The following is a 57107-nucleotide window of genomic DNA, read 5'->3' on the forward strand; positions in this document are numbered from 1 at the left end:
CCGTCGCGCCGAGTTCCGGCGCCGCGATTTTCGCGAGCGAGCCGCCGAATTTGCCTACCGCCGTACGCGCGGCCGATACGATCACTACGTCAGTCATTTTCTATCCTCGTGAAACTGCGAAAGCGTCAACGGACTTCCGTTTGCGAAGCGATGCACGCCATACGGAAACGCATCCATTACGAATGGATTCGGTGAGTTCGATTCGAACCCGGGCGATTGATGCGCAGCGTCGATTGCGGAGCGATGTCCGACCGTCCGATGCTTGAGCGAGCGACTTTCAAAGGGCGTCGCGCCGACTGCGGGATGACCTCGCCTGAAGGACGCGGTCTCTTCCGCATAGAAAATCCCGAACGGGATGCGGCAAACGTGCAGCCAATTGCGTGGTCCATTTATATGGGCCTTTAATAAAATCTCTCAGGTTCAGCACCGCCCTTCTCTTTCGCCTTGCCGCGCAAATCGCGCAGACGCAATTCCACCGCGCGAATTTCGCGCAGTCGTGCAGCAAGGTTTATCGGAAGTTATTCGGTCGTGCGTGCTTGTGCGACGCACCAAATTAGTAACAATTCTAAACGCAAAACATGCGTAAAAAATTTCATATTAGTAGGTAAAAACCCTAGATCGCGGAAAAACCGCTTATCTTTCATGTAAGAAATTCGCGAATTACTCGAACGCACGTTCAATAATCATCCTATATTACGGTGAAAATTGCGCGGTTGTATGATCACTTTGCGCGAATTCAGGTAATTAGGTAATACCTAAGCCCGGCATTTGAAGCATGCGCTACATTGAAAAGGTTTGCGCCGTCTTTAACGTTATATTCGAATTAACTACTGGGTATAACCATTCGATCTTTAATCGACGTGGTTATTCGGACACATATGACGCCATGATGAAAGTGCGAGCCATTAATCGATTGCCAATTGCTGCGGCATTTTGACATCCGTCAACAAAAAGTAATTGTGCCGGACGGCAGCAAAAGCCGCCCGACGTTCGGCCAAACCTTCACAGCGCCAGAACGAGCCTTTTGCCCTTCGCGCGTGAACAGCACGTCATCATGCGATTGTTCGACTGGCGTTCGCCTCGGGTCAGCACCACGTCGCGGTGATCGATCTCGCCTTCCAGCACGCGCACCTCGCACGATCCGCACAGCCCTTCTTCGCAGTCGCTCTGAACATCGACGTTCGCGCGTCTGAGCGTCCTGAGCAGTGTCTGATCGGCCGGGACGGTCAGGACGAGGCCGGAATCCTTCAGTTCGACTTCGAACGCGCGTTCCTTTTCGGGATCGAGCGTGCCGATCTTCGATTCGAAATGCTCGATTCGAAGCGCGTCTTCGGGCCACGACGCGCTCGCGTCGGCGAGCGCGTCGAGCATCCGCGCCGGGCCGCACGCATAAACGCGCGTGCCCTCCTCCACGGCGAGCGCGGCGAAGTCGTTGCGCACACCCTCTTCCGAGACGTACGCGCGCAGACGCTCGCCGTGCAGCGCGCGCATTTCAACGAGAAGGGCCATGGACGCGCGCGAGCGTCCGCTGTAGTGCACTTCGTAGTCGATGCCGAGCGAACGCGCGCGACGCGCCATCGCGCTGATCGGCGTAATGCCGATCCCGCCCGCGATCAGCACGAGCTTCTTGGCGGTCTCGTCGAGACGAAAGTGATTGCGCGGGCCGCGTATGCGCCAGTGCGCGCCCGGCTTCACGTTCTCGTGCACCCACGCCGAACCGCCACGGCTCTCGCTCTCGCGCAGCACGGCGATTTCGAACGCGCGGGCGTCGGCGGGATCGCCGCACAGCGAATACTGGCGCGAGATGCCGGTCTCGCCGCACACGACATCGATATGCGAGCCCGCCGTCCAGCGCGGCAGATCGCGTCCGTTCGCCGACACGAGCCGCACGCGCACGATGCGATCCGCGCATGTCTCGACCGAATCGACGATCACCGCGCGGCTCACCGCATGCGACGACGGCTCGCCGATCCGCACGACCGCGCGCGGCTCGCGCACCGATGAATCGGCGCGCTCGGGATTCATCGCCGGATCCCATTCCACATATAGATGCTCCGGCCCGCGAAACGACGTGTTCGGCACATACGTGAAGCGTTGTTCGGCGAGGCGCATGTGCGGCAGACGGCGCGTGAGCTCGTCCAGAAAAACCTGCATCTCCATGCGCGCGAGATTCTTGCCCATGCACTGATGCGCGCCATAGCCGAACGTCAGCTGATCGCTGGCGTTTTCGCGGCGGATGTCGAAAAGATCGGCATCGGCGAACTGATGTTGATCGTGATTCGCCGACGACGTCACGATCAACAGCTTCGATCCCGCCGCGATCTCGATGCCGCCGATCGTCACGTCCTTCGTCGCGAGCCGTCGCCATGCAGCGACCGAGCCGTTATGCCGCAAGCACTCTTCGACTGCGTTGGGAATCAGGCTCGGGTCGTCGCAGATGTCGCGCCAGGCGTCGGGGTGTTGCAGCAGCAGTTTCATCGCGTTCGCGGTCGCGTTGGCCGTCGTCTCGTGCGCGGCGACGATGCCCGCCATCATCATCGAATGCAGATAAGAGTCGGTGACGACTTCGGGCAGCTCCTTCTGCTTGCGGATGCCGTATTGCATCCAGCCGGGACCGGACGGATCTTCGCGCATCTTGTCGAGCACCTTGCCCGCGTATTGCCAGAACTTGCCGACCGCGTGCGCGACTTCGACCTGTTCCTCGGGCTTCGGCCGTCCCCATGTGTTGACCGTGTGCGCAATCGAATAGCGGCGCAGCGTGTCCATGTCTTCTTCGGGCACGCCGAGAAAATGCAGCGCGACGGTGAGCGGCACTTCCCACAACATCTGATCGACGAGATCGGCGCGGCCATCGTCGATGAAGCGATCGACGTACTCGCGCGCGAGCGCACGCACCATCGGCTCGTGATGCGCGAGCGCTTCTGGCGTGAACGGATCCATCAGCGCGCGGCGGCGCGGCATGTGCGCGGGCTCGTCCTCGTTGACGAGCGTGCGGTTCAGCGCGAATCCGTAGGACGCGAGCACCGCGTTCGCTTCCGGGCCGGTCGGCGTGATTTTCTCGAGCGCGATCGACGGACTGAACGTGATGTTGTCGCGGAAAATCGCCTTGATGTCGTCGTAGCGCGTGACGACCCAATAGCCGAGCTTCGGGCTGTAGAACACCGGTTCCTGTTCGCGCGCCCATCGCACGTATTCGGGCGGGTCTTGCTGATAGCCGTCGCCGAACGGATCGAACTCGGCCGCGCCCGCGCTGATCGGGCAGCCGTTCGGTGCTTTGACGTGGAATGGGCAATGCGGCGCAGCGGTCATGCTCGTCTCCTGTTTTTTTCGCGTGACCACAGTATGCAACGCGTCACCACTTCCAGCGCACGCCCAATCCTCCGCCGATGGAATCGCGATGCGAACCGCCGATGTTCGTCGAATACACGAGGTTCGCGAAGAGACTGCCGCGCGCGCTCACTTTCGCGACGATGCCCGCGCCGAATTGCGCGGTCGTCGCGGAGACGTTCGTCGGAATGACGGTCGTGCCCGCGAACGTCGTGGTGTCCGTCGCGCCGAAGTAGCGCCACAGGTTCGCGGTCACATACGGCTCGAAGGTCGTGCGGGCCGCATCGAAATGACCGTAGAGGCGCACGCCGAGCCGGCCGACGAAGCCGCTCGCTTGGTCGAAGGACACGGACGAAATGCCGTCGTCGATGTCGTGGAGATTCGCGTGTTGCCAGATGAGTTGCGCTTGCGGTTCGATCGCGAGGCGGGCGGATAGCGGAATCGGCAGACCCGCTTCGACCGATGCGGCGAACGCGCTGCCGTGCGTCGTCGCGCCGACGCCGCGGTTCGATTGCGGATCGGCGGTGAGCGAACTGCCGAGCAGCACGGCGTCGGTGTACCAGCCGCCCGGGCCGATGTGCGTCCAGTACAGCCCCGCGCTGTACGCGTTGATCGACAGGTGGCCGACGCTCGAGTTCGGAAAGCCGAGTGCAAAGCCGTCGACGTCGCCGCTCGCGCGCGCGAAGCCGAGGAAGAAGCCGTAGTGATTTCGATGACCGGCCGGCGTCGCATCGGCATGGATATCGTGGCCGACCTGCAGGCCGCCGATGCCGCCGCTGAATTCGGGATCGGCCGCGCCGCTGTTGTGCTGGGTCGCGTGGCCGCCCCAAACGCGCGACCACGCGGCGGGCAGCGCGCCGGTTTCGGTCAGCAGCGACTGCTCGCCCTGACGTTCGTGGAATGTGCCGATCTGCTGGATCGCGAGTTCGCGGACGATCGGCGACAGCTCTGCGTAGACGGGCACTTCCATCCGATAGAGCGGGATCGGCGCCGCGCCGGGTGGCGGTGGCGGCGGCAGCGGTGGTGTGCCCGCGGCGGCGGTTGGTACGGGTTCGGGCGTTGGGGCTGGCGTTGGCGTCGGTGTTGGACTTGGCGTGGGCGTGGGCGTCGGAGCCGGCGTCAGTGTTGGTGGGGACGGCGGCGTCGGCGTTGGCGTTGGCGTTGGCGTTGGCGTTGGCGTCGGCGTCGGCGTCGGCGTTGGCGTTGGCGTTGGCGTCGGCATTGGCGTCGGCGTTGGCGTCGGCGTTGGCGTTGGCGTTGGCGTTGGCGTTGGCGTTGGCGTTGGCGTTGGCGTTGGCGTTGGCGTTGGCGTTGGCGTCGGCGTCGGCGTCGGCGTCGGCGTCGGCGTTGGCGTTGGCGTTGGCGTTGGCGTTGGCGTCGGCGATGGCGTTGGCGTAGGCACCGGCGTCGGCGTCGGCACAGGCACAGGCACAGCAGGCGCGGGCGGCACGCTCGAACGCAGATACCAGTTGTCCGCCGTTCCGTCACTCACACCGCCCTTGAACAGGAAATACCTGTAAGCGCCCACCTCCAGCGGATGTGCGAGCGAAAACGCCCCCGCCGACGTCGTCGCCCCGTTCGTCGCCTGCACGACCAGAATGCCGTCGTTCACCGTCAGCCCGCCGATGCCGCCGACATTCGTCACGCCGATCGACGTCGTTCCCGCACCCGCGCCTTGTGCGATCACGAGCCGGTCGCTCGGCGCGCCGTCCGCGCCGAGCACGCTCTGCACGAGAAGCCGTCCGTCGTTGCCCGTGTAGTTGCCGTTAACCACGAACGCATCGCTCGTGCTCGAACCGCCGTTCGTCAGATCGATCGTGCCCGCGTTGTTCAGCGCGACAAGTCGCCCCGCGATCGCCGGCTGTACCGACGTGCGTCCGATGCCGCCCGCGAAAATCGTGCTCGTCGCGTCGAGATTGAGCGCGCCGGTTCCGGTCGCGGCATCGCCGAGCGTCAGACCTTTCGCGTCGAATGTGAGTTGCGTATTGTTCGACGCGTTCACCGTCTCCCAATTCGAAAAGCGCGCGAGGCCGCTTGCCTGCACGTTGTCGAACGTGAGCGAATCGGTGCCCGCACCGCCATCGAAGCTCGTGGTCGCGGCGAGCGTCGCGTCGTTCAGATTGCGGATCACCGCCGAATCGTTGCCCGCGCCGAGCGACACCGGCCCGGCGATCGTGCCGCCGCTCCAGATCAGCGTATCGACGCCGAAAGTCGTCGTCACTCCTTGCCCGATCGAGCCGCCCGCGATCGCCAGCGAGTTCGTGCCGCTGCCGAGATCGACGCGTCCGCCGATCGTCCCGCCCGACAGCGTGAACGTGTCGTCGTTCTGCGCGGCGGTCACGTTGCCGTCGACCTGTCCGCCCGACATGTCGAACACGTTGTTTCCGACATTCAAATCCACCGTTGCGAGGCGCCCGCCAGTGATCTTCACGACGTCGCCGTTCGCGAGCGTGCCAAGCACGCGCCCGCCCGATATCGAGAACGTGTCGCGCCCGTCGCCCTGATCGATGGAATCGATCTGTCCGCCTGTCATCGTGGCGGTGTCGGCGCCGTCGCCCTGGCGAATCTGTCCGGTGATGACGCCGCCGTTCATGTCGAAAGTATCGTTACCGGTATCGGTGCGTACGGCGACGCCCGCGCCCCCCGCAATGGTCCCGCTATTGATGATCGACACGTTGATCTTGCCGGTCGCGGCAATCGCCTCCGCGCTCGTGCCGCGAATCGCGCCGCTGTTGCCGATCGTTTCTGCGCCATTGGCAATCGTCACGCCGGTCGCGCCCTGAACCGTGCCGGCGTTGTCGATCGCGCCACCCCGATTCGCGACGATGCCGCCCGCCTGCTGGCTGACGATGCTCGCGCCCGCCGCATTCGTGACGGACGCCGCATTCGCGAGCGACACGCCCGCCCCGCCCGCGCCACGCGCGACGATCGATCCTGTGTTGGTGATCGCGCCGGGCGTCGCATCCTGCGAAACGATGCCGGACGCGTTGTTGCCCGACACGTCGATGGTGCCGTTGTTGGTCACGACGTTCTGGCCCGGTGTACCGGCCACGAACATGCCGTTTGCGCTCGCGCCGGTCGTCGTGATGGCGCCATTGTTCACGAGCGTGTCGCCGCTGGTTCGCGCCGCCATGCCATGAGAACCCGCCCCGCTCGTCGCGATCGCGCCATCGTTGACCAACGTGCCGCCGCCCGGACTGGCGAAGTCGTTCATAGCCGAAGCGCTTGCACCGCTCGTCGTGAGCGTGCCGCCTGCCTCGTTGCGCATCGTGACGGCGGCGGCGTTGTTGAACATCGCTTCCGAATTCGTGCCGACCGTGAAGATCGCGCCGCGATTGACGAGCGTGTTGCGCCCGGTCGTCGCGCTTTGCGACGTCATGGCGTCGAAACCGTCACCTGTGATTTGCAACGTGCCCTCGTTGGTCGCCGTGCTGGTGTTGCGCACGAATAGCCCGTTGCCGGCAATGTCGAGTTCGACGCCCGTCAACACATTGATCGTCACGTTGACGCTGCCCGGCACCGCGATGACCGATACGTTCGAAGGATTGGGCGAGCGTGTATCGCAAGTCGCGGTCTGATTGGACTGCGGCGCAGTCCTGTCGCACCCGGCGACAGCGGGCGCCACGCGAACGAGACAGGACACGCCGAACGCAAGCGATAACGCATGAGCGAGCGGCGTCGATCGCATCGGAAGCGAAAAGCGGCGCATGGGTTCTCCGGCTCCGCTGACGATTTCATTTTTATCAGCAGTGCTTCGCATCGTTGCGACGATGATCGGCCCGCTGATTGCTGCTTCTCGTCAACGTTTTTGCTCAGAGTAGTCCACGCATTGCGCGTCAGCAATGTCCGCTTGATCGCTTGCCGCTTCAGATGGGCTTGCCCTCGCTCGATGCCCAATTGGGCATCAACGCGTTGCTCGGCAATGTTTCGTCGATCAGCTTTTCGGCCGTTCGCCGGCCCGCGACCGGCAGCCCTTCGGGGTTCAGCACACCGATCTGCACCAGCACCGAAGCCTGATCCCAGTAGATATGCTCGTTGTAGAGCTTGTCGCCGCGAAAGCGGATAACGGCTAGCATCGGAACCTCGAAGTATTTTCCCGTCGGCGCGAGGCCGGGCAGCAGCCAGTCGATTTCGCAACTATGCGTCGCACAGAACACGAATTCGTCGACGACGCGATCCGCGCCGATCGTGCGCGATACCGGAATCAGCTTCGTATCGGCGGGATTCGAGTGGACGAAGTGATATCGATAGAAGCGCTTCAACTGATCGTGCCCAACGCCGCCTGTCATCGTCGGGACGTGGTTCACGTATGGCTCGGCGACCATCGTCGGCATGACGGCGTCGACGTCGCGCGTGGCGAATTCGAAATAGCAGTGCTGCTCCCACAGGTGATTCAGATCGAAGTGCGGACCGAGCACCTTGCGCAACATCGAAAGCGTGCGTGAGTACGCCATCAGCGCGGCGGGTTTGTCGTAGTGCGCGGAATCCGAAACGATGAAGCCCGCCGACGCGCCCGGATAAACATAGCGTTCGATGTGCGGTCTGCCCGTGAGCGCCGGCTCGACTTCGCGCGCATCGTGCGCCGCGCGTTCGGCGAAGTGGAAGACCATCGGGCAGCGGATCGTCGGGATATCGGCGAGACAGGCGCTGAAATCGTCCGCGTAGTAGCAGGCGGCGCAATCGACGTCGGCCTGCGCGGCGATGCGCGTCGCGAAGCGGCCGCCGCGCCCGTACCCGATCACGCCCACTTTGCCGGCGTGCTGCGGCAACGCGCGCAGGGCATCGACGAGCGCCGCGAAATTGTCCGCGGCGATACCGCCGGGTCGCGGATCGTGCCCGGGAAGTTGCGGCGCGATCACGACGTACCCTTCTTCGGCGTACAGATCGGCGGAGCGCATGACGAATTCGTCGAGGCCGGCCGCGTCGTGCAGCAACACGATGCCCGGTCCCGAACCTTTCGCGGGCTGCGTGACGTAAGCCGGAATGATCGTGCCGTCGCGAAGCGTGATGTCGATGAAGCTGCCGCTCATATCTGCGTCTCCTTATATATAGAGGTTGTTCTTGCGCTTACGACGTCAGCGTGTCCGCGAGCAGCTTCACGTTCAGCGCGACGATCACGGCCGCGACGAGCCACGCCAGCGCGCTCGTCCAGCGCGAAATCGCGAAGACGCCCATTTTTCGCCGGTCCGATACGAAGCGCACCAGCGGAATGACGGCGAATGGCAGTTGCATCGACAAAATGACCTGGCTCAGCACGAGCAACTGGCCGGTGCCCTTTTCGCCGTAGATCGCCGTCACGACGATCACGGGAACGATGGCGATCGCGCGCGTGATGAGACGCCGCGCCCAGTTCGGTATGCGCAGGCGCAGAAAACCTTCCATCACGATCTGGCCGGCGAGCGTCGCGGTCACGGTCGAGTTCAGGCCCGACGCGAGCAATGCCACCGCGAAGAGCGTCGATGCGATGCTCAAGCCGAGGAGCGGCGAAAGCAGGCGGAACGCATCGCCGATTTCCGCGACCTCGTCATGACCGTTCGCGTGAAACACCGCGGCGGCGACGATCAGGATCGCCGCGTTGATGAAAAGCGCGAGCGTCAGCGCGATGGTGCTGTCAATCGTCGCCCAGCGAATCGCAGCGCGCCGGGCCGTGACGGACTTGCCATACGCGCGCGTCTGCACGATCGACGAATGCAGGTAAAGGTTGTGCGGCATGACCGTCGCGCCGAGGATGCCGATGGCGACATACAGCATTTCGCGATCGGCGACGATGCGCGGCGACGGGATGAAGCCGCGCAGGACTTCGGCGAACGGCGGCGCGGCAGCGGCGATCTGCAACGCGAAGCAGCTCGCGATCACGACCAGAAGCGCGATGACGAAGGCTTCCAGCAGACGGAAGCCTTTGTTGATGAGAAGCAGCAGAAGGAAGGCATCGAGCGCGGTGAGGAGCGCGCCCGCGATCAGCGGGATGCCGAAGAGCAGTTGCAGCGCGATCGCGGTGCCGATCACTTCGGCCAGATCGCACGCGACGATCGCCGCTTCGCAGGCGAGCCACAGGGCGAAGTTCACCGGCTTCGGATAATGATCGCGGCAGGCTTGCGCCAGATCGCGCCCGGTCGCGACGCCCAGTCGGACGGCGAGCGCCTGAAGCAGAATCGCCATCAGGTTCGAAAACAGGATGACGGCGAGCAAGGTGTAGCCGAAGCGCGAGCCGCCAGCGATGTCGGTTGCCCAGTTGCCCGGGTCCATATAGCCGACCGAAATCATGTAGCCGGGACCCGCGAACGCGAGGAAGCGCCGAATCCATCGGCCGGTTTCGGGCACATGAACCGACGCGTACACCTCGGGGAGGCTCGGGCGGAACGCGTCGTCCTGCTCGGGCGGTTTCGAAGCGGGGCGTACAGGATCAAGCATCGGCTCGTTTCTCCTGCGGAAACCTGCTGTGGATGTTGTGAAAATATGCGCCGCGGCGAGTGAACATTCAAGCGCATCGGACGGGCGTTGGTTACAGATGCCGTAGCCCTGCGCTTCGCATCTGATAATCGGACTTATCAGATGTAGCGATTTTTCTTGTCAAATTCGAACTCGGTTGCTAACCTCGGCCCAAATCACTGAAACGTAAGGATAAATGCCAGACAACACAGGGCGCTCCAGAGAGCGCTTGGCAGATAACTCGGGGCAGGCGAATGCGCCGAGCCGTCTCACGCGTCAACACTTCGCGCTTTATCGCGGTTATCTCGACGGCGTTTCCGAAGCACAGTTGCATGCATCGTATGGCGATTCCAGCGCCGATGTACGCTCGACTCGACGGCTGATCGAGGCGCTGCGCGACACGCTTTCCGTTCTCGCACGCCGCGCACGGGACACGGACGCGGCTCACCTGCTGCGGCTTCGTCCCGGCAGCATCCCGCTGTTCGAGCCGCCGCCCGCCGCCGTCGCCCCGCCGCTCGACGCGTTCCGCGAAAAAATCGATCCGGACGGCGTGTACGGCGAATCGGAACTGCTCGCGCTTTACGAGGAGGCTTATCCGCCCGAGAGCTCGCCTGCTCTCGATCGGCGCGCGGCGCGTAACGCCCGATTGCGTCGCCGGCAGGCGGACGCGCTCGCGCGCATGGAGGCGTCGCTCGCACAGGATCCACGTCCGGATCATCCGGTCGATGGCTGGTTCGAGCCGGCCGTCGCCGCGCGATTGACTGCCGCCGGACTTTCGACGCTCGCGGATGTCATCGAACTCATCGAGCGGCGACGGCATCGGTGGTATACGGCCGTGCCACGGCTCGGTCCAAAAGGCGCGCAACGCGTGGTCGACTGGCTGCAACTCCACGCCGAGGCACTCCGCCACACGCTTTCGCCGGCCGCGCTCGTGCCTCGGCGCCAGTGGCAGCCCGGAGACGTCGTGTCGACGCAAAGCGCGGACGTCGACGCAAGCGACTCGATCGCCATTTCTCCTCTTGATACGTTGCGGGTTCCGCTGGCGCTCGACGGCTCGAAAGGGTCGAATCGGGCGCACGCGCACCCGCGATTCGATACGGACATCCGCGCGATCATCGCTTGGCTAGAGGCCCGGTCAAACAGTACGCACACGCGGCGTGCCTATCGGCGGGAGGCGGAACGCCTGCTGCTGTGGGCGTTGATCGAGAAAGGCAAGCCGATTTCGTCTCTCGATGCAGCCGATTGCGCCCAGTACGTCGGTGTTTTTCTCGCGGATCCGCAGCCGGCGGCGCGCTGGATCGCGAAGGGTCGCCCTGAGCGTTGTTTTGCCGACTGGCGCCCTTTTGCCGGCCCGCTTTCCGATCGCAGCCGCGAAACGGCCCGGTCGATATTGGGCGCCATGTGCGAGTGGCTCGTCGGCGAAGGTTATCTGGCGGCCAATCCGTTTGCCGGATTTGCGCGTGTCGCGACGCCGCCGGTATTCGATTCGGCGACGCGGTCGCTCGATCTGACGCAGTGGAAATGCGTGTTGCAATCGGTCGAGCGGACCGAATACTCGTTCGTCGAGCATCGCGACAAATTGGCGCTGCTTCTCGCGTACGCCACGGGCCTGCGACGGGCCGAACTCGCATTCGCAACCACCGACGCGCTCAGCGCCGGGCGTCTTTCCGGCGTGGACGGCGTGGTCTGGCGGCTTGCCGTCGATGGCGGCCGCGGCGCGACGCGGACGGTGCTTTTGCCGCCGATCGTCGTTGAAACGCTCATCGAAAACCTGGCGATGCGCGGATTGCCGCGCCCGTTGGATTGCGCCGAAGGCACGCCAATACTCGCGCAGGCGCGCGGCGGACAGTCATTGACGCCCGACGGCATCGGGAAAATTTTCAAGACGATTTTCTCGAACGCGGCCGCATTGATGGAATCTCATGCGCCCGGCGCTGGCAGGCACCTGACTCGCGCGAGCACGCATTGGCTGCGCCACACACATTCGACGCACGCGCTCGGACACGGCGCGGATCTGCGCGAGGTCAGCGCCGGACTCGGCCATTCCGATGTTTCGACCACCGCTCTGTATCTGGAAAACGAAGACGCGGGGCGTTTCCTTGGCATCGAGAAGTTGATTCGCGGCATCTCGTCAACGCGAAAACCTTCGGATCGGTCCTAATTTCGCGTTTACACGAGCGTCGAGCGTTGTAAAAATGTCCGCTGCGGGCGATCAAGCACTTCAGAGTTTACTTGAGGTTTACCGGTTCGCCGTTTATTCTTCGGTTTGCAGCTTGTTTTCCACAAACCGAAGAATTATTTGCTTACCCAGGCCCGCCAGTGACTGCGAATTCCATGCTAAGCGCTCGGCTTCCCGAAGTCGATCAATCCGTTTCGATCGAAACTCTCTTGGGGGTGGCCGCCCAAGCCACTGACATTCTCAATCAGATCCGCGATGCAATGTTGGAGCCGTATCCGCGCAAAAGCGCACCAACATTCACGAGCGCGCAGGTCGCGTCGCTCTGCGGCATCGACAAGCAGCGGTTCCAGTACCTGACGACCAAGGGCGAGCTGCCAGCGGGCACGTCCAAGGGCGCGGGCCGCAGCAAGGAATTCACGCTCGAAGAAGCGCTCACATGGATCCGCGCGACGAAAGAACGCCCCCGCCGGCCTGAAGGCAAGCGCGGGCGGATCGTGACCGTCGCGAACTTCAAAGGTGGCGTCGCCAAGACCACAACCGCCGTCTCGGCCGCACAGGCCCTGACGCTGCTCGGCCGCAGAGTGCTGGTCATCGACTGCGATCCGCAGGGCACGACGACACAGCTATGCGGCTGGGCGCCCGACGCCGAAATCTCGGACGATCAGACCCTTCTTCCGCTGATCTACGGCGATCAGCAGACGCTGCACTATGCAGTGCAGGAAACGTACTGGCATAACTTGGATCTCATCCCGGCTTCGTCATCGCTCTTCGATGCGGAGTTCGAGATTCCCGCCAAGGTGCTGAACGACAGCACGTTCGAATTCTGGGAAATCGTCCGCAAAGGTCTCATGCCGCTGACGGAAGAGTACGACGCCGTCGTCATCGACACGCCTCCGGCGCTCAGCTATCTCACCATCAACGCGCTGCTCGCGTCGGATGCGATTCTGCTGCCCTGCCCGCCCGAGGCGCTGGATTTCGCAAGCTCGACACAGTTCTGGCATCTCTTTGCGGATATCGCCAAGAAGCTGCCGGGCGTGCTCGAGCAAAAGCGCTTCGACTTCGTGAACGTGATTCTGACCAAAGCCAAGTCGGATGACGTGTCGCGTGTTGTGCGCGGTTGGCTTCAGAAAGCATACGGCGATCGCGTCCTGCCTTTCGAGATTCCGGAGTCGACCGTACCAAAAGGTGCGTCGGCGCAATTGTCGACGGTATATGACTTGTCGAAGCCGGACGGCAGCACGGCCGCTTACAACCGATTCAAAGAGCCGCTCGACCGGCTCGCCGAGCATCTCGACGCGCAGTTCGCCCGCGCGTGGAATCAGACGGAGGATTAAATGGGCATCGGGGACAGACTCCTCGCCAAGACAGCGAACATCGGCAGTAAGCCCACAGAAGGAACGCAAGCGCGTCCAGTCAGCACGGAACCGCGCACGTCTCCCGGTCGGTTGATGGATGCGCAGCATCGCATCAATACGGCGCAGGCGCGCATCAAAGAACTTGAGTCCCAACTCGAGGAACGAGCGGCGCTCGAAGTGCCGCTCGATGCGCTCGTGGAAGTCAGCGGACGGCGTCGCAAACTCACGGCCGAGCAGTTCCAGGAGTTGAAGAGCAATCTCGCACAACACGCACTCGCCACGCCTATTCTGGTGCGCGCTTTGCCGGATGCTCGTTACGAGATCGTTGCGGGACATAACCGCGTCGCTGCATACCGGGAACTCGGACGATCGACGATACGCGCCAACGTTGCGTCGATCGAAGAAGGGGAAATCGAGTTCGCGGCGTTTTTCTCGAACCTGCTATCGCCATCGCTTACGGATTTCGAGAAGTATTGGAACTTCAAACGATTGCAGGAATTGAGCGGACTCTCGCGCACGGAAATTTCTGAGAGCGCCGGATTGAGCAAGAGTCACGTCACGCGAATCTTCTCATTCGACGCCCTTCCAGAGGCAGCCAAAGCCGCACTCGCCGAAAAGCCAGAGCGACTCGGCAGCAATGCCGCGCAAAAGCTCGCGGCGCTAACAGAAGCCGGCAAGGCGGAAAAGGTCGTCGAAGCCGTCCGACGGTTGGTCGAAGACGAGAATTTTACGCAGGACAAGGCGGTCGCCCTCGTCGCGGAAAAGCCGCGCGCAGTGACTCCAAGCGCAACAGTGGTCCGAGCGGGCCGCAGGAAGGTCTGCGAAGTGTCCACGCGAAATGGTGTGGTGGGAGTTCGTTTCTTCGAGAAGGACGCGGGCGACGCAGAGCAATGGGGACAGCGCATTGCTGACTTCATCAACAAGACACTAAGTGAATCGGAGCAAGACTGAGGCTCTACTAGAGTTTTCTTTTAAATCAATGACTTAACGAGAACCGGAAAGTCGTTGACACTGAACCTAGTAGAACCTCTTTGCAAATAAGAGACTTAGCGTAGTGGCAAACCTGAGGGTGCTATGTAACGAACAAGTTCCACAAAGACAAAAGCCTTCGGCGCCAACCGAAGGCTTTTGAATATCGGGCTTAACTGCTTATCGCCCGGTCCGCTTCCCGACGCCAATCGGGTCACGAGTACGCAACTCGAAGTTTAGCGGAACGCGATTAGCAGTCAAGCATTTGTCTTCCATTTTTCGAAATGGACGTACTTGACATGCGTATCGCGCAACTTTCCGTTGCAGGCGAGGCTCTTTCTCGCCTAAAAAACTCTGGACCGTCTTCAGCGGTTGCCGATCAAGAAGCTCTCGATGAGTACGCTTGTGATCGTTCGAATCTGCCTTGGGTCATTTTCCGGGCCGCTCATCGAGCCACGCACACGACGGCGTTGCCTGCACGCGCGCGTGCCCTGCTCGCCGCCTTGGCCCGCACAGTCGACGCATCTCGTCCGTTCGCACCCATCTTCGCGCGGCGCGAACTGCTCACGGGCCGGGCCCAGCAATCCATGCGGACCTTCTATCGCAGCATGGACGACCTCCAGGGCGCCGGGTTTATCATCCGGCCGCCTCAGACCCGCTATGGCGCTGCCGGCCTGTTTGGTCGCGCATATATCCACCTGACGCAGAAGGCAGCCGCTTTGCTCGGACTCGTTGACGTAGCCGATGCGACCACTACGCAGCCCGCTCAACATCGGGAGAGCGCGTCAGACGCACAAGCCGGCTTTTCTGACGGCCATCCGTCTGTCACCGTGGCAGACGGTGCTATATATAAGGATCTACTCCCTAATACTCAAAAGAGACAACCAGGACGACTTCCCGCCGATCTGCAACGCCTCGTGCCTCTGGGATTTCGTGAATTCCTGATCTTCAAACTGATGCGAGAAGCGAAAGCCCACGGCAAGCTTCTCTCCGATGTCGTCGAAGCAAGTTGGGCACCCTTGCAACGCGCAACGCATCCGATCAGCTACCTTCGCACCCTTCTGCGAGTCCCGGTCGACTTCGCCTATCGGGCGCGAAGCCAGCGCGAAGCCCACGTGCAGCAGCAAATCGAGCGAACGACTTCTGCGCGCACAGATGAAGTTGTAGGCGGTTTGGCCGGCCGGTCATTCGTCAGCCGCGACGGCTTGCGCCGCTACCGCGTCTCCGACGACGCCCGTTCCATCGTCATCTGCCATCGCGACGAGCCGCATCCGCGCGTCCATGCGGGCACATGGCAGAAAGATTTCGTTGCGGCCTTTGAGGCAGGTCACATCCTGCTCGACGACAAAGATCGCTTCGGCTCTCACGTCGATTTCCCGACGCCTCGAGCCGCAGTCCCGACCGACCTCCAGCGCACATCCGAAGCGCGCCTGAGCGACATCAAAGCGCTTCTCCGCTTGAAGAGCGTGGGCGGGACCCCATCTGCGAAACCAAGGGACGTGGCGCGACCAATGCTGAAGGACAAGTCCGCTATCGCCCCTTTGAGTTCGCTTTTGCAGGCGGTGCTCGGTGCGGCGCCATCAACCAATTTTCGCGATTCACCGGGTACGAGTTCGTGCTGAACGGGCGGCCAAAACATCAGATGAATCGACGTGAGACCGCCCCCGAAACTTTTTTGAATTAGGCTGCTGCGTCGCAGCAAAAGCTGATATACTCTAAGGTTGCGCCTGAATGGGCGATTGGAAAACGCAAACACCGCGTCTGGATGCGGTTTGCGTGCTTTGCTCGATGCGATTTTCAGCAAGCCGTCCGTGGTCGAAGCTGTCATCGAAATCATCGCGAGCCGTTACGCTCGCTCCCGGGGATCTGTCGTCGCCGAGCAAACCTGTCGAGGAGAAAGTATGGCAAGTTTTGATCGGGAAGATTCGGAGCTGGATATCGTCGCGCCGGCGCGCAAGGCACCGGGCCGGCGGGCGAACAAAGGGAAGGGCCAGGCCGGCACGATACAGCCCGATGTCGCGATGACCGCCGAACAGAATGAAGAGCGTCAGCGTCAGATGCGCGCGCTCATCCAGTTGGGCAAGGAGCGCGGCTATCTCACGCACGCCGAGATCAACGACCACCTTCCGGATAACTTCGCTGAAACGGCGGCGATGGAAACCGTCGTCAGCACGTTCCGCGATATGGGTGTCGCGGTCTACGAGCAGGCGCCGGACGCCGAAACGCTGCTGCTGAGCGACAACGCCCCAAGCGTGGTGACGGACGAGCAATCGGACGAAGAAGCGGAAAACGCGCTGTCGACCGTCGATTCCGAATTCGGCCGCACGACCGACCCGGTTCGCATGTACATGCGTGAAATGGGCGCGACCGAGCTGCTCACGCGCGCCGGCGAAATCGCGATTGCGAAGCGCATCGAAGACGGGCTGCACGAGATGATTCAGGCGATCGCGGCGTGCCCGTCGACGGTCGCGACGATTCTCGCGGACGCGGCGCAAGTCGAATCGGGCGAGCTGAAGATCGACGAACTGGTCGATGGCCTGAAGGAAGAGGACACGGCAGATGAAGACATGTCGGCTTCCGATACGACCGAGTCCGCCGAAATCGATACGGATACCGACGAATCCGACAGCGACGAAGACGACGACGACGATCTCGATGGCGCTGGCGATTCCGCTGCATCGAACGAAGCGCGTCTGAAGCAACTGAAGGCCGACTGTCTGGAGATCTTCGCACGCGTGCGCGAGCTGGCGGAACAGGCGAGCAGTCCTAAGGGTTCGGGTGCCGCTGCGGCGAAGGCTGTCGAAAAGGCTCGAGCCGAAATCCAGCGCGAGCTCGGTTCGATCCGCTTCACGGCGAAGACCATCGACCGCCTGTGCGCGAACGTTCAGCAGCAGGTCGCGCAGGTGCGTGACATCGAACGTCGCGTGTTGCAGATCGCGGTGGATCGTTGCGGCATGCCGCGCGACAAGTTCGTCGAATCGTTCGTCGGTCACGAGACCGATCTCGAATGGACGGCACGTGCGTCGGCGGCTTCGAAGCAATACGGCGCGTCGCTCGAGCGCAGCCTGCCGGCGATTCAGGCAGAGCAGCAGAAGCTCATCGACATCGAAGGCGTCGTCGAGATGCCGCTGCAGCAACTGAAGAAGATCAACCGTCAGATGACGGCTGCCGAATTGAAGATGCGTCAGGCCAAGCGCGAGATGATCGAAGCGAACCTGCGTCTCGTCATCTCGATTGCGAAGAAGTACGTCAATCGCGGCATGCAGTTCCTGGATCTGATTCAGGAAGGCAACATCGGTCTGATGAAGGCGGTGGACAAGTTCGAATATCGCCGTGGCTGGAAGTTCTCGACGTATGCGACGTGGTGGGTTCGTCAGGCCGTGACGCGTTCGCTCGCCGATCAGGCGCGCACGATCCGCGTGCCGGTGCACATGATCGAAACGATCAACAAGCTGAACCGCATCTCGCGCGAGATCCTGCAGCAGACGGGCCTGGAAGCGCATCCGTCGGTGCTGGCCGAGCGCATGGAAATGCCGGAAGAGAAGATCCGCGGCATTCTCAAGATCGCGAAGCAACCGGTGTCGCTGGAAACGCCGGTCGGCGAAGATGCCGATGCAACGCTTGGCGACATGATCGAAGATCAGGGCGCTGCTTCCCCGGCAGAGGCCGCCGTGCACGCGAACATGCGCGCCGCGATCGACGATGCGCTCAACGCGCTGTCGCCGCGCGAGGCGAAGGTGCTGCGCATGCGCTTTGGCATCGACACGGCTTCGGACTATACGCTCGAAGAACTGGGTAAGCAGTTCGATGTGACGCGCGAGCGCATTCGCCAGATCGAGAGCAAGGCGATGCGCAAGCTCATGCATCCGAGCCGCGCCGACAAGCTGCGTCCGTTCCTGGATCGCTGATCTTGCGGGCCGCCTGGACTGACGTTCGGGCGAACTCTGAAGCGCGTGCCGCCAGAAATGGCGGCACGCGCTTTTTTATTTGCGCGATGACATCAGCCGTGCGTCGTGCCTTTAGGCATCCTTGACGACGCGCACGCCTGCAACGCGACGATCGCCTTGTTTGCGAGCGTGAGCGTTTCCTCGCAGGCGAGGCGGTCGCGAAAGATCGAGCATCCGCCGCCGGCGTTCACTTTCGCCACCGCGTTACGCAGCTTGTCGAGCGCGGATTGCGGCGAGCCGGCGTCGCGAATCATCGACGCGATATCGAACGCGCTGCCGGCGTCGGTTTCGACGTAGCCGGGGCATTGCGTTTGCGCGTGAGCCGCCATGCAGATCATGCCGGCAGCCGCAGCTAGCGAAAGGCGCCGGGCGCGGCGTCGAGAAGGGTAGAGGAGGGCATCCATTGGCGTCACCATCGTCAGATTCGCATTGACAAATCATGCGTTCGGCGAACTCGTGACGGCTGGAACGGACGAATGCTTGTCCACAGAATCGGTGGGCAAGATTGTGGATATCCTGAGCATCGCCGGGCCAACGCGTTGATGCGTAACGCATTTGACCCGGCGTACGAAATTCGCGCGTTGCTTCGTCTCCCATTCTGAACCGGTAAAAAAATTCGCGCCGGCCGCGTCAAAAAAGCCTAAATGCGGAATGCCTGGATGGTTTGCCCGAGTTCGCGCGCCTGCGCGTCGAGCGCGTGCGCGGCCGTCGCCGCTTCGTTCACGAGGGTGGCGTTCTTCTGCATCAAACGATCCATCCGCGATACCGCGTCGTTCACTTCGTCGATGCCGCTGCTTTGCTCGCGCGAAGCCGTCGCGATCGCTTCGACGAGCATCGACACGGCGTCGACGGAAGCGAGCAGATCGGCGAGCGTCGTGCCCGCGCGCATGACCGTCGAGCCGCTCGATTCGACGTGCGCGTTCACTTCGCGGGTCAATTGCGAGATTTCCTTCGCCGCGGCCGACGAGCGTCGCGCGAGCGCGCGAACTTCCTCGGCGACGACAGCAAAGCCACGTCCGAGCGACCCGGCTCGCGCCGCTTCGACCGCCGCGTTCAGCGCGAGCAGATTCGTCTGAAACGCGATGGATTCGATCACGCTCGTAATCTGCCCGATCTGCGCCGAACGCGACGACAAATCCGTCATGCGCGCGATTGCATCGGCGACGGCGCGTTCGCCATCCTTCGCGCGCCCAGACGCTTCCCTCGCCAACTCGCGCGCGCGATTCGCGTGATCGGCGTTCGCGCGAACGGTGGATGCGATCTGCTCCATGCTCGCCGACGTCTGCTGCAAGCTCGCCGCATGTTCCTCGGTGCGCGCGGACAGCGCGTGGTTGCCCTCGGTGATGTCCGCCGCCGCGACGCCGATGGTCTGCGTCGAGCGCTTGATGTCGCCGACCATCGACGCGAGCTGGCTGCGCATCAGGCTCATCGCGTACATCACACTTTGCGTGTCGCCGCGCGCGACGGGCACATCGGTCAGCAGATCGCCTTGCGAGACGCGCCGCGCCACGCTTGCCGCGAGTTCCGGTTCGCCGCCGAGCTGGCGCATGAGCGAGCGCGCCAACGAAAAGCAGAGCCAGCCGACGAGCGCCACGCCCGCCCCGATGCACGCGCCCACGCTCCATTGCACGATGCGGCTCACGCGTTGCGCGTCGTCGTATTCCTGCTGTGCGGCGGTGAGCTGAAACGCGCGCAGATCGGTGCTTTCCTTCTTGACGCGCTTCGCTTGCGGCTCGATCTGCTGCGTGACGATCCACTGTGCTTCGGCCAAATTGTTGGCGGCGAGCAGATCCGTCGACGGACGAAAGCCTTTGTCGCGCAGTGTCGCCCAGTCGGCGGCGAGGCGCCTTGCGAGCGGCGCTTCGGTCGAATCGAGCGGATAGCGCAGATAGCGGCCGAGCAGGGCATCGATATTTGCGACGCGCTGCTGCGTCGATGCGACCACGGCTTGCGTCTTTTGCGCCGATGGATCGAGCACGGCGTCGCTGATCGCGAACTGGCTTTGCGTGATGAGTTCGTCGATCGTGGAAATGGTCTGCAGCGCTTGCACGCGCCCTTCGAAGACGTGGCGTAGCGTGGCATTGCTTCGCTGGACGCCGAATAATCCGACGCTGCCGACCGCAACGAGCACGGCGGCGACCGCGCCCATGACGATCGCGAGGCGCGCCTTGACGGTGAACTTTGACATGTTCGGTAGAAGAGAAACGTGCGCGGAGAAGTCCGGAGGCGCGCAGCGGCCAATCATCGGACTTTTATGGAGAGCGCAATCTACCGATCGTCGACGACGTTTGTGTGACAAGCGCCGCGGTCACGCGCCGCAAACCTTTGCGTGCGCGTTCCCAACGAAAGCGACCGATGCCCCGCAATCAATCGCGCTTCGGAATCTCCAGTCCGCGCTTCACCGCAGGCCGCGCGAGAAACGCGTCGAGCACGCGCTCGACGTTCTTGAACTCGTGAAAATCCACCAGCTCGCGCGCTTCGTAAAAGCCGATCAGATTGCGCACCCACGGAAACGTGGAGATATCCGCGATGCTGTACTCGTCGCCCATGATCCAGTCGCGACCTTCGAGCCGCTTGTCGAGGACACCAAGAAGCCGCTTCGATTCGGCGACGTAGCGCGCACGCGGACGCTTATCCTCGTAATCCTTGCCCGCGAACTTGTGAAAGAAGCCGACCTGCCCGAACATCGGGCCGACGCCGCCCATCTGGAACATCAGCCATTGCAGCGTTTCGTAGCGCTTCGCCACATCGTCGGGCATCAACTGGCCGCTCTTCGCCGCGAGATAGACAAGAATCGCACCGGATTCGAAGAGCGGCATCGGCTCGCCGTTCGGTCCGTCCGGATCGATGATCGCGGGAATCTTGTTGTTCGGATTGAGCGACAGGAACTCGTCCGACATCTGATCGTTCTTGTCGAAGCGCACGAGATGCGGCTCGTAAGGCAGGCCGGTTTCCTCGAGCATGATCGAGACTTTCACGCCATTGGGCGTCGGCAGCGAATAGAGCTGAATGCGCTCGGGATGCTGAGCGGGCCATTTGCGGGTGATGGGGAAATCGGCAAGCGCGGTCATTTAGAGTCCTCGAAGGTCGAAGCGCCGAATATAACGATTTCGCGGCTTTCCTGCGTCGAAGACACCATCGCGCGCTGTCATCCGCTTGCCGCATCGACAGGAAAAGATTGAGGGATCTCGTACAGACGACGTATGTCGAAACGCGGAATCTGTTCTTGCCTCGACTACAAAAGCGATTGTAGGAATCGCAGCATCGATACGAGGATTGCGCGCAGCGCGAAGGTCAAGAAGTCAACGAACAACGAAGAAACCAAGCCCTTGCGGGAATGTGCAGCGCGAACGCGACGTGCGGGCCGGTCCACTGGCTCGGTTATTGCATCGGCACGGGTGCCCGGGAATCCGTGCCGGCCTTACGAACCGTTGGTTACGCTGCCATGAAAACCGCTCCTCTCGCAACGCTTACCGCAATCGCTGCCGTGGTCGGGGGACTGCTGCCCAGCCTGTGCACCGCCACGTCTCTCGAAAGCCAGCTCGACTGCAAGTCCAGCGCGCACAACTTCATCGCACCGCTCGTCGCCGATAAATCCATCGACGCGCGCCCCATGCGCGTCGAGGCGAATTCGGTCAACGCGTTCAAGCCGACCCAGGGAAGCGAGCTCACCGCTTACGGCTTTCGCGTGTATGCCGTGCTGGGCTACGAGCACGGCGACGACATGTTCAAGCGCGGCAGCGGCCAGCCGATCAACGATTCCGCGTATGGCGTCGTGGTGCTCGCCGCGTCGGAAACGGTCGAGGCGAAGGTGCGCGAATCGGGCAGCACGGCGGTCGTCAAACAGGTCGTGCCGATGATGATGACGGCCGTCTTCTGCGACGGCAGCGGCGCGAGCAAGACGACGGCCGGCGCCGTTACGACGGAAGCGTCGCGGAATCGCTGAATCATCGTCGATAATGTTCTCCCCAAAGGCGCGCGCAAAGTGTCGCGCGCCCGACAACAGGAGAACGCCGACATGTCTGACGCAGCCAAGCAGTCTCAACGAATCGCCATCGTCACCGGAGCGGGAAGCGGAATCGGCCGTGCGGCGGCGCTGGCCTTGCTCGGCGACGGCTGGTCGGTCGTGCTTGCCGGAAGACGTCCCGCGCCGCTCGACGCGGTGATCGGCGAATCGAATGCAGCGGAGCGCGCGCTCGCCGTGCCGACCGACGTCTCCGATCCGCAATCGGTCGAGAAGCTCTTCAAGGCGGCGGTCGAGCGCTTCGGCCGCGTCGATCTGCTGTTCAACAACGCTGGCGTGACGAATCCGCCGGGACCGTTCGAGGACTGGACGCCCGAGCAATGGAAGAACGTCGTCGATATCAATCTGAACGGCATGTTCTATTGCCTGCAGCAAGCATTCCGCACGATGAAGGCGCAAACGCCCACGGGCGGCCGCATCATCAATAACGGTTCGATTTCCGCGAGCGCGCCGCGCCCCAATTCGGCGGCCTACACGGCGACGAAGCACGCGGTGCAAGGTCTCACGAAGACCGCATCGCTCGATGGCCGCAAGTACGACATCGCGGTCGGTCAGATCGATGTCGGCAATGCTTTCACCGAGCTATCGGAGCGCATGTCGAAGGGCGTGCCGCAAGCGAACGGCGAGATCGCCATCGAACCGATGATGGACGTGAAGATCGTCGGCCAGTCGGTGCTCTACATGGCGAACCTGCCGCTCGAAGCCAACGTGCTGTTCCACACCGTGATGGCCACCAAGATGCCGTTCGTCGGCCGCGGCTGATTCTTCTTCTACGCGATCCGATACCAGACGCGAATGCCCGAGTACCAATGGCTCACGCTGGTATCGTCGCCGGCGCCGAACGTCGAGAGGCTCTCGACGTTCAGCACGTCGACGTCGTTCTCGGCAATCCACCTGTTCGCGCGCTCGACGAGCGCCGCGCCGTTCTCGTACACGTTGCCCTTGATGAGGTGATGCTGCACGATCTGTCGCTCGAAGTCTTCGTAAGCGATCTTCGCCATCCGCTGTCTCCTGATTTTCGTTCTGATGCGCCGATGTATCAGCGGCCGTTTATGTTGCGGCGCAGCGCTATCGCCGCATGACGCGTTCTGCCGATTCGAGCATCATATGGCCTGAGACACGCTCGTGCGAATCGGTGAATTCCGCGTGCGGGCGGCACGAGAACGCCAAGGAGCGCACGATGGACATGCGGCAACGCGAGCACATCGAGGCAGTCGTCGCGGCGACCACGCGGGCGGACGCGCTCGGTACGGCGCGAGCGCACGACGGCATCATTCAGTCTTCATGGCGGCGTTGCGTGCATCAGTACGGACTCGATCCGTCGCGCATGCAGGAAGCGCGCATCCTGCCGCAGACGCGCCTGCGCGAGCATCAGCAGCGCATCGACGACTTCGCGCGCATCGCGCGTCACGGTCTCGAAGCCTTGTACGAGCAGGTCGCGGGCATGGGTTATGTCGTGCTGCTCACCGATGCGCTCGGCGTGACCGTCGATTACATCGGCGATGCGAACACCGATTCCTCGCTGCGCCGCGCGGGTCTCTATCTCGGCGCGGAGTGGAGCGAAGCGGGCGCGGGCACCTGCGCGGTCGGCACCGCGCTCACGACGGGGCAGGCGCTCACCGTCCATCAGATCGATCATTTCGACGCCACGCACATTCCGCTCACGTGCACCGCCGCGCCGCTCTACGATTCGCGCGGCGCGCTTTCCGCGATCCTGGACATTTCCGCGCTCGTGTCGCCGCAAGCGCGCGACAGCCAGAATCTCGCGCTGCAACTCGTGCGGATTTACGCGGGGCACATCGAGAACGCGAATTTTCTGCGCACGCATCGGCAGGACTGGATTCTGAAGCTGAACACCGCGCCGGAATTCGTCGATGTGAACCCCGAATATCTGATCGCGCTCGATGCGAGCGGACGCATCGTCGGACACAATCGCCGCGCGCATACGATGCTCGCCGCCGAAATCGGCCGTCCGGTCGCGCCGGGAGAAAGGGCGACGTCGCTGATCGGCGTGCCGTTCGATACGCTTTTCGACGCGCGCATCGAAGAGCTGGGCCGCTTCGTCTATTCGCGCCCGAGCGAATTGCGCGCGGTGCCGCTCGCAAAATCCGGCGCGCTGCTTTATCTGAGCGTGATGCCGCCCGCGCCGTGCGTCACGCCGTCGACCAACGCGACTGCGGCGCGCAGCGTGGAAGTGCCCGCGCCGCTCGCCGCGCTGTGCGGTGGCGATGCCGCGCTCAGGCGTCAACTGGAACGCGCCGCGAAGCTCGTCGATTCGCCGATCAACCTGCTCGTCAATGGCGAAACCGGCAGCGGCAAGGAGTTTTTCGCGAAGGCGCTGCATCGCGCGAGCGCGCGGCGCGCGGGGCCGTTCGTCGCGGTGAATTGCGCGGCGATTCCGGAGACGCTCATCGAAAGCGAATTGTTCGGGCATCTGCCGAACAGCTTTTCGGGCGCGGGCGCGAAAGGCAAGCGCGGGCTCATTCAGGAAGCGGACGGCGGCACGCTCTTTCTCGATGAAATCGGCGACATGCCGCGCGAGTTGCAATCGCGGCTGCTGCGCGTACTGGCCGAAGGCGAAGTGCTCGCGATCGGCGCGTCGCGGCCCGTATCGGTCGATGTGCGCGTGATTTCCGCCACCCATCATTCGCTCGACGCGCTCATGCACGACGGACGCTTCCGCGAGGATCTCTACTATCGCCTGAACGGCGCGCGCTTCACGCTGCCGCCGCTGCGCGAACGAAGCGATCTCGACTGGCTCGTCGACAAGCTGCTCGAAGGCGCGGTCACGCTGACGCCGGCGGCGCGTGAACGGCTGCATCGGCATGAGTGGCCGGGCAATCTGCGCGAGCTTTGCAACGTGCTGCGCTATGCGCGCGCGGTGTGCGCGAACGGTTCGATCGATGTCGATGATCTGCCGGAAGGATTCGACGGCGCGCCGACGCCAGTCGAAGCCGAGCCGGCGCGCGCCGTCGTCGGGGATTTCGATCCGCATCGGCTGCCGCCCGAAGGCATGCTGCTGATGCAGTATCTGCGCGCGGCGAGCTGGAATCTGAGCGCGGTCGCGCGGCAGATCGGCGTGAGCCGCATGACGCTTTACCGGCGCATGGCGCGCTACGGCATCAAGTCGCCGAATCAGCGCGACGCGGGTCACTAACGCGCGATACGCCTGTACTCCCGCCGATACACCTGCCGCTGTGACACCTGTCACGGCGGCGCCCCGTACACCCTCCAAAGCGCCCGATTTCCGCGGGTAATCCCTCGCTTTTTCGCGCGCGAAAGCCGTCTTCAGATTGGCATGGCGCTTGCCTTTATCCGCCGCACAAAACACACAACGGAGACACTGGCATGCGTGACAGCGCGGCGCCGCTCGTCGGCATCATCGCCAATCCTGTTTCGGCGCGGGACATCCGGCGCGTCATCGCGAATGCGAACAGCCTGCAGCTCGCGGATCGCGTGAATATCGTGTTGCGGCTGCTGTCGTCGCTCGCGTCGTGCGGCGCTTCGCGCGTGCTGATGATGCCGGACCGCGAAGGTCTCAAGGTCATGCTCCAACGGCATCTTTCGCGCAAGCAAGGTCCGGACGCCGCGCTCGCTCACGTCGAATTCCTCGACATGCCCGTGACCGCGCGCGTCGACGACACGTTTCGCGCCGCGCGCATGATGCACGACGCCGGCGCCGATGCGCTCATCGTGCTCGGCGGCGACGGCACGCATCGCGCGGTCGTGCGCGAGTGCGGCCAGGTGCCGATCGCAGGCTTGTCGACGGGCACGAACAACGCCTATCCGGAAATGCGGGAGCCGACCATCTCCGGACTTGCGACGGGGCTCTACGCAACGGGCCGCGTCCCCGCGCGCCAAGCGCTCGCGTCGAACAAGTTGCTCGACATCGAAATTCGCGATGCGAAAGGCAGCGTGCGCCGCGACATCGCGCTCGTCGATGCCGTGATTTCGCACGAGCATTTCATCGGCGCGCGGGCGCTGTGGAAGATCGACACGCTCGCCGCCGTCTACGTCTCTTACGCCGATCCGCAGGCGATCGGCATGTCGGCGATCGCCGGTCTGCTCGAACCGCTCGGGCGGCACGACAAGGGCGGACTCGCGATCGAGCTCGGCAGACCAGGCGACTGCGAATTCGAACTGCACGCGCCGATCGCGCCCGGCCTCGTCGAACCCGTGCCGATCGCGAACTGGACGCGCCTCGCCGACGGCGTGCCGCATCGCGTGAAGCAGAAGAGCGGCATCGTCGCGCTCGACGGCGAACGCGAGCTCGCCTTCGGACCCGGCGACGAAGTGAGCGTCACGCTCAGGGAAAGCGCTTTTCGCAGCATCGATGTCGCCGCGTGCATGCGTTACGCGGCGGCGTCCGGGCTGATGCGTCAGTCCAGCAGCCACACCCGCTAGGCCAACCCACGGAAGACATCAAAGGAGACAGAGATGACAGCGACGCAACATGCGGGCGGCTTGCCGCTCTCCAAGGACGAACTGCTGAGCGCGTATCGCAAGATGCGCACGATCCGCGATTTCGAAGAGCGCCTGCACGTCGATTTCGGACGCGGCGACATTCCCGGTTTCGTGCACCTGTACGCGGGCGAGGAGGCGGCGGGCGTCGGCATCATGACGCATCTGAACGATGGCGACCGCATCGCGAGCACGCATCGTGGACATGGACACTGCATCGCGAAAGGCGTCGATCCGGTCGCGATGATGAAGGAGATCTACGGCAAGAAAGGCGGCTCGTGCAACGGCAAGGGCGGCTCGATGCATATCGCCGATCTGTCGAAAGGGATGATGGGCGCGAACGGCATTCTCGGCGCGGGCGCGCCGCTGATCTGCGGCGCGGCGCTCGCGGCGAAGTTTCGCGGCAAGGGCGAAGTCGGCATCACGTTCGCGGGCGATGGCGCGTCGAACCAGGGCACGTTTCTCGAAAGCCTGAATCTCGCGGCCGTGTGGAACCTGCCGGTGATCTTCGTGATCGAGAACAACGGCTATGCCGAATCGACCGCGCGCGACTACGGCACGGCCGTCGATAGCTACGTCGATCGCGCGGCGGGCTTCGGCATTCCGGGCGTGACCGTCGACGGCACCGATTTCTTCGCGGTGTACGAAGCGGCGGGCGAGGTCATCAAACGCGCGCGCGAAGGCGGCGGGCCGGCGCTGCTCGAATGCAAGATGATCCGCTTCTACGGTCACTTCGAAGGCGACGCGCAGACCTACCGCGCGCCCGGCGAAATCGACGATATCCGCTCGAACAAGGATTGCCTGAAGAAGTTCGCGGCTGCCGTCACGCAAGCCGACGTGATCTCCCCGGGAGAACTCGACGCGATCGACAAGGAGGTCGCCGCGCTGATCGACCGCGCGGTGCAGGAAGCGAAGGACGCGCCTTTGCCGACCGCCGCCGATCTGCTCACCGATGTCTACGTCAAATATTGATTCGAGGAGACAAACACCATGGCCCGCAAACTGAGCATGAAGATGGCGATCAACGAAGCCATCGATCAGGAAATGACGCGCGATCCGAGTGTGATCGTGCTGGGTGAGGACATCGTCGGCGGCGCAGGCGCGGACGGCGAGAAAGACGCGTGGGGCGGCGTGCTCGGCGTCACCAAAGGTCTGTACGCGAAGCACGGCGATCGCCTTCTGGATACGCCGCTCTCGGAATCGGCATACGTGGGCGCGGCGATCGGCGCGGCGGCGTGCGGCATGCGTCCGGTCGCGGAGCTGATGTTCATCGACTTCATGGGCGTGTGTTTCGACCAGATCTTCAATCAGGCGGCGAAGTTCCGCTACATGTTCGGCGGCAAGGCGGAAACGCCCGTCGTGATCCGCGCGATGGTCGGCGCGGGCTTTCGCGCGGCCGCGCAGCATAGCCAGATGCTGACCTCGCTGTTCACGCACATTCCGGGGCTGAAGGTCGTGTGCCCTTCGACGCCTTACGACACGAAGGGACTGCTGATTCAGGCGATCCGCGACAACGATCCGGTCATTTTCTGCGAGCACAAGAATCTCTACGGCTTCGAAGGCGAAGTGCCCGAGAACTCGTATGCGATTCCGTTCGGCGAAGCGAACGTCGTGCGCGACGGCAAGGACGTGTCGATCGTCACGTACGGCTTGATGGTGCATCGCGCGCTGGAGGCGGCCGCGACGCTCGCGAAGGAAGGCATCGAAGCGGAAGTCGTCGATCTGCGCACGCTGTCGCCGCTCGATCTCGATACGGTGCTGGAGACGGTCGAGAACACGGGCAGGCTCGTCGTCGTCGATGAGGCGAACCCGCGCTGCAATATCGCCACGGATATTTCCGCGCAGGTCGCGCAGCAGGCGTTCGGCGCGCTGAAAGCGGGCATCCAGATGGTCTGCGCACCGCATACGCCGGTGCCGTTCTCGCCGACGCTCGAAGATCTTTACATACCGAGCGCCGCGCAGATCGCCGACGCCGCACGAAAAACCATGAAGGGAGGAAAGTACTGATGGCCGCAATCACACCGATCGTGATGCCCAAATGGGGCTTGTCGATGAAGGAAGGCACGGTCAACGAATGGCTCGTGGAGGAGGGCACGGAGATTACCGTCGGCATGCCGATCCTCGATGTCGAAACCGACAAGATCGCCAACGCCGTCGAAGCGCCCGACGCGGGTTTGCTGCGTCGGCGGGTCGCGTCGGCGGGCGATACGCTGCCGGTCAAGGCGCTGCTCGGCGTGCTCGCGCCGTCCGACGTGAGCGACGCCGATATCGACGCGTACGTTTCGTCCTACGTCACGCCCGCCGAAGATGAGGAAGCGGGCGAGGAAGCGGCGGCGTATCACTTCGTCGATGTCGATGGCATCCGCGTGCGCTACGCCTCGCGCGGCGGCGACGATGCGAGCCGGCCCGCGGTGTTGTTCATCCACGGCTTCGGCGGCGATCTCGACAACTGGCTGTTCAACCTCGATGCGCTCGCCGAAAGGAACCGCGTATTCGCGCTGGATCTGCCGGGCCACGGACAATCGACGCCTAAAGTGCCTGGAACGTCTCTGGCAGCGCTGGCCGCGTTCGTCGGCAAGTTCATGGACGCCGTGGGTCTGGAAGCGGCGCATCTCGTCGGCCATTCGATGGGCGGCGGCATCGCGGCGCAGATGGCCGTCGACCAGCCGTCGCGCGTGCAGTCCGTGTCGCTCATATCGCCTGCCGGCTTCGGCGATGAAGTGAACAATGCGTACACCGAAGGCTTCGTCACGGCCGAATCGCGTCGCGAGCTGAAACCGGTGGTCGAACTGCTGTTCGCGAATCCCGAACTCGTCAGCCGCCAGATGCTCGACGATCTCCTGAAGTACAAGCGGCTCGACGGCGTCAGCGACGCGCTGACATCGCTCAACGGCGGCTTGTTCGCGGGCGGAAAGCAGAGCGCGCTGCCGGGCGGCAAGCTGGCTGCGTCGGGCAAGCCGGTGCTCGTGATCTGGGGCGAAAAGGACCAGATCATTCCCGCCGCGCACGCGAAGCATGCACCGGAAGGCGCGACCGTTCGCGTGTTCGACGACGCCGGGCACATGAGTCAGATGGAGAAGGCCAACGAAGTCAACGCGTTGTTGAAGGAGCACGTAGGCAAGGGCGGCTGATCGTCCGGCGCGCGCCGCGGCGGAGCAGGACACCGTCGCGGCGCGCCCGCGCGTTCTTGACTACCATGTCGGGATCGCGTCTGCGTCGGCGCGTCATTCCTTCGATGCCATGCCCTTCCAACTGATCGATCCCGCCGCGCTTTCCGGCGATCCGCACGATCCGCTGCAAGCCGAAGAAGCGCTCCTCGCGCGCGCGGCCGCGGGCGATGCCGTCGCGCATGTCTGGGACGCGCCTGCATCGCTCGTCGTGCCGCGCAGCTATCAGCGTTACGCGGCGCTCGCCGACGCGCGCGAGGCTTTTGCTGCGCGCGGCTGTCCCGTGTGGCTGCGTCTGTCCGGCGGCGGTCTCGTTCCGCAGGGTCCGGGCGTGCTCAATCTGAGCCTCGCGTATCCGGTGCGCGCGCCGATGGGCGCGCTGTCCGAAACCGTCTACGTGCATCTGTGCCGGATTCTCGCCGATGCGCTCAGCTCGCTCGGCGTGCTGACGCACTGGCAGGCGGTCGAAGGTTCTTTCTGCGACGGCCGCTTCAATCTCGCCTGGGGCCCCGGCGACGACGCCCGCAAGATCGCGGGCACGGCGCAGTACTGGCGGCGCGTGCCGCACGGCGACAAGGACCAGCCGCTCTATGCGGTGCTTGCGCACGCCGTCCTGCTCGTCGATGCCGATCCGATCGAAATCAACGAGCGCGCCAACGCCTTCGAAGCGATGATCGAAAGCGGACGCCGCTACGAAGAACTGCGGATCGTGACCGTTGCGCAGGCGCTCGCCTACGAATGCTTTTCGATGCCCGCCGACCTGCGCGAGCGCGTGCGCGCGACATTGATCGACCGCGTGAAGGATGCGTCGCCGCCGGAACAATAAAAACGCATCGAGGTGGCCATGCCGCTCAGAAGTGCTTCGAACGGGTTCTTCTTCGCGCTTTGGGTGGCCGTGGCGCAGGCGCTGCAATGGGCGATCACGCCGTTTTTCATCACGATTGCGTGGATGGCCGCGCGCGCGCCGTCGTGGATCGCGTGGCCGATTGCGGCGCTGTCGATCATCGTCGGTTTGCTGGTCGGCGTGATATTCGGCTGGAGCGCGCATGTGCTCGTGACGAGCGCGATTCCCACGATAGCCGTGCTGATCGCGGGATGTCTCATCGTGCGGGAACAGTGGGATGCGTTCACGTTCAGGCGCTGCGCCCGCGCGACCGGCGTGATCGCGCTCGCCTGGCTCGTGCTGACGGGCGCGCTGCAACTCGTGCTATGGCTCGCGCACATACAGGCGTTTCGCGTGTATGAGCGATCGGAGTTCTGGAGCGACTTGCGGTTTTATATCGGCTGGGTGACGGGCTTGCTCGTGGCACCGTCGTTCGTGCCCGATGCGCCGCTCGCCGCCGGCGGCGATGACCGGCGCGTGCGGCATTGACTCAGTCTGTCAGTAAGTTCCGGGCGGCGGCTGCCAGCCCGGCGGCGGCGGAGGCGGCGGAGGCGTGGTGGAATACGCGCCGCCGGACGGCTGAACCATGCGGGTCGAGCCGCGTACCGGCACTTTGTCGCCGGCGGCGTACATGCATTGCAGATACGCGTAGTCGTAGCGCTGCTGCACGTTGTAGCCCGATGCCTGCGATGCCCCGACGCCGAACGCGCTGCCGGTCAGAAGGCCCGCGCCCGCGCCGATGGCCGCTCCCGATCCGCCGCCGAAGGCCGCGCCCGCCGCCGCGCCGAGCGCGGTGCCGACGACCGCGCTGCCGACCGCGCTGTTGGTCGCCGCCTGATTGGCGTCCACGCCGCCGACCTGCTGAAGGGCAAACTGGCGGCAGGAGTTGTCATCGGCGCGGAACTGGTCGAACGTTTTGGTGCTGCCGGGTAGCGCCATCACACTGGGGCCGGTAGGCATCACGGTGCAGGCCGAAAGGCCCGTCACGCCGATTGCCGCCAGTAAAAGGCCAAGCCTCGAGTAGTTCATGGATTCTTGCGAATTCGCTTGGTTATCGGTTTTCAAAGTGCCGAACAGCATCAGTTCGATGGCGGCGGCGTCGCCGGAACCGGACGCCATGCGTTGGCGCATTGCTTCACGTACGGGTAATAGGCCTTCGCGGAGTCGCAGTAGTACCACATGCCTGGCTGCTGCGCGGGCGCGCCCGGATCGGCGGCGGGCTGACCCTGCTCGACGTATTGAACCGGCGCGGCAGGCTGAACGACGACGGGCGGCGGCGGATAGTAGTAATACGGCGCCGGCGCGACGGGATACGGGTAATACACGGGTCCGCCGACCCACACGCCGACGCGCGCCCAGGCGTACGCGTTGGCGGTCACGCCCGCGCTCGCGATCAGCGATAGCGCGATAAAAGCCTTCAGGCGATTCACGTCCTTCTCCAGAAAAAATGTTTGCGATGTCGATGGCACTAACGGAAATCCGACCTCCGCAGTTGACCTGACATAGCGCATCCTCGAACGCTATTCCCTTTGCCGGAGAATTTCAATTATGCGGAACGGCGCGTATTTTTCGGCGCGTTACCCGGTAACAAAGTGTCGTGAATTCACGCGCGCAGCACGGTGATTCCGGCGCGTTCGATCGGTTCGACGAGCTTCGCGTCGGCGGTTTCCTCGACGATGACCGTCTGAGCCAGATCGATCCCGCCGATCCTGTAGGCCGACGCCGCGTTGAGCTTCGCCGCCGACGCCAGCACGACGGTTTCCGCCGCGCGCGCCGCGAGCGCGCGCTTGACGTGCGCTTCCTCGAAATCGCCGGTGGTGAGGCCGGCCGTCGGATGTACGCCGGTGACGCCCATGAAATAGAGATCGGCGTGAATGTGCGACATGGCTTCGACGGCAGCGGCCCCGACCGTGACGATCGAATGCTTGTAGAGCTTGCCGCCGATCAGCACGACGTCGACCGAAGCGTGCTCCGCCAGCGCCACGGCGACGCTCGGACTATGCGTGACGATCGTCGCGGACAGATTCGCCGGCAACTGACGCACGAGCAGCGCGGACGTCGTGCCGCCGTCGATGATCGCGATCTGCCCCGGCGCGATCATGTCCGCCGCTTTCTTCGCGATGCGCCGCTTCGCCTCCGATTCCATGTCCTCGCGCCGCGCGAACGGCGCGATCGCGGGCGAAGCAGGCAGCGCGCCGCCGTGCACGCGTTGCAGCAGCCCTTCGGCCGCGAGTTCGCGCAGATCGCGCCGCACCGTGTCCTCGGAAATGCCGAAGCGTGCGCTTAGTTCGGCGGCGAGCACCTGGCCGTCGCGTTTGAGGGCATCGAGAATCGCTTTCTTGCGCTGACTGGTCAACATTGTTTGCACGAAATTTCTTGATATTGCACGAAACTGCACGCTACCATGAGTTCAACAACTTGTCGAACGGGTGAACCGATGGAAACGAGCGAGCGCGTCCGCATCCTCAAAACCGAAGTGCTGTCGGACGACTGGTACGTCCTCAGAAAAGTGACTTTCGATTTTCAGCGCCGCGATGGCGTCTGGCAGCGTCAGAGCCGCGAAACCTACGATCGCGGCAACGGCGCGACGATTCTGCTGCGCGATCGCAAGACCGGCAACGTGCTGCTGACGCGCCAGTTCCGCATGCCCGCGTTCGTCAACGGACACGACGGCATGCTGATCGAGTCGCCCGGCGGCCTGCTCGACGACGCCACGCCCGAAGAGCGCATTCGCGCGGAAGTCGAGGAGGAAACGGGCTATCGCGTGCATCGCGTCGAGAAGATCTTCGAGGCGTTCATGAGCCCGGGATCGGTCACGGAGAAGCTCTATTTCTACGTCGGCGATTACGACAGCTCGATGCGCGTTTCGGACGGCGGCGGCGTAGAGGAAGAGGGCGAGGAAATCGAGACGATCGAAGTCCCGCTGCAAACCGCCATGCAGATGATCGAGCGCGGCGAAATCATGGACGGCAAGACGATCATGCTGCTGCAATACGCCGCGCTCGCGGCGCGTTCAGGCGAGTAGCGACACCGTCTTCACCTGCGCCCACAGGCGCATGCCTTCGACGATGCCTAGCCGGTCCAGCGAATAACGCGTGACGCGCGCGAGCAGCGGCGAGCCGTCGACGTCGAGCCGCACCACGGCTTGCGACGGATGGGCGTCCTTCGCGATGCCGATCACCGTCGCGGGCAGCACGTTCAGCACGCTGCTGCGCTCGTGCTCGTGCGTGCCGGTGACGAGACTCACGTCGCGCGCCTTGATGGCGACGCGCATCGTCTTGCCGCAGGACAAAGGCGTATGCACGACGGCGAGCTTCGCGCGCGAGCCCGGCAGCGCGAGCGTGAGCAGGCCGTACTTGCTGTCGTATCCGTCGACGATTCCCTCGAACACGACCGATGCGTCGTCGGCCATTGCGAGCGGCAGATCGAGCCGCGCGAGCGTATCGGCGATCGGCCCGCTCGCAAGCGCACGGCCGCCTTCGAGCAGCACGAGATGATCCGCGAGACGCGCGACTTCTTCGGGCGCGTGGCTCACGTAGATCACGGGAATGTCGAGTTCATCGTGCAGGCGTTCGAGATACGGCAGGATTTCCTGCTTGCGTTTTTGATCGAGCGACGCGAGCGGTTCATCGAGCAAAAGCAGACGCGGACTCGTCAAGAGCGCCCGCGCGATGCCCACGCGTTGCCGTTCGCCGCCTGACAATCCGGCTGGCATGCGCTCCAGCAGATGCGCGATGCCGAGCAATTCCGCCGCCTGCGACAAATCCACGCGCCGCTCTGCCGGTTTCACGCGCTCCAGCCCGAAGCGCAGATTCTTCTTCACGCTCAAGTGCGGAAAGAGGCTCGCTTCCTGAAAGACGTAGCCGAGCGGGCGCTTGTGCGTCGGCAGAAAAATGCGGCGCTCGGTGTCGAGCCAGACTTCGCCGTTGACGACGAGCCGCCCGGCGCGCGGCCGCGCGAGTCCCGCGAGACAGCGCAGCAGCGTGGTTTTTCCGGAGCCGGAATGGCCGAAGATCGCGGTGACGCCGCGACCGGGCAGCGCGAGATCGATATCGAAGGCGAAACCCTCGTGCTCGACGAGAAAGCGCGCTTCGATGGCTTCGTCGGAACGGGTATGCGCGCGGTCGAGCATCACGCGTTGATAAGTGAGTTCAGACATGAGCCGTGACGGAACGTCGGCCAGAGTAGAGCAGCAGAAGAACGACGAACGAGAATATCACCATGCCGCCCGCGAGCCAGTGCGCCTGCGCGTATTCGAGCGCCTCGACGTGATCGAAGATCTGCACGGACACGACGCGCGTGCGCCCCGGAATATTGCCGCCGATCATCAGCACGACGCCGAATTCGCCGACGGTATGTGCGAAGCCGAGAATCGTCGCCGTGACGATGCCCGGCCGCGCGAGCGGCAGCGCCACCGTGAGAAACGTGTCCCACGGACCGGCGCGCAATGTCGCGGCGGCTTCGAGCGGACGGCGCCCGATCGCTTCGAACGCATTCTGCAGCGGCTGCACGACGAACGGCATCGAATAGATCACCGAGCCGACGACGAGCCCCGTGAACGTGAACGGCAGCAAGCCGATACCGAGCGCCTGCGTGATCTTGCCGACATAACCGTTCGGCCCCATCAGCACGAGCAGATAGAAGCCGATGACCGTCGGCGGCAGCACGAGCGGCAGCGCCACCACCGCGCCGACGACGCCCTTCAGTTTCGAACGCGTATGCGTGAGCCACCACGCGATCGGCGTGCCGACGACGAGCAGGAGCACCGTTGTCAGCGACGCGAGTTCGAGCGTCAGCGTAATAGCCTGGAGATCGGCGCTATCGAGCGGCATCGGCGAAATTAGAGTTGATAACCGTAGGACTTGATGACTTCGGCGGCCTTCGGACCCTTCAGGTACTCGATGAACTGCTTCGCGACCGGATTGTCCTTGCCCTTGTTCAGGATAACCGCGTCCTGCTTGATTGGCTCGTGCAGGTTCGCCGGCACGATCCACGCCGAGCCGCTCGTGACCTTGCCGTTCTTGTAGATCTGCGACAGCGCGACGAAGCCGAGCTCCGCGTTGCCGCTCGCGACGAACTGCTGCGTCTGTGAAATGTTCTGGCCTTCGACGACCTTGGGCTTGATTTCTGCTGCGAGGCCGAGCTTGTCGAGCGTCTGATAGCCGGCGAGACCGTACGGCGCGGCCTTCGGGTTCGCGATCGCGATGTGCTTGAACGCGTTCTTCTTCAGCACGTCGCCTTTATCGTCGACGTAGCCGTCTTTCGCGGACCACAGCGCGAGCGCGCCCGTCGCGTAGGTGAAGCGGCTGCCGGGCACGGTCGCGCCTTCGCTGTCGAGCTTGGCGGGCGTGGCGTCGTCGGCGGCGAGGAATACTTCGAACGGCGCGCCGTTCTTGATCTGCGCGTAGAACTGACCCGTCGCGCCGAACGATGCGACGACCTTGTTGCCGGTGTCTTTCTCGAAGTCGGCGGCGATCGCCTGCACGGGCGCCGTGAAGTTGGCCGCGACCGCGACCTGCACTTCGCCGGCCAGCGCGGATGCCGAAGCAATGCCCGCCGCGAGCGGAACGAACGCGCAAAGCAAAGCGCGCAGAATACGAGTCATCACGTAAAGCTCCTTGAACCGAGTTGAAATTCTGCTTATGGAACGACTTCAGGCGGCGCGTTGGAGGCCGCGAGCGTGTGGCCGTAGGGTCCGGCGAGCACCGTAATATATACGAGTATATTGCGTCGGTGCATGGGTTTCGGCGCGACTCGTCGGATGATTGTTTGATGGACTCATTGTGAGTGACACTCAAAGATATGAGTTGACCGTTTTCATGTTTTCCGATGAAACTTATCGCCGAAAGGTAAATTGCCAGCCACGATAAACTGAGCCGCGCTCAATTCGAGCGCGCAGGAGACGAAGCATGACCGATGCAAGGAATCTGCAACGCCTGAAGCTCGGCATCGAAGGCCACGTCGCGCGCGTGACGCTCGATCGCCCCGACGTGCGCAACGCCTTCGACGACGCGACCATCGTCGAGCTGACCGCCGCCTTCCGCGCGCTCGACGACGACGCCAACGTGCGCGTCATCGTGCTTGCCGCGAACGGTCCGGCATTCTGCGCGGGCGCCGACCTCAACTGGATGAAGCGCATGGCGGGCTATTCGGAAGCGGAAAATCGCGCCGATGCGCTCGGTCTCGCCACCATGCTCAACACGATTTACGCCTGCTCGAAGCCGGTCATCGCGCGTGTGCAGGGCGACGCCTACGCGGGCGGCATGGGACTCGTCGCCGTGTGCGATATCGCGGTCGCGGCGGACACGGCGCACTTCTGTCTCTCCGAAGCGAAGCTCGGCCTGATGCCCGCGACGATCGCGCCGTACGTGATCCGCGCGATGGGCGCGCGCGCGGCGCATCGCTATTTCGTGACGGCCGAGCGCTTCGATGCCGCCGAAGCGCTGCGTCTCGGTTTCGTGCACGAAGCCGTCGCCGCCGATCAGCTCGATGCGCGCGTCGAAGCGATCGCCGCGAGCATCGCCGCGAACAGTCCGAACGCCGTGCGCGAATGCAAGAAGCTCGTCGCGGATTTCGCGGGCAAGGAGATCGACGAATCGTCGATCGGCGAGACGGCGGAGCGCATCGCGCGCATCCGCGCATCGGACGAGGGGCGCGAAGGCGTGCGCAGCTTCCTCGAGAAGCGCAAGCCGTCCTGGCTCGTTTGAAGCACCGGAGGAATCGACGTGATTACGCTGCATCACTGCGTGAGCGCGCGCTCGTTCCGGCCGCTGTGGGCGCTGGAAGAAATCGGCGTGCCGTATGAACTGAAGATGCTGCCGTTTCCGCCGCGCGTGTTCGCGCGCGGTTTCAAGGACGTGAATCCGCTCGGCACGATTCCGGCGCTCACCGACGATGCGGACGACGCGCTTTTCATGACCGAATCGTCGGCGATCTGCCAGTATCTGGCGGCGCGCTATTCGCCGGGCGCGCTCGATGTCGCGCCGCACGAGGCCGATTTCGGCCGTTATCTCAACTTCGTGCATTTCGGCGAAGCGACGCTCACGTTTCCGCAGACGCTCGTGCTTCGCTACGCGCATCTGGAGCCGCCGGAGCGGCTGCAGCCGCAGATCGTCGAGGATTACGCGCGGTGGTTCCACGCGCGTCTGCGCACGCTCGCGCCGCTGCTCGACGCGCAGCCGTATCTGTGCGCGGGGCGTTTCACGGCGGCGGACATTTCCGTCGGCTACGCGCTGATGCTCGCGGAATTGCTGGGGCAGAGCGCGCACTTCGCGCCATCGATCGCGGAATACTGGCGGCGTCTGCGCGAACGCGAAGGCTTCGTCCGCGCGCTCGAGGCGCAGGAAGCCGCGGCGCTCGCGCAAGGCGTATCGACGACGGCGTCGCCACTGCTGCGTCCCTAGTTACCCTCCTTCACGTCCCCCCGTCCGTAGGGCTGTGCGAAGCGCCGCGCAGCCGTACTCTTCACATCACGCGCTGACGTTCACGCGCGCCGATTCAGAGAGTCTTACTTGACGAGGTTGGCGATGATCGTTCTTTCCTGGTTCCTGTCGGTTGTCCTTGCGCTGCTCGCGACGGCCACCATTGCGATGGCGCTGCCGACATCCCCCGCGGACGAACTGAACGCCACCGCGCCGCAATCGATTTTCAGCATCGAGATCAATCGCTTCGACGCGGTGCTCGCGTCGTGCATGCCGAATGCCGACTGAAGACGACGACGACGACGGCGGCGCGCGCGGGGCGCGTCGTTGGGCGGCGGAAGTAAGTGTTGTCGAATCAATGCGTTGCAGCAAAATCTGAAACGATATCCACAGGCTTGTGCCCAGTTTCTGTGGACAACATAAAGCATCGAGGCCGAAGAGCCTGGGAAGATAACCCCAAGCCAGGCGCCACGGGCGCGTCAGGAGACCAACCGACGCAGCAGCAGAATCCGCCGATAATGACGGTTCCACGACAACCGGCGTCGAACCAGGAACCGCATGACCGCCAATCTTCCCAACGTCTGGGACGACGATTACCGGCGCTGGCTCGCCGAACTGAAACTGCGTGTCGAGCGCGCGCGCCAGCGGGCGGCGGCCAGCGCGAACCGGGAGCTCGTCACGCTGTATTGGCAGATCGGCCGCGATATTCTCGATCGTCAGCGGCGACAGGGCTGGGGCGCGGGCGTCATCGATCAGCTCGCGCGCGATCTGAAATCGGCGTTTCCCGACATGCGCGGCTTTTCACCGCGCAATCTGAAATACATGCGCGCGCTCGCGCAGGCGTGGCCGGACGAGGCATTCGTGCAGCAGCCTGCTGCACAATTGCCGTGGTTCCATCTCTGCACGCTGCTCGACAAGCTCAAGAATCAGGACGATCGAAGCTGGTACGCGGCGAAGGCGCTGGAGCACGGCTGGTCGCGCCAGATTCTCGTGATGCAGATCGAAACCGCCGCGCACACGCGCAGCGGCAGCGCGGTCACCAATTTCGACGAGCGCCTGCCGCCGCCGCAATCCGATCTGGCGCGCGACGCGCTCAAGGATCCATACATCTTCGATTTCCTCGGACTCGCCGAAAACGCGCAGGAACGCGATATCGAACAGGCGCTCACGCAGCACATCACACGCTTTCTGCTGGAGCTGGGCGCAGGCTTCGCGTTCGTCGGACGGCAGTATCGGCTGGATGTGGGCGGCGACGAGTTCTTCATCGATCTGCTGTTCTATCACCTGAAGCTGCGCTGCTACGTGGTGGTCGAACTGAAGACGACGCCGTTCAAGCCCGAATACGCCGGCCAGCTCAATTTCTACCTCTCCGCTGTCGATGCGCAACTGAAGGCGCCCGACGATCAGCCGACGATCGGGCTTTTGCTGTGCAAGGAGAAGAACCGGCTGGTCGCCGAATATGCACTGCGCGGCGTCGCGAAGCCGATGGGCGTCGCCGAATATCAGCTGCTGCGTGAAGTTCCGGCATCGCTAGAGACGACCCTGCCTTCGATCGACCAGATCGAGGCCGAATTGCGCGGCGACATGCCGGACGAGCGGTGAAGCGGCCAGAAAATTAGGCCAAAAAAAAGCCCGCTTCAGTTGAGCGGGCTTGAATCCACATCGGTTGAGACATGGAGGAGACAGGTGTTAGTATAAACCCTTAAGCCGCCACGTCAACACCTAAAACAAAAAAAATCGCAATCGGTAATCGACCGCAGCAAATTTGCAACACATCGGCGGCGGTCACTGCTTGCCGAGGCTGTGATAGTAGGCGGCCAGATTGGCGACGTCCGCGTCGGACAAGGTTTTCGCCATCATCGACATCATTTCGTTCTTGCGCTCGCCCGTGCGGAAATCGTTGAGCGCCTTCACGAGATATTCCTCCGTCTGCCCGGCGAGATTGGGCGCTTCCGGCAGTTTCGACATTCCGTCGATGCCGTGACAGGCCGCGCACGCCGTCGCCTTCGCGCGCCCGGCTTTGATGTCGCCGGCGGCGAACGACGCGGAAGCGCCCGCCGCCAGAACGCCCGCGAGCACCGCCGCCGTCAGCGCGACCCTCATTTGGCCCCCGAATACGAAATGCGATAGATCGCGCCCGCGTAGTCATCGGAGACGAGCATCGAGCCGTCTTGCAGCATCTGCACGTCGGCGGGACGGCCCATGTACTCACCGCTGCTCGTCAGCCAGCCTTCCGCGAAGACTTCCGCCTCGCCTGCGGTGCCGTCGTCCTTGATCGGCGTGAACATGATGCGCGCGCCGATCGGCTTCGTGCGGTTCCACGAGCCGTGCTCCGCAACGAAGATGCCGCCCTGATACTTCTGCGGGAACATCTTCCCGTTGTAGAACGACATGCCGAGATCGGCGGCATGCGCGGCGAACTCGACCTGCGGAAACACGAGACCCGCCGGCGGATTCTGGTCCTTGTATTCCACCGTTCGCACCTTGCCGCCGCCGTACCACGGAAAGCCGAAGTTCTCGCCGCCCTTGGTCGCGCGATTCAGCTCGCCCGGCGGGGTGTCGTCGCCCATGCCGTCGACCTGGTTATCGGTGAACCAGAGCGTCCTGTCCTTCGGATTGAAATCGAGACCGACCGAATTGCGCACGCCGTGCGCGTAGACTTCGCGGTTCTTGCCGTCCTGATCCAGACGGATGATGCCCGCGAGCCCATTCCTGTCGAGTTCGGCGAGCTTGTCTTTCGGCGGCACGTTCCACGGCTGGCCGAGCGCGATGTACAGCTTCTTGTCCGGCCCGACGCGGCAGTAGCGCGCGCCGTGATTGAAGCTTTCGAACTGCGTCGGGATCAGCTTGCCCGGCGGGACGACGACCGCCGCGGCGACATCCGGTCCGCCTTCGCCGAAGAACTGCGCCGCCGGGAAGCCGAGCACGCGGTTCTGCTCGACCACGTAGAGCACGCCGTCCGGCGAGAAGCAGACGCCATTGGGCACCTTGAACGTCACCGACGACGCGAACTGCACGACATCGCTCGCTACGCGTTGCTTGGTCCGGTCAGTCACCTGCCACACGCGATTTTTGCGGCTGCCGACGAACACGACGCCCGTCGAAGGCTCGATCGTCATCGCGCGGGCCTCGGGCACGACGGCGTATAGCTCGATTTTGAAGCCGGGCGGCAATTTGATCTGCTCGAGATTCTTGCGCAGCGCATCGGCCGTCTGGCCAGCTTGCGGAATGGTTTCCGGCGGTGCGGCATTGCCCGTCTGCCGGAAATTCGAAAGCGCGTTGATGTTGTCCTGCGCGGCGTTCGCGTGCGGCACGCAGGCGATCATCGCGCCGACGGCCAACGGCAAAAGCTTGAACGTTGCGTTCATCCGGTTTGTCTCCTGTTGTTGTTAATAACCGGAGCGGACGTTTCGGTGGCGCCGTCCGGTTCCATGCAAAGCAAAAGGTGCTCTCGGAATTGCACTGAACAAAACACGGCCACTTCCGCCGACGCGCGCATCGCACGACGCTTCGGCAATGAAAACAATCTTAGGATAGAAATCGCTTAAGTAAGCAGCGGATGACTAAGTTTCGCTGCGGCGCGGGGTTGCATGCGGCATCTATTTCCGGCCGTCGAAGAGAAAGACGTCGGTGCGGTCCGGGCTCGGCAACGCGACGAGTAGACGCGCGCCGTCGAGCACCGCGTGACCGGTCACGGTCGTATCGGGAAGCGGGCAGGGCGCGGGGCCGAAGGTCACGGAGACGTCGTAGGCGTTCGCGCCTTGGTGCGGCGCCGTCGTGCCTTTGAAGATGCAGCCGGATGTCGTCGTGCCGGCGAGATAGCCGTCGCCCGCGACCGTGATGCGCGTCTGCGTCGTTCCGCCGAGCGACATGCCGCGTCCGCTGTACAGGCCGCCCGCGTTGGCGCGGCTCGGCGCGATGTCGAGCATCGGCGCGGCGTTGGCGGAAAACGCGAGCCCCGCGCCGCCGTCCTTGTTCGCGACAGTTCCGTAGACGGCGGGCGCGCGCGCGAAGTTCACGCTGAAAACGGCCGCCGACGCAGGCGCCTTGCCCACGCGATAGTCGAATGCGGCGTCGCTGATGAAGCGGCCATCGCCCGATTGCTTGCCGTTCTTCGCGACCGCGACGCCCGCGAGTCCCGCGCCGCCCGCGCTTGCGTAGAAGAGATAGGCGGTGCCGTCGAAAAGCATGAGAAGCGTGGCTTGCGCCGTGCTGCCCGTGAGCGAGCCTTTGTAGACGCCGCCCGAAGGTAGCGTCGTCGTAACGGCGCCGGGCGGCGGCGCGGAGTTGGAACCGCCGGTGGAACATGCAGCGAGAGCGATGGCGCAAACCACGAAGGGAATTGCGTTTCTTGTCATTCTGCACTCCGGTCGCGAGCGATGAGAGTCCTGTATAAGCGCTTCAATCATGCAGGTGAAGCGCGTCGCGCCGGCTCATTCAGCGCTCATTCAGCCTATTTACGATGCTTTGCATGGCAACGCGATACGCGAAACGCGAGCCGAAACCAACAAGACATCGTCCGATCTGAGGAGCAAGAACATGAACAAGTCGACTATCGCGGTCTGCGCTTTGGCCGTCGCCTGCACGGTGGGCATGAGCGGTTGCGCATCGATGGGAAGTTCCGCCGACATCTACGACAGCATGCAGACGCAACACGAGGAAACGGTGCGTATGGCGACCGTCGAAAGCGTGCGCGGCGTGACGATCGAGAACAACGACGGCCATCCGGCTCCGTTCGGCGCAATCGGTGGCGGCCTGCTCGGCGCGGTGGCGGGCAGCGCGGTCGGAGAAGGACACGGCTCGCTGCTCGCCGGCGTGATCGGCAGCATTGCGGGCGCGGTCGCGGGCGATCAAATTCAGGACCATCTCGAACGGCAGAAGGGAATCGAAATCACCGTGCGTCTCGACAACGGCGATTTGCGCGCGATCACCCAGGCCGCCGATGGCCAGATGTTCTACGCCGGCCAGCGCGTGCGTTTGCTGTCGAGCGGCGGCATCACGCGCGTGACGGCGTGATCGTGTGAAGGAAGTGTGAACGTGCAGAATGAGCGGATCGTGAGGTGCGTTCGGATGGGAAGCAATCGGCGGATCATCGTGTTCGGCGCGTTCGACCGGCATAACTTCGGCGACATGTTGTTCGCGCATGTCGTCGCGGCCTTGCTCGCTGAACGCCGTCCGAACGTCGAACCGATATTCGCCGGATGCGCGCGGCGCGAACTGCGCGCGCACGGCGGCCACGGCGTCGCCGCGCTTTCGCAACTGGCCGCGCGCTGGCGCGACGAGCCCGTCGTGCTGATCCACGCGGGCGGCGAGTTGCTGACGTGCGACGCGTGGGAAGCCGCCGTGATGCTGAAGCATCCCGACGAAGCGCAAGCCTGCATCCCCCGATACGAGTCGCGCGCGGCGGATCGCAACGCGTGGGCGCGCGCCGAACTCGGCATGGACGCGCTCGCGCCGTACGTCATCGGCCGCGAGATGTTTCCGCGAGCGGCGTCGATTTCCTTCGATGCGATCGGCGGCGCGACGCTCGACGCCCGCGATGCCGCGTTTCGGGCCGAAGTGCTGGCCAAGCTCCGTTCAGCCGATGACATCAGCGTCCGAGACACGCACACGCAAGCCTTCCTGAAGCGCGCGGGAATCGACGCGCGCCTCGTCCCCGATCCGGCATCGATGGTCGCCGAGCTTTTCGACGCGCGCATCCGGACGCGCGCCGGCGCATGCCGCGCGTTCCCGCACGCTTATCTGGCCGTCCAGTTCAGCGCGGATTTCGGCGACGACGCGACGCTCGCGCAAATCGCGCATCAACTGGATCTGATCGGCGCATCGACGGGACTGGGCATCGCGCTGTTTCGCGCGGGCGCGGCGCCGTGGCACGACGACATCGCGGTCTACGAGCGCATGGCGGCGCGTATGCGCCATCCGTCGGTGACGATCTTCGATTCGCTCGACGTCTGGGACATCTGCGCGCTGATCGCGAAAAGCGACGGTTACGCGGGCAGCAGCCTGCATGGCCGGATCGTCGCGATGGCGTACGGCTTGCCGCGCGTGAATATCGCGCACACGGACGCGGCCAAGCAGCGCGCGTACGCCTCGACGTGGGAGATCGCGGGCGCGCCGGGTGTGGTGAGCATCGCCGAATTGCACCCCGCCATGCACGAAGCGCGGGCGATGGATCGCGCGGCGCTTCGCGAGACGGCATCGGCGCTCGCGAAGGCGCATCGGGCGGGATTCGAGCGTGTCGCGCGATCGGCGCTCGGGCCATGAAGACGCGAAATCCGGATACGACCTGACGGCCGCCGAAAGCGGCGCGAAGGCTTCCGGAAAGGCGAGATCGGCGCTGGCTGAATAACGCGCCCGGATGCTTCGGGCCGATGCGGGCGAAGGTAGGATGACGGCTTTCGTTCACGCGCCGCAGGTCCATTCCGAATGAATAGCATCACGAAACTCTTCAAGGTCGAAACGATCAATTCACGCGAGGTGACGGTCGAGTTCATCCGCGCGCTGTGGCATTTGCGCTCGCTGCTCGGCACGCTGCTGATGGCGTTCTTCGCGCTCTGCGCGGCGATGTTCTGGCTCGGCGCGCCCGTCGAAACCGCGACGCACGCGCGCGTTTCGTTCGGCGCAACCGTCTATTACTGCGGCGTGACGGCGCTGACCATCGGATACGGCGATGTCGTCGCGACGACGGGCATCGGGCGAGCCTTGTCGATGTTGCTGGGCTTGTATGGCGTGCTCGTCACCGGCACGACGACGGCGGTGGCCGTGTTCGCGGTCCAGCGCGCGGTGAAACGCGATCCGCGACACGCGCCCTGAAGATCGCCGCGTTCCGTCCTATGCTTCATCAGGCGCTATCGAAGGGAGCGACAACGTCATGAACAGCCTCGAAGGAAAGATCGTCGCCATCACGGGCGGCTTCGGCAGTCTCGGACTCGCGACGGCGCGCGTGCTCGCGCAACGCGGCGCGCGGGTCGCGCTGATCGGCCACGGCGCGGCGTCGGAAGCGTTGCCCGCGCCGCTCGGCGACGCGTGCATCGTGACCGGCATCGATCTGACGGATGCGAAATCGGCGCAACAAGCCATCGATACGGTCGTTCAGCGGACGGGCGGCCTCGATGCGCTCGTGAACGTCGCCGGCGCATTCGCCTGGGAAACGGTCGCGGACGGCAGCGCCGACACCTGGCAAGCGATGTTCGATGTCAACGTGAAGACCGCGCTCAACGCATCGAAGGCCGCGCTCGCGCAACTGGGCGCGAAGGAAGGCGGGCGCATCGTCAATGTCGGCGCGCTCGCGGCGATGAAAGCGGGCATGGGGATGGGCGCTTACGCGGCATCGAAGGCCGCGCTGTTGCGCCTGACCGAAGCGCTCGCCGAAGAGTTGAAGGACACGGGCGTGACGGTGAACGCGGTGTTGCCGTCGATCATCGATACCGCGCCGAATCGCCGCGACATGCCCGACGCCGATTTCTCCCGCTGGGTGCGGCCCGAAGCGCTCGGCGCGGTGATCGCGTTCCTGCTTTCGCCGGATGCGCAATGCATCACGGGCGCGGCGATTCCGGTGACGGGACGCGTCTGACGTTTCAGCGCGACTGCGCCTTGAAGCCTTCGCCCTGCATGCCCGCGCGATCCACCGCCGCAATGCGGTTGCGGCCGTTGTCCTTCGCCTGATACAACTGCGCGTCGGTCAGATTGATGAACGCCGTCACGTCCATGCGCTCGCCCGGAACGACGGTGCCCACGCCGAAGCTCGCCGTCACTCGCTGATCGTGCGGCGAGCGCACGTGCGCAATCGCTTCCTCGGCGATCAGCGCGCGGCAACGCTCCGCGACGCGTATCGCGGATTCGGCGTCGGTATCGGCGAGAATCAGCGCGAATTCCTCGCCGCCGAACCGGCCGAGAAAGTGCTGCGGACCCGCCGCCTCGCCGAGCACGCGCGCAATGCGCTTCAGACACTCGTCGCCCTGAACGTGGCCGTAGTAATCGTTGTACGACTTGAAGAAGTCGATATCGATCATAACGAGCGACAGCGGCTTGCCCGAATCCTTCGCGGCATGCCATTCGCGCGCCATTACGTCGTCGAAGCGGCGGCGGTTGCCGACGCCCGTCAGGCTGTCGCTGAACGACAGGCGTTCCAGTTCGCGCTGCATTTGCGCGAGCTTTTCTTCGGTGCGCTTGCGTTCGCTGATATCGAACATGAAGCCGATCAGCGCCTCGACCTCGCCTTTCTCGTTGCGCTCGACGTGCACGACATCGCGCAGCCACACGTAGCCGCCGTCGCGGGTGAGCGCGCGGTAATCCGCTTCGTGATCCGTGCCCGCCTTCGATTGAGAGACGCAGAAGTTGACGACTGCTTCGCGGTCGTCGGGATGCATGCGCTCGGCCCAGTCGTTGACCGTTTTCCACGACGACGGCGCCCAGCCGAGCAGGGCCTCGATCTGCGGGCCGATGTAGGCGAATTCCATCGTCGCCCAGTCGATCTTCCACGGAATCGCCTTGGTCGATTCGAGCAGCGTGCGATAGACGGCGTGATCGTCCTCGCCGAGCGCGCGCTCGGGCGGCGCGAGTGTGTCTTCGTGCCGCAGGAAAGCGGCCTGGAGCGAACTGTCGGATGGGGCGCGATTCATCGTGTGCGGTGGCGGCGATGCCTGGTGGACGTGTGCGTGTGTTATCGGCAACGTCCGCCGATTCTGAAGTCGCGCGTGAGGTTTCGGACTTTACTGGTGGGAAGTGCGCGCGCAGTCGCCTATGCTCGCCGGGTAGCTGCAACGCTACAAGGTGGTCTCGTACCTTTGCCCCGACAGGGTCGGGGCTTTTTTTCGCCCGATCGACGTCCTCACCCCTCCCCCCACACCACAAAGTGCATGACATCGGTGCGCGCCTCGTCGAAGCCCGCTTCGCAATAAGCCAGATACAGCCGCCACGTCCGCACGAAGGCTTCATCGAATCCTTGCGCGCGGACTGCATCGGCGTGCATCTCGAACGCGTCTCGCCAACACCTCAGCGTCCTTGCGTAATCCGCGCCGAACGAAAGCGTCGCGCGTGCATGGAGTCCCGCGCGCCGCGCCGCGCGTGCGAAGCGCTCCGGGCTCGGCAGCATGCCGCCCGGAAAGATCGTCTCGCGGATGAAGTCGCTCGACGCGCGATACGCGGCAAAGCGCGCATCGTCGATGGTGATCGACTGCACGAGCGCCTTCGCGCCCGGCGCGAGACAGCGGCGCAGCACGCGGAAATACGCCGGCCAGAACCGTTCGCCCACGGCTTCGAACATTTCGATCGACACCACCGCGTCGTACTGTCCATACACATCGCGATAGTCGCGCAGTTCGATATCGACAAGCCCGCTCAAACCTTCGCGCGCCACGCGTTCCACGGCGAACGCATGCTGCGCGGTCGAAACGGTCACGCCGTGCACGCGTATGCCGAGACGCGCCGCGTGCCGCGCGAAGCCGCCCCAGCCGCAGCCGATCTCCAGCACGCGCATCCCCGCCGTGAGTCCGAGCGTATCGACGATGCGCCGATACTTCCGTTCCTGCGCCGCTTCGAGCGGAAGACCGGCGTCGCCATCGAACCATGCGCTCGAATACGTCCACGTCGGATCGAGCCAGAGCCCGTAGAACGCGTTGCCGATGTCGTAATGCGCGTGAATGTTGCGGCGGCTCCCCGCGCGCGTGTTCAGGCGCAGACGATGCCGCACGTTGTGCCAGCACCGCGCGACAAAGCCGCCCGCGACCGTGCGCGCGAGCGCCGTCTCGTTGCGGATCGCGAGCCGCAGCAGGGCGCACGGATCGGGCGTATCGAGCCATTTCGCCCGATACGCCCGCGCGAAGCCGATGTCGCCCGCGCGCAGAATCGCCCGGCACGCGCGCCAGTCGCGGATGAAAAGAAGCGCGGCTGGTTGCATCAGCGGATCGCCGAACACAGAGCGCCCGCCATCCGGCATGACGAGCACGAGATGTCCGACGCTGATGCGACGCAGAAGGCCGAGAAAGATCCGCGCGGACATCGGCATCGCCGATGTCGCGGAGAAAGATCGCAGCAGGTTCATGGTCGCGTCTCGTCCCTCGTCGGTGGATGCTTGCCGTAAAAAGGCACGCGCTTCATCCACAGCCGCAGCGCCTGCCAGTGAATGCGCGCAATGACGCCCGCGGCGAAGAGCGGCGCGCACAAGAGCGTGCGACACGCGAGCGCGCCGGTGAGCGGCCGCGCGACGAGACCGATCGCGGTGCGCAGCAGCAGCCCGTCGCGGTCGCGATAATCGATCGAGATGCTCAAGCGGTCGCCACGCTGCCGCACGCGAAACGCGTAGTCGCCGGCGACATCGCAAAAGGGCGAAACGTGCAGCGTCTTGCGGCAGACGAGCACGGTGTCTTCGACGATCGGCGCATGATCCTGCGCGCTCAGCAAATAGCCGCGATGCTCGCCGAAGGTGTTGCGCACATCGGCGTAAAGCGCGCGCAACGCGCCTGCGCGGTCATGACAGAACCAGAAGCTCACCGGATTGAACGCGTAGCCGAAGACACGCGGAATCGTCAGAAGATGGATTTCGCCGTCGGCGGGAATGCGCGACTGCGCGAGGCACGCGCGCATCCAGAGATCGAGATCGCAGTGTTCGCGCGGGCCGTAATCGCATCGAAACAGCGCGAGCGGCCGAATGCGGTCGATGCCGAACCACGCACAGCGCAACGCGTCGAGACGCGCGACGTCGCAACGCACGTAGCGCACCGGATACTCGAAGCGATGCCGCGCCGGACGCAGCCGCTCGTGCATCACGCGGCCCGTCAGCCATTGCGCCGTCTTCATGGTCGCGCCCATGCCGGCTGGACGCCGAAATCGCGCGCGACGCGCAACGCCGATTTCAGGCCGTCTTCGTGAAAGCCGTAGCCGGTCCACGCGCCCGCGTGCCACGTCCGGCGCACGCCCTGAATGCGCGGCAGACGCGCCTGAGCATCGATGGCGGCGAGATCGAAGAGCGGATGTTCGTATTCGTAGCGGCCGAGTTGCGTGCGAGGCGCGGGTTCATCGACGGGATTGAGCGTGACGATGACCGGCATCCTGAAAGGAAGCGGCTGAAGCTGATCGAGCAGATAGCTCACGCAGACGGGCGCGGCCGCGTCGCGCGCAAGCGCCGCACGCGCGCCGATGTAGTTCCACGCCGACCACACGCGGCGGCGGCGCGGCAAGAGCGCGCAATCCGTATGCAGCACCGCGACGTTGCGCTGATACCGCACGGCGCCGAGCACTGCGCGCTCGTCGGCGGATGCGTCGTCGATGAGGCGCAGGCTCGTCGGTGCGTGCGTCGCGAGCACGACGGCATCGAAGCGCTCGGGACCGGCATCGTCGGTCATCACGGTGACGCCGTTGTCGTCGCGGCGCACGCCTCGCACGGGCGCGCGCGTGCGTACGTCGTCGAGCGTGGCCGCGATGCGCCGCACATACTCGCGCGCGCCGCCCGCGACGGTCTTCCACGGCGGCCGGCCGTTCACCTGCAATAGCGCGTGATTGAGACAGAAGCGCAGGAACGTGGCGGCGGGAAAGCGCAGGATGTCGTGCGCGGCGCTCGACCAGATCGCCGCGGCCATCGGCAGAAGATAGTGGCGCTGAAACGGCGCGCCGTATCCGCCCTCGACGAGCAGTTCGCCGACCGAGCAGCGCGTCGCGCTCACGCGTTCGAGCTGCCTATGAGCCGATGCATTGAAGCGCAGAATGTCGCCCAGCATGCCGATGAACGACGGCGAGAAGAGATTGCGCCGCTGCGCGAACACGGTGTTGAGGTTTGTGCCCGCCCATTCGAAGCGTCCGCCGTCGAGCGAAACGGAAAACGTCATGTCGCTGCGATGCGCCGCGACGCCGAGTTCATCGAACAGCGCGATGAGATTGGGATACGTTCGGTCGTTGAACACGAGAAAGCCCGTATCGACGGGATGCTGCACGCCGTCGAGCGCGACATCGACGGTATGCGTATGGCCGCCGAGATAATCGGCGGCTTCGAAAAGCGTCACGCGATGCGCGCGCGAGAGCAGATACGCGCTCGCGAGACCGGCGATCCCCGCCCCGATCACCGCGATGCGCTGCTGTCGTTCTTTTGTCGATGATTCCATGACGGGCGGTCTCCTCGCGCCGCGTGGACGTGGCTGTTCCAGACGAGTGCGAGATCAAATACGAGAAAGACGCGCGCGCGGATGCACGCGCGCCGCGCTGCTTCAGTCGCGCTGACCGGGACTTTGAAATCCCGGCTGACCGATCTGCTCCGGCGATTGCGGCACGCGGCTAAAACGCGCGGTGTCGTAGCCCATCGCGTCGAGGCGCGCGAGCATCGAGCGATAGATGTCGTCGCTCATCGCCGGCTCGCGCGAGAAGATCCAGCCGAGCTTTCTGTTCGGATAGCCGAGGATCGTGTAGCGATAATCCGGATCGACGTAGAGCGTGAATTGCGTCACGCGTATCGGCCAGAAGAGTTGCACGCTCCATTCGCCGCCGTTGCTGCCGGGCTTCACGGTATCGACGAAACGATGCGTCGTTTCCTCTTGCCCGAAGCCGTTCTTGCGGCCGTGAAAGACGTCGTCGATTTTTCCGTCCGCGCGCAGCGACCATTCGACATGCGTGCCGACGAAATCGCGTTCCGCGAAGTACGGAATATTCGCGATGACATACCAGCGCCCCATGTAGCGCGGCACGTCCACGGCAACGGTTTCGAGCGGTCGGTTCGCTCGCGGATTCGGATTCGGCGGACTCGAACAGCTCGCCACCGCCACGATGACGCCGGCCGCCACCAGCGCCACGATGAGCGCCCGCTTCGTGTTTGTCATGACATCACCTTTATCGGACGCTTCTCGAACAGATAGTGCGCGACGCCCCATTCGCGGCCGCGCGCGTAGCCGAACAACTCGGCCACCGCCATGTAGAACATGCGCCAGCGCTGAAACCAGATGGCGGCCGCATCGCCGTAGACGTCGCGCAGCATCGGCATGACGCGATCGCGAGCGGCATCGAGATTCGCGAGCCATTGAGTCGCCGTGCGCGCGTAGTGCGTGCCGTTCATCCACCACTGACGCGTGACGCGCAAATCGTCCTGAAAGTGCAGCAGCAAGGACGCGGATGGCATCGTGCCGCCGGTGAAGAAATAGCGCGACATCCAGTCGCCGCCGTCGCGCGATGTGAAGTGATACGCAAGCGTCGCGTGCGCGAAGTGGTGGACAAGAAGTCGTCCATCATCGGCGAGCCAGCGCGCGATCTTCGCGAGCAACAGGCCGTAATGCTTCATGTGCTCGAACATTTCGATCGACAGAATGCGATCGAACGGCGTCTCGTCGTGCGCGAAATCGAAATCGACGACATCGCCCGTCACGACGCGCAAGTTGCGAAGGCCGCGCTGCCGCGCCCGCGCTTCGATGAACGCGCGTTGCCCGCCCGAATTAGACAGCGCGACGATTCGTGCGCGCGGATAACGCTCCGCCATCCACAGCGCGAGCGAGCCCCAGCCGCAGCCGAGATCGAGGATGCGTTGACCATCGGCGAGTTGCGCGCGCTCGGCATAGCGTTCGAGCATCGCGAGTTCGGCTTGCGCGAGCGTTTCGTCGCCGCGCGGGTACAGACCGCACGAGTACTTCAGGCGCGGGCCGAGGTGCGCTTCGAAGAACGCATCGGGCAGCTCGTAATGCTGCGCGTTGGCGGCGTGCGTATCGATCGCGATCGGGCTCGCGCGCAGTTCGTTCAGAAAGCGCTCGAACGCCTGCGTGCGTTGTGCGTTGTCGTTCGCATATTCGTCGATGAGACGCTGACGGATCAGCAGGCGCATGCCGGCGCGCACGAGCGCATCAGGCACGAGGCCGCGCTCGCACGCGCGAATGATGCGGCTTTCGTCGAGCGCGGGCATGTCGGCGGGTGCGGCGGGCGCGGATGAGGTAGCGCGGGCGGTGATGTTCATCGGCGTGTCCTTGCTTTGTTCATGCGCGTTTACGCGGCCACGGAATCAGCGCGCTCGTCGTTCGCATGTAGTCGCGATAGCCGTCGCGCGTATCGGCGAGATGCGCTTCGAGAATCGGAATGCCCGATACCTTCAACAGCAGCCACGCCATCAGCACGGGCGGCGCGAGCGTCGCCCAGCCCCACGGGATGCCGATCGAGAGCACCGCGTACGCGAGCCAATGCACGCATTCGAAGAAGTAATTCGGATGGCGCGAATAGCGCCACCAGCCATCGCGGCACACTTTTCCGCGATGCGCGGGATCGGCGGCGAAGCGCTTGAGTTGACGATCGGCCGCCGCTTCGCCCGCGACCGCGACGATCCACACGGCGGCGAATCCCGCGATGCACAGCGGACTCGCCGCCTCGCGCGCATAGGCGGGCACGAAGAACGCGATGGCAAGCAGCATCGAAATGAACGCCTGCAACTGGAAGAAGCCGAGCATGTTGCGCGCGGCGTGTTCGCCCCAGCGTTCGCGAAACGCGCGATAGCGCGTGTCTTCCGGCTTGCCGCGATTGCGCCGCCACAGATGCCGCGCGAGCCGCGCGCTCCAGAGCCCGCCGCCCGCCGCGACGCATACGCGATTGACCGTCGCGCCTGTCCCGCACGCGGCGATGACGAGCGCGGCCGCGCCGAGCGAAGCGGCCCAGAGCGGATCGACCATGCCCGCGTTTTCCGTGCGCAACTGCCAGAGCCACGCGGCGAAAAAGACCAGCACGAATCCGCTGACGACGACGAGCACGGTGACGATGAAAGGCATGGCGGCTCCGCGAACAGGCGTTCACCGAGTCATACGGATGCCGAGTGCGATTGGATGCAGCGAACGAAAGATGGACGTTCGCTATGCGAGAGTCGCGATGCGATCGATCGTCAGGTCGAACGCATCTGGCCGGTTGCGACCACGGGTCCGGTCGGGGCGCCCGTCGGCGAGCCGCCGGGGGGTTCGTCGGATACGGCGAGCACGGCCTGCGCGCTGAGTTGCGCGACGATCTCGGGCGGCAGCGTCATCGTCGCGGGACGATCGGGCGGGAAGACGCCGAGGGCAATCGGCTTCGCGTTCGGCGGAATCAGCCACAGTTCCGTCGCGCGATTCGCGGCGATCGTGACGTGCGACGCGGGCACGACGACCATGCGCGCGCGCCGCACATCGACGGTCGCGGTCCAGTGCACGACGCCGTCCTTGCGCGCGATCGACGCGACCATGTACTCGCCGGAGACGGCTGCCGTCGTCGGCGTTTGCGGGGCTTGCCGCAGCAAGGTGAAGGTCACGCCGAGCAGGACGAGCGCGGCGACGCTCGCGCCGATCGTCAGCCAGCGCCACACGTTCAGGCTGTCGCGCCAGCGTTCGCGTTTCGGCTGCGGCGCGATGAATCCCAGATCGCGGCGGATGCGCGTCCACACGCGCGGCGGCGGCGCGATCGCGCGGACATCGTCGGCGAGCGGGGCAAGACGGCGCTGCCAGTCATCGAGCGTGTGCCGCAACGCGGGATCGCGCGACACGTCCGCTTCGAGCGCTGCGCGTTCGTGCGCGTCGAGCACGCCGAGCGCATATTCGGCGCAGCGCAGATCGTCGTCGTCGCGAGCGGGCGTGTTCATTGTTCGAGGCAGGTCTTGAGCTGCATCAGGCTGCGGCGAATCCAGCTTTTCATCGTGCCGAGCGGCACGGCGAGCCTTTGCGCCAGTTCGTTGTATGTCGCGCCGGTGAAGAACGCCTCGCGGATCGCGCTCTTCTGCTGCGGCTCCAGCCGGTCGAGACACGATTCGAGCCGCCGCCGTTCCTCGCTCGATTCCGCCGCGGCCGCGGGCGTGGGCGCTTCGTCGGCGATGTCGGGCGCATCGCCTTCGCCAAGCAGTTCTTCGCGATGCTGACGCATGCGGTCGATCGTGCGATTGCGCCCGAGCGCGACGAGCCATGTCATCGCGCTGCCGCGTGCCGGATCGAAGGTATCCGCGCGACGCCAGGCCGTGGCGAACACTTCCTGCAGCAGGTCTTCGGCTTCGCCGCGATCGCGGATCATGCGCACGATCACGCCGAACACTCGCGCCGATGTCGCGCGATACAACTCGGCGAACGCCTGTTCGTCGCCCTTCGCGACGTTCGTGAGCATCTCGTCGATGCGCTCGCGGGGCAGGCGTTCGATATCGCCGGAGTAGGTGTCCGTCATGTGCAGGTCAGGTGTCTCGCGGTGCAATCCCTACTTGTGCGAAAGCATCGTTCCACGGCAACCCGACGCGAGACACCGGCACGCATAGAGCCGCTTGAGCGCCGCGGTGCGCCGGCCATCGACGGTCAGGCAATAATCGATGAACAACTCCTGGCCTTTGCCGATCGGCCGGATCGCGCGGATGAACACGCGCTCGCCGTCCTGCTCCGCTTCGCAGTTCGGCGCGCAACTATGATTGAGCCAGCGCGCGGAATTGCCGCCGCGCGCGCCGTCGATGACCGTGCCGTCATCGAGACCGAAGAGGAAGGTATGACCCTCTTCCGCGTTCGATTTCGCGTGCATGCGCTGCGCCTCCTTCCACGACAGGCGCAGACCCTTGTATTCGAGCAGCAGCGCGCCCGTGGGAAGGTCGGCGAGAGCGAAAACGCCCCGGCCATGAACGGGCGATGTCCGGACAGTGATTCGACGCATGGTGTGGCGGGCCGCAGTGAGGAGGTTGAATATTTGAGTGCAGGCGTGAGCATCGTTATGATGTGGCCGTCATAAATCGTTGTCACGTCCATGCCCGCAGTTTCTCCCCGCAAGAGCAGGAAGCGCAAGCCATTACGCGGCTCGCTTGCGCGATATCGCAACCGGATCGTCGAAGTTCTCGGGGAGGCGCGCGGCCAGCGCGTGATGATACGGTCGATTCATGACGACGGCGTGGAGCGGCGCACCGCCGTGAAATGGATCAACCTGCTCCCGCTCGAAACGGAGTTGTTCTAGCGCTACCGGATGTCGCGCTTCTGAACGATGCGGCTCACCACCACGAGACAAACCGCGAGCAACGCGCCGACATAGCCCACGACGGCCAGCCATCCGCCGTGCTGCCAGAAAGATCCGCCAATCGATCCGAGCACGCTCGACCCGACATAGTAAGCGAGCAGATAGAGCGATGCCGCGTGACCCTTGGCACTGCCGGCGAGTTGCCCGACCCATCCGCTCGCGACCGAATGCGTGACGAAGAAGCCGATCGTCACGAGCACGATGCCGACGATGATCGTCACGAGCGCGCCCGAAAGCGTCAGCGCGAGACCCAGAGCGAACAGCACGACACCGCTGACGAGAACCGGCGCTCGTCCGAACCTGTCGGCAAGCGCGCCCGCCGTCGACGACGACACCATCCCGAACAGATACGCGCCGAAGATCAGGCCGCATGCGGTCGCGCTCAGGTTGAACGGCGGCGCGACAAGACGGAATCCCGCGTAGTTGTACACGGTCACGAACGCACCCATCGCGAGAAAGCCGATGGCGAACACGAGCGGCAGAAGTCCGTGAAGCAATTGCGCTTTCCACAGCTGAAAATGATGCCGAAGCGTGAGATCGGTGCGTTTGACGAAACGCCGTGACGGCGGCAGCAGCATCACGAATGCGATGGCCGCGATCAGATCGATGACGCTGATCGTCCACATCGCCGTGCGCCACGAGAAATATTCCTCGAGCGCGCTCATGCCGATCCGCCCGATCATGCCGCCGAAAGCCGTGCCGCCGACGTAAAGGCCCATCGCGAAGCCGAGCCCTTCGGCTGCGATTTCTTCGGCGAGATACGCCATGGCGACGGCGGGCACGCCGCCAAGCGCGAAGCCTTCGAGCGCGCGCCATACGAGCATCGCGTCCCAGTTCGACGCGCTCGCCGCCAGCAGATTGAACACGGCCGCCGATGTCATCGATGTGAACATCAGCCCGCGCCGCCCGACGCGCTCGGACAACGCGCCCGCGCACAGAATGGACACCGCGAGAAATCCGGTCGAAACCGACAGCGACAGCGAACTCGCCGCCGCGCCGATATGAAACTCGCGCGCGAACGCCGGAAGCAGCGGCTGGACGCAATAGAGCAGCGAAAACGTCGAGAAGCCCGCGAGAAAGAGCGCGAGCGCGATGCGCCGATACGCGGCCGAAGCAGGAGAAATGCCGCTGGGAAGCGGGCGCGTCGCGGCGGTGCGTTCGTGGGTCGCCGACGGTGAAATCGAAGGGGAGGACATGGGCGTCGCCGGTTGAGAAGTAACCGGATTCATTCTTGCCAATGCGCGCTCATATGTCCAATATATGAAAGTATGCCCGGCGATATGTTTTAGCACTGGCTCGATCGTGTTCATGCAAAAGGAAAAAGAAAATGGAGCTTCGGCATCTGCGTTATTTCCTGGCCGTGGCCGAAACCGCGAATTTCACGAAGGCCGCCGAGATGCTCGGCATCGGCCAGCCGCCTCTTTCCCAGCAAGTGAAAGCGCTGGAGCAGGAACTCGATGTCGTGTTGTTCAAGCGCACCGCGCGCGGCGCGGAACTGACGCTGGCCGGACGCGTGTTCGCCGACGAAGCGCGCCGCGTGCTCGACGACGCGCAACGCGCAGCGCGAGCGGCCCAACGCGCGGCGCGGGGTGAAACCGGACATTTGCGCGTCGGGTTCACGGGCACGGCGGCGTTCAACGAGCGCGTGTCGGCGCTGATCCGCAAATTTCGCGAAGCGTATCCCGATGCGGAACTGACGCTGCACGAAGCCGCTTCCGGCGTGCTGCTGGACGAGATCGAAGCGGGGCAGCTCGATGTCGCCATCGTTCGTCCGGAGCGTCGCGTCGCGGACGTCGTGCAGCAGCATGACTGGGACGACGAGCCGATGTTCGTCGCCTTGCCTGTCGGTCATCGGCTGGCTTCGCGCCGGCGCATCGAGTTGGCGGAACTGATCGACGAACCCTTCGTGCAAGTGCCGCGCGCGGCGGGCGGCACGCTGTTCGACGACATCGTTGCCGCATGCGCCGCGGCGGGTTTCGAGCCGCGTCTCGCGCA

The 57107-nt window shown here is 64.1% G+C and carries 52 protein-coding genes (1 of these 52 running past the window's edge); 24 read left to right on the forward strand and 28 right to left on the reverse strand.

Features of this window, described 5'->3' with window-relative positions; translation table 11 throughout:
* Positions 1-1002: 1002 nt before the first annotated feature.
* The 4 genes from QCE58_RS17590 to QCE58_RS17605 form a co-directional block, all read right to left on the reverse strand.
* Positions 1003-3309 carry a cytochrome P450/oxidoreductase gene (locus QCE58_RS17590; protein WP_250522111.1) on the reverse strand — a complete coding sequence of 769 codons (2307 nt, stop codon included), beginning with the start codon at positions 3307-3309 and terminating at the stop codon, positions 1003-1005.
* A 43-nt stretch (positions 3310-3352) separates the two neighbouring features.
* Complete coding sequence (locus tag QCE58_RS17595) at positions 3353-7036, reverse strand: autotransporter outer membrane beta-barrel domain-containing protein (RefSeq protein ID WP_250522112.1); 3684 nt, start codon at positions 7034-7036, stop codon at positions 3353-3355.
* Positions 7037-7193: 157 nt separating this feature from the next.
* Positions 7194-8357 (reverse strand): dienelactone hydrolase family protein, encoded by a 1164-nt coding sequence (locus QCE58_RS17600; protein WP_250503424.1) that lies wholly within the window; start codon positions 8355-8357, stop codon positions 7194-7196.
* Positions 8358-8394: 37 nt separating this feature from the next.
* On the reverse strand, positions 8395-9738 hold the full coding sequence (locus tag QCE58_RS17605; protein ID WP_250522113.1) for an Nramp family divalent metal transporter: 1344 nt from the start codon (positions 9736-9738) through the stop codon (positions 8395-8397).
* A 697-nt stretch (positions 9739-10435) separates the two neighbouring features.
* Here QCE58_RS17605 and QCE58_RS17610 point away from each other — a divergent pair.
* The 5 genes from QCE58_RS17610 to rpoD all read left to right on the forward strand — a co-directional run bounded on the left by QCE58_RS17610 (position 10436) and on the right by rpoD (position 18167).
* The gene (locus QCE58_RS17610; protein WP_250522182.1) at positions 10436-11917 is read left to right on the forward strand and encodes a site-specific integrase; all 1482 of its coding nucleotides are present in this window, start codon (positions 10436-10438) and stop codon (positions 11915-11917) included.
* Positions 11918-12090: 173 nt separating this feature from the next.
* Positions 12091-13269 carry a ParA family protein gene (locus tag QCE58_RS17615; protein WP_008347131.1) on the forward strand — a complete coding sequence of 393 codons (1179 nt, stop codon included), beginning with the start codon at positions 12091-12093 and terminating at the stop codon, positions 13267-13269.
* Positions 13270-14241, forward strand: a complete 972-nt coding sequence (locus tag QCE58_RS17620) for a ParB/RepB/Spo0J family partition protein (RefSeq protein WP_008347132.1) — start codon at positions 13270-13272, stop codon at positions 14239-14241.
* A 317-nt stretch (positions 14242-14558) separates the two neighbouring features.
* Complete coding sequence (locus tag QCE58_RS17625) at positions 14559-15881, forward strand: replication protein O (protein WP_309779965.1); 1323 nt, start codon at positions 14559-14561, stop codon at positions 15879-15881.
* Between the two features lie 279 nt (positions 15882-16160).
* Complete coding sequence (gene rpoD / locus QCE58_RS17630; protein WP_250522115.1) at positions 16161-18167, forward strand: RNA polymerase sigma factor RpoD; 2007 nt, start codon at positions 16161-16163, stop codon at positions 18165-18167.
* A gap of 92 nt (positions 18168-18259) precedes the next feature.
* Here the strand turns inward: rpoD and QCE58_RS17635 are convergent, their stop codons facing one another.
* From QCE58_RS17635 to QCE58_RS17645, 3 genes are all read right to left on the reverse strand, one after another.
* On the reverse strand, positions 18260-18535 hold the full coding sequence (locus tag QCE58_RS17635) for a hypothetical protein (protein ID WP_008347139.1): 276 nt from the start codon (positions 18533-18535) through the stop codon (positions 18260-18262).
* A 311-nt stretch (positions 18536-18846) separates the two neighbouring features.
* Entirely contained in the window at positions 18847-20394 is a 1548-nt protein-coding gene (locus tag QCE58_RS17640) for a methyl-accepting chemotaxis protein (protein ID WP_250522116.1), read from the reverse strand.
* Between the two features lie 178 nt (positions 20395-20572).
* Positions 20573-21277 carry a glutathione S-transferase N-terminal domain-containing protein gene (locus tag QCE58_RS17645; RefSeq protein WP_008347144.1) on the reverse strand — a complete coding sequence of 235 codons (705 nt, stop codon included), beginning with the start codon at positions 21275-21277 and terminating at the stop codon, positions 20573-20575.
* Between the two features lie 374 nt (positions 21278-21651).
* On the opposite strand from QCE58_RS17645, the gene QCE58_RS17650 reads away from it, so the two are divergent.
* Together QCE58_RS17650 and QCE58_RS17655 are read left to right on the forward strand one after the other, a co-directional pair.
* Positions 21652-22152, forward strand: coding sequence for a hypothetical protein (locus tag QCE58_RS17650; RefSeq protein ID WP_008347146.1), 501 nt, complete (start codon positions 21652-21654; stop codon positions 22150-22152).
* A gap of 72 nt (positions 22153-22224) precedes the next feature.
* The gene (locus tag QCE58_RS17655) at positions 22225-22992 is read left to right on the forward strand and encodes an SDR family oxidoreductase (RefSeq protein WP_008347148.1); all 768 of its coding nucleotides are present in this window, start codon (positions 22225-22227) and stop codon (positions 22990-22992) included.
* Positions 22993-23000: 8 nt separating this feature from the next.
* On the opposite strand, the gene QCE58_RS17660 is transcribed toward QCE58_RS17655, so the two are convergent.
* A complete protein-coding gene (locus QCE58_RS17660; RefSeq protein ID WP_008347150.1) occupies positions 23001-23231 on the reverse strand; it encodes a hypothetical protein in 231 nt (76 codons plus the stop codon).
* Between the two features lie 179 nt (positions 23232-23410).
* Here QCE58_RS17660 and QCE58_RS17665 point away from each other — a divergent pair, with 179 nt between their 5' ends.
* The 7 genes from QCE58_RS17665 to QCE58_RS17695 all read left to right on the forward strand — a co-directional run bounded on the left by QCE58_RS17665 (position 23411) and on the right by QCE58_RS17695 (position 31230).
* Positions 23411-25387, forward strand: coding sequence for a sigma-54-dependent Fis family transcriptional regulator (locus QCE58_RS17665; protein WP_250522117.1), 1977 nt, complete (start codon positions 23411-23413; stop codon positions 25385-25387).
* A 191-nt stretch (positions 25388-25578) separates the two neighbouring features.
* Entirely contained in the window at positions 25579-26634 is a 1056-nt protein-coding gene (locus QCE58_RS17670; protein WP_008347154.1) for an ATP-NAD kinase family protein, read from the forward strand.
* A 33-nt stretch (positions 26635-26667) separates the two neighbouring features.
* Positions 26668-27663 carry a thiamine pyrophosphate-dependent dehydrogenase E1 component subunit alpha gene (locus tag QCE58_RS17675; RefSeq protein WP_008347155.1) on the forward strand — a complete coding sequence of 332 codons (996 nt, stop codon included), beginning with the start codon at positions 26668-26670 and terminating at the stop codon, positions 27661-27663.
* Between the two features lie 18 nt (positions 27664-27681).
* Positions 27682-28698 carry an alpha-ketoacid dehydrogenase subunit beta gene (locus QCE58_RS17680; protein WP_250522118.1) on the forward strand — a complete coding sequence of 339 codons (1017 nt, stop codon included), beginning with the start codon at positions 27682-27684 and terminating at the stop codon, positions 28696-28698.
* Entirely contained in the window at positions 28698-29822 is a 1125-nt protein-coding gene (locus QCE58_RS17685; protein ID WP_008347159.1) for an acetoin dehydrogenase dihydrolipoyllysine-residue acetyltransferase subunit, read from the forward strand. The genes QCE58_RS17680 and QCE58_RS17685 overlap by 1 nt, the downstream gene beginning before the upstream one ends.
* Positions 29823-29931: 109 nt before the next feature.
* Positions 29932-30684 (forward strand): lipoyl protein ligase domain-containing protein, encoded by a 753-nt coding sequence (locus QCE58_RS17690; protein ID WP_250458098.1) that lies wholly within the window; start codon positions 29932-29934, stop codon positions 30682-30684.
* An 18-nt stretch (positions 30685-30702) separates the two neighbouring features.
* Positions 30703-31230 (forward strand): hypothetical protein, encoded by a 528-nt coding sequence (locus tag QCE58_RS17695; protein ID WP_250522119.1) that lies wholly within the window; start codon positions 30703-30705, stop codon positions 31228-31230.
* A gap of 9 nt (positions 31231-31239) precedes the next feature.
* Here the strand turns inward: QCE58_RS17695 and QCE58_RS17700 are convergent, their stop codons facing one another.
* The 3 genes from QCE58_RS17700 to QCE58_RS17710 form a co-directional block, all read right to left on the reverse strand.
* Complete coding sequence (locus tag QCE58_RS17700) at positions 31240-31770, reverse strand: YMGG-like glycine zipper-containing protein (protein WP_033535907.1); 531 nt, start codon at positions 31768-31770, stop codon at positions 31240-31242.
* Between the two features lie 50 nt (positions 31771-31820).
* Entirely contained in the window at positions 31821-32171 is a 351-nt protein-coding gene (locus tag QCE58_RS17705; RefSeq protein ID WP_033535906.1) for a hypothetical protein, read from the reverse strand.
* 173 nt (positions 32172-32344) lie between these two features.
* Entirely contained in the window at positions 32345-33100 is a 756-nt protein-coding gene (locus QCE58_RS17710) for a DeoR/GlpR family DNA-binding transcription regulator (RefSeq protein WP_008347169.1), read from the reverse strand.
* A gap of 78 nt (positions 33101-33178) precedes the next feature.
* Here QCE58_RS17710 and QCE58_RS17715 point away from each other — a divergent pair, with 78 nt between their 5' ends.
* Positions 33179-33766, forward strand: a complete 588-nt coding sequence (locus QCE58_RS17715; RefSeq protein WP_175982083.1) for an NUDIX domain-containing protein — start codon at positions 33179-33181, stop codon at positions 33764-33766.
* Here QCE58_RS17715 and modC read toward each other — a convergent pair.
* The 3 genes from modC to modA are packed head-to-tail and all read right to left on the reverse strand — an operon-like array spanning position 33755 to position 36346.
* A complete protein-coding gene (modC, locus tag QCE58_RS17720) occupies positions 33755-34873 on the reverse strand; it encodes a molybdenum ABC transporter ATP-binding protein (RefSeq protein WP_250441201.1) in 1119 nt (372 codons plus the stop codon). The genes QCE58_RS17715 and modC overlap by 12 nt on opposite strands.
* A 19-nt stretch (positions 34874-34892) precedes the next feature.
* Positions 34893-35573: a molybdate ABC transporter permease subunit gene (modB, locus tag QCE58_RS17725; protein ID WP_175982081.1), complete on the reverse strand. Its 681-nt coding sequence runs from the start codon at positions 35571-35573 to the stop codon at positions 34893-34895.
* Positions 35574-35581: 8 nt separating this feature from the next.
* Entirely contained in the window at positions 35582-36346 is a 765-nt protein-coding gene (modA, locus tag QCE58_RS17730; RefSeq protein WP_250522183.1) for a molybdate ABC transporter substrate-binding protein, read from the reverse strand.
* 304 nt (positions 36347-36650) lie between these two features.
* Here modA and QCE58_RS17735 point away from each other — a divergent pair, with 304 nt between their 5' ends.
* The 4 genes from QCE58_RS17735 (at position 36651) to QCE58_RS17750 (ending at position 39764) form a co-directional block, all read left to right on the forward strand.
* On the forward strand, positions 36651-37448 hold the full coding sequence (locus QCE58_RS17735; protein WP_250522120.1) for an enoyl-CoA hydratase/isomerase family protein: 798 nt from the start codon (positions 36651-36653) through the stop codon (positions 37446-37448).
* Between the two features lie 18 nt (positions 37449-37466).
* A complete protein-coding gene (locus QCE58_RS17740; RefSeq protein ID WP_008347180.1) occupies positions 37467-38144 on the forward strand; it encodes a glutathione S-transferase family protein in 678 nt (225 codons plus the stop codon).
* A 123-nt stretch (positions 38145-38267) separates the two neighbouring features.
* Entirely contained in the window at positions 38268-38450 is a 183-nt protein-coding gene (locus tag QCE58_RS17745) for a hypothetical protein (protein WP_250522121.1), read from the forward strand.
* Between the two features lie 270 nt (positions 38451-38720).
* Complete coding sequence (locus QCE58_RS17750) at positions 38721-39764, forward strand: YhcG family protein (protein ID WP_250522122.1); 1044 nt, start codon at positions 38721-38723, stop codon at positions 39762-39764.
* Positions 39765-39947: 183 nt separating this feature from the next.
* Here the strand turns inward: QCE58_RS17750 and QCE58_RS17755 are convergent, their stop codons facing one another.
* The 3 genes from QCE58_RS17755 to QCE58_RS17765 form a co-directional block, all read right to left on the reverse strand.
* Positions 39948-40265: a cytochrome c gene (locus QCE58_RS17755; protein WP_008347185.1), complete on the reverse strand. Its 318-nt coding sequence runs from the start codon at positions 40263-40265 to the stop codon at positions 39948-39950.
* Entirely contained in the window at positions 40262-41530 is a 1269-nt protein-coding gene (locus QCE58_RS17760) for a sorbosone dehydrogenase family protein (protein ID WP_250522123.1), read from the reverse strand. Before QCE58_RS17760 ends, QCE58_RS17755 begins: the two co-directional genes overlap by 4 nt.
* A 231-nt stretch (positions 41531-41761) precedes the next feature.
* Entirely contained in the window at positions 41762-42520 is a 759-nt protein-coding gene (locus QCE58_RS17765; RefSeq protein WP_250522124.1) for a hypothetical protein, read from the reverse strand.
* 181 nt (positions 42521-42701) lie between these two features.
* Between QCE58_RS17765 and QCE58_RS17770 the strand changes: the two genes are divergently transcribed.
* The 4 genes from QCE58_RS17770 to QCE58_RS17785 all read left to right on the forward strand — a co-directional run bounded on the left by QCE58_RS17770 (position 42702) and on the right by QCE58_RS17785 (position 45735).
* Positions 42702-43178, forward strand: coding sequence for a glycine zipper 2TM domain-containing protein (locus tag QCE58_RS17770; protein WP_250522125.1), 477 nt, complete (start codon positions 42702-42704; stop codon positions 43176-43178).
* Between the two features lie 54 nt (positions 43179-43232).
* A complete protein-coding gene (locus QCE58_RS17775) occupies positions 43233-44426 on the forward strand; it encodes a polysaccharide pyruvyl transferase family protein (RefSeq protein ID WP_250522126.1) in 1194 nt (397 codons plus the stop codon).
* 162 nt (positions 44427-44588) lie between these two features.
* Entirely contained in the window at positions 44589-44975 is a 387-nt protein-coding gene (locus QCE58_RS17780) for a potassium channel family protein (RefSeq protein WP_008347195.1), read from the forward strand.
* 58 nt (positions 44976-45033) lie between these two features.
* Complete coding sequence (locus tag QCE58_RS17785; protein WP_008347197.1) at positions 45034-45735, forward strand: SDR family NAD(P)-dependent oxidoreductase; 702 nt, start codon at positions 45034-45036, stop codon at positions 45733-45735.
* A gap of 4 nt (positions 45736-45739) precedes the next feature.
* Here QCE58_RS17785 and QCE58_RS17790 read toward each other — a convergent pair whose 3' ends face one another.
* The 11 genes from QCE58_RS17790 to QCE58_RS17840 form a co-directional block, all read right to left on the reverse strand.
* Positions 45740-46783, reverse strand: coding sequence for a sensor domain-containing diguanylate cyclase (locus QCE58_RS17790; RefSeq protein ID WP_008347198.1), 1044 nt, complete (start codon positions 46781-46783; stop codon positions 45740-45742).
* 209 nt (positions 46784-46992) lie between these two features.
* On the reverse strand, positions 46993-48204 hold the full coding sequence (locus QCE58_RS17795; RefSeq protein WP_250522127.1) for a cyclopropane-fatty-acyl-phospholipid synthase family protein: 1212 nt from the start codon (positions 48202-48204) through the stop codon (positions 46993-46995).
* Positions 48201-48971, reverse strand: coding sequence for a DUF1365 domain-containing protein (locus tag QCE58_RS17800; protein ID WP_250436977.1), 771 nt, complete (start codon positions 48969-48971; stop codon positions 48201-48203). Before QCE58_RS17800 ends, QCE58_RS17795 begins: the two co-directional genes overlap by 4 nt.
* Positions 48956-50257, reverse strand: a complete 1302-nt coding sequence (locus tag QCE58_RS17805) for an NAD(P)/FAD-dependent oxidoreductase (protein WP_250522128.1) — start codon at positions 50255-50257, stop codon at positions 48956-48958. Before QCE58_RS17805 ends, QCE58_RS17800 begins: the two co-directional genes overlap by 16 nt.
* A 102-nt stretch (positions 50258-50359) precedes the next feature.
* Positions 50360-50965 carry a lipocalin family protein gene (locus QCE58_RS17810; protein ID WP_250522129.1) on the reverse strand — a complete coding sequence of 202 codons (606 nt, stop codon included), beginning with the start codon at positions 50963-50965 and terminating at the stop codon, positions 50360-50362.
* Positions 50962-52083: a cyclopropane-fatty-acyl-phospholipid synthase family protein gene (locus QCE58_RS17815; RefSeq protein WP_250522130.1), complete on the reverse strand. Its 1122-nt coding sequence runs from the start codon at positions 52081-52083 to the stop codon at positions 50962-50964. Before QCE58_RS17815 ends, QCE58_RS17810 begins: the two co-directional genes overlap by 4 nt.
* Positions 52084-52102: 19 nt before the next feature.
* Positions 52103-52882, reverse strand: coding sequence for a DUF1295 domain-containing protein (locus QCE58_RS17820; RefSeq protein ID WP_250522131.1), 780 nt, complete (start codon positions 52880-52882; stop codon positions 52103-52105).
* Positions 52883-52992: 110 nt separating this feature from the next.
* A complete protein-coding gene (locus QCE58_RS17825) occupies positions 52993-53718 on the reverse strand; it encodes an anti-sigma factor domain-containing protein (RefSeq protein ID WP_250522132.1) in 726 nt (241 codons plus the stop codon).
* Entirely contained in the window at positions 53715-54287 is a 573-nt protein-coding gene (locus tag QCE58_RS17830) for a sigma-70 family RNA polymerase sigma factor (RefSeq protein WP_008347216.1), read from the reverse strand. Before QCE58_RS17830 ends, QCE58_RS17825 begins: the two co-directional genes overlap by 4 nt.
* A 30-nt stretch (positions 54288-54317) precedes the next feature.
* Positions 54318-54758: an SET domain-containing protein gene (locus tag QCE58_RS17835; RefSeq protein WP_008347218.1), complete on the reverse strand. Its 441-nt coding sequence runs from the start codon at positions 54756-54758 to the stop codon at positions 54318-54320.
* Between the two features lie 296 nt (positions 54759-55054).
* A complete protein-coding gene (locus QCE58_RS17840; RefSeq protein ID WP_250522133.1) occupies positions 55055-56308 on the reverse strand; it encodes an MFS transporter in 1254 nt (417 codons plus the stop codon).
* 131 nt (positions 56309-56439) lie between these two features.
* Here QCE58_RS17840 and QCE58_RS17845 point away from each other — a divergent pair, with 131 nt between their 5' ends.
* On the forward strand, positions 56440-57107 hold the 5' portion of the coding sequence (locus tag QCE58_RS17845) for a LysR family transcriptional regulator (RefSeq protein ID WP_008347225.1). The gene runs 205 nt beyond the window's last position; the window shows 668 of its 873 coding nt (coding positions 1-668); the start codon lies at positions 56440-56442; the stop codon falls past the right edge of the window.

Source organism: Caballeronia sp. LZ028 (genome assembly GCF_031451415.1).
GTDB classification, from domain to species: domain Bacteria; phylum Pseudomonadota; class Gammaproteobacteria; order Burkholderiales; family Burkholderiaceae; genus Caballeronia; species Caballeronia zhejiangensis.

Excerpts from the sequence above, each read along its gene's own strand:
- QCE58_RS17590 (WP_250522111.1), bottom strand. The coding sequence starts at position 3,309 with ATGACCGCTGCGCCGCATTGCCCATTCCACGTCAAAGCACCGAACGGC.
- QCE58_RS17595 (WP_250522112.1), bottom strand. The coding sequence starts at position 7,036 with ATGCGCCGCTTTTCGCTTCCGATGCGATCGACGCCGCTCGCTCATGCG.
- QCE58_RS17600 (WP_250503424.1), bottom strand. The coding sequence starts at position 8,357 with ATGAGCGGCAGCTTCATCGACATCACGCTTCGCGACGGCACGATCATT.
- QCE58_RS17605 (WP_250522113.1), bottom strand. The coding sequence starts at position 9,738 with ATGCTTGATCCTGTACGCCCCGCTTCGAAACCGCCCGAGCAGGACGAC.
- QCE58_RS17610 (WP_250522182.1), top strand. The coding sequence starts at position 10,436 with ATGGAGGCGTCGCTCGCACAGGATCCACGTCCGGATCATCCGGTCGAT.
- QCE58_RS17615 (WP_008347131.1), top strand. The coding sequence starts at position 12,091 with ATGCTAAGCGCTCGGCTTCCCGAAGTCGATCAATCCGTTTCGATCGAA.
- QCE58_RS17620 (WP_008347132.1), top strand. The coding sequence starts at position 13,270 with ATGGGCATCGGGGACAGACTCCTCGCCAAGACAGCGAACATCGGCAGT.
- QCE58_RS17625 (WP_309779965.1), top strand. The coding sequence starts at position 14,559 with ATGCGTATCGCGCAACTTTCCGTTGCAGGCGAGGCTCTTTCTCGCCTA.
- rpoD (WP_250522115.1), top strand. The coding sequence starts at position 16,161 with ATGGCAAGTTTTGATCGGGAAGATTCGGAGCTGGATATCGTCGCGCCG.
- QCE58_RS17635 (WP_008347139.1), bottom strand. The coding sequence starts at position 18,535 with ATGGCGGCTCACGCGCAAACGCAATGCCCCGGCTACGTCGAAACCGAC.
- QCE58_RS17640 (WP_250522116.1), bottom strand. The coding sequence starts at position 20,394 with ATGTCAAAGTTCACCGTCAAGGCGCGCCTCGCGATCGTCATGGGCGCG.
- QCE58_RS17645 (WP_008347144.1), bottom strand. The coding sequence starts at position 21,277 with ATGACCGCGCTTGCCGATTTCCCCATCACCCGCAAATGGCCCGCTCAG.
- QCE58_RS17650 (WP_008347146.1), top strand. The coding sequence starts at position 21,652 with ATGAAAACCGCTCCTCTCGCAACGCTTACCGCAATCGCTGCCGTGGTC.
- QCE58_RS17655 (WP_008347148.1), top strand. The coding sequence starts at position 22,225 with ATGTCTGACGCAGCCAAGCAGTCTCAACGAATCGCCATCGTCACCGGA.
- QCE58_RS17660 (WP_008347150.1), bottom strand. The coding sequence starts at position 23,231 with ATGGCGAAGATCGCTTACGAAGACTTCGAGCGACAGATCGTGCAGCAT.
- QCE58_RS17665 (WP_250522117.1), top strand. The coding sequence starts at position 23,411 with ATGGACATGCGGCAACGCGAGCACATCGAGGCAGTCGTCGCGGCGACC.
- QCE58_RS17670 (WP_008347154.1), top strand. The coding sequence starts at position 25,579 with ATGCGTGACAGCGCGGCGCCGCTCGTCGGCATCATCGCCAATCCTGTT.
- QCE58_RS17675 (WP_008347155.1), top strand. The coding sequence starts at position 26,668 with ATGACAGCGACGCAACATGCGGGCGGCTTGCCGCTCTCCAAGGACGAA.
- QCE58_RS17680 (WP_250522118.1), top strand. The coding sequence starts at position 27,682 with ATGGCCCGCAAACTGAGCATGAAGATGGCGATCAACGAAGCCATCGAT.
- QCE58_RS17685 (WP_008347159.1), top strand. The coding sequence starts at position 28,698 with ATGGCCGCAATCACACCGATCGTGATGCCCAAATGGGGCTTGTCGATG.
- QCE58_RS17690 (WP_250458098.1), top strand. The coding sequence starts at position 29,932 with ATGCCCTTCCAACTGATCGATCCCGCCGCGCTTTCCGGCGATCCGCAC.
- QCE58_RS17695 (WP_250522119.1), top strand. The coding sequence starts at position 30,703 with ATGCCGCTCAGAAGTGCTTCGAACGGGTTCTTCTTCGCGCTTTGGGTG.
- QCE58_RS17700 (WP_033535907.1), bottom strand. The coding sequence starts at position 31,770 with ATGAACTACTCGAGGCTTGGCCTTTTACTGGCGGCAATCGGCGTGACG.
- QCE58_RS17710 (WP_008347169.1), bottom strand. The coding sequence starts at position 33,100 with ATGTTGACCAGTCAGCGCAAGAAAGCGATTCTCGATGCCCTCAAACGC.
- QCE58_RS17715 (WP_175982083.1), top strand. The coding sequence starts at position 33,179 with ATGGAAACGAGCGAGCGCGTCCGCATCCTCAAAACCGAAGTGCTGTCG.
- modC (WP_250441201.1), bottom strand. The coding sequence starts at position 34,873 with ATGCTCGACCGCGCGCATACCCGTTCCGACGAAGCCATCGAAGCGCGC.
- modB (WP_175982081.1), bottom strand. The coding sequence starts at position 35,573 with ATGCCGCTCGATAGCGCCGATCTCCAGGCTATTACGCTGACGCTCGAA.
- modA (WP_250522183.1), bottom strand. The coding sequence starts at position 36,346 with ATGACTCGTATTCTGCGCGCTTTGCTTTGCGCGTTCGTTCCGCTCGCG.
- QCE58_RS17735 (WP_250522120.1), top strand. The coding sequence starts at position 36,651 with ATGACCGATGCAAGGAATCTGCAACGCCTGAAGCTCGGCATCGAAGGC.
- QCE58_RS17745 (WP_250522121.1), top strand. The coding sequence starts at position 38,268 with ATGATCGTTCTTTCCTGGTTCCTGTCGGTTGTCCTTGCGCTGCTCGCG.
- QCE58_RS17750 (WP_250522122.1), top strand. The coding sequence starts at position 38,721 with ATGACCGCCAATCTTCCCAACGTCTGGGACGACGATTACCGGCGCTGG.
- QCE58_RS17755 (WP_008347185.1), bottom strand. The coding sequence starts at position 40,265 with ATGAGGGTCGCGCTGACGGCGGCGGTGCTCGCGGGCGTTCTGGCGGCG.
- QCE58_RS17760 (WP_250522123.1), bottom strand. The coding sequence starts at position 41,530 with ATGAACGCAACGTTCAAGCTTTTGCCGTTGGCCGTCGGCGCGATGATC.
- QCE58_RS17765 (WP_250522124.1), bottom strand. The coding sequence starts at position 42,520 with ATGACAAGAAACGCAATTCCCTTCGTGGTTTGCGCCATCGCTCTCGCT.
- QCE58_RS17770 (WP_250522125.1), top strand. The coding sequence starts at position 42,702 with ATGAACAAGTCGACTATCGCGGTCTGCGCTTTGGCCGTCGCCTGCACG.
- QCE58_RS17775 (WP_250522126.1), top strand. The coding sequence starts at position 43,233 with ATGGGAAGCAATCGGCGGATCATCGTGTTCGGCGCGTTCGACCGGCAT.
- QCE58_RS17780 (WP_008347195.1), top strand. The coding sequence starts at position 44,589 with ATGAATAGCATCACGAAACTCTTCAAGGTCGAAACGATCAATTCACGC.
- QCE58_RS17785 (WP_008347197.1), top strand. The coding sequence starts at position 45,034 with ATGAACAGCCTCGAAGGAAAGATCGTCGCCATCACGGGCGGCTTCGGC.
- QCE58_RS17790 (WP_008347198.1), bottom strand. The coding sequence starts at position 46,783 with ATGAATCGCGCCCCATCCGACAGTTCGCTCCAGGCCGCTTTCCTGCGG.
- QCE58_RS17795 (WP_250522127.1), bottom strand. The coding sequence starts at position 48,204 with ATGAACCTGCTGCGATCTTTCTCCGCGACATCGGCGATGCCGATGTCC.
- QCE58_RS17800 (WP_250436977.1), bottom strand. The coding sequence starts at position 48,971 with ATGGGCGCGACCATGAAGACGGCGCAATGGCTGACGGGCCGCGTGATG.
- QCE58_RS17805 (WP_250522128.1), bottom strand. The coding sequence starts at position 50,257 with ATGGAATCATCGACAAAAGAACGACAGCAGCGCATCGCGGTGATCGGG.
- QCE58_RS17810 (WP_250522129.1), bottom strand. The coding sequence starts at position 50,965 with ATGACAAACACGAAGCGGGCGCTCATCGTGGCGCTGGTGGCGGCCGGC.
- QCE58_RS17815 (WP_250522130.1), bottom strand. The coding sequence starts at position 52,083 with ATGAACATCACCGCCCGCGCTACCTCATCCGCGCCCGCCGCACCCGCC.
- QCE58_RS17820 (WP_250522131.1), bottom strand. The coding sequence starts at position 52,882 with ATGCCTTTCATCGTCACCGTGCTCGTCGTCGTCAGCGGATTCGTGCTG.
- QCE58_RS17825 (WP_250522132.1), bottom strand. The coding sequence starts at position 53,718 with ATGAACACGCCCGCTCGCGACGACGACGATCTGCGCTGCGCCGAATAT.
- QCE58_RS17830 (WP_008347216.1), bottom strand. The coding sequence starts at position 54,287 with ATGACGGACACCTACTCCGGCGATATCGAACGCCTGCCCCGCGAGCGC.
- QCE58_RS17835 (WP_008347218.1), bottom strand. The coding sequence starts at position 54,758 with ATGCGTCGAATCACTGTCCGGACATCGCCCGTTCATGGCCGGGGCGTT.
- QCE58_RS17840 (WP_250522133.1), bottom strand. The coding sequence starts at position 56,308 with ATGTCCTCCCCTTCGATTTCACCGTCGGCGACCCACGAACGCACCGCC.